The following is a 57,671-nucleotide window of genomic DNA, read 5'->3' as shown; positions in this document are numbered from 1 at the left end:
TGAACACCGCAAAGCCATGCAGGATTTCAGCATGCGCGAGGCGTTCAATGCAGATCCCCAGCGCTTCAGTGAGTTCACCCTGAGCAGTGCTGGCCTGTTCCTTGATTACTCGAAAAACCTGATTACCACCGAAACGCGTGACTTGCTGGTAAGCCTGGCCAATGAAGTGGGCCTGAAAGACGCGATCAAGGCACAGTATGACGGCGAGCTGGTCAATTCCTCCGAAGGCCGCCCTGCCCTGCACACGGCACTGCGTCGTCCTGTCGGCGACAAGCTGAAGGTCAACGGGGTTGATGTCATCCCGGATGTACACCGCGTGCTCAACCAGATGACTGAACTGGTCGGCCGCATCCACGACGGTCTGTGGCGCGGCTACACCGAAAAGCCGATCACTGACGTGGTCAATATCGGCATCGGTGGCTCCTTCCTCGGCCCGGAGCTGGTCTCCGAAGCACTGGTTGCCTACGCCCACAAAGGCGTTCGCTGCCATTACCTGGCGAACATCGACGGCAGTGAGTTCCACGAACTGTCGATGAAGATTCGTGCAGAAACCACGCTGTTCATTGTTTCGTCGAAGTCGTTCAACACCCTCGAAACATTGAAGAACGCTCAGGCTGCACGCGCCTGGTATCTGGCGCAGGGCGGCTCCGAAGCGGAACTGCATCGTCACTTCATCGCGGTCTCCAGCAACAACGCTGCCGCTGTGGCCTTCGGTATTCGTGAAGAAAACATTTTCCCGATGTGGGACTGGGTCGGCGGTCGCTACTCGCTGTGGTCGGCGATCGGTCTGCCGATTGCACTGGCGATCGGCATGTCCAACTTCAAGGAACTGCTGTCCGGTGCCTACACCATGGACCAGCATTTCCAGAGCGCGCCGTTCGAGAAGAACATGCCGGTGCTGTTGGCCTTGCTGGGCGTCTGGTACGGCAATTTCTGGAATGCGCAGAGCCATGCGATCCTGCCGTATGACCACTACCTGCGTAACATCACCAAGCATTTGCAGCAGCTGGACATGGAATCCAACGGCAAGAGCGTGCGCCAGGATGGCACGCCAGTCTCTACCGACACCGGCCCGGTCATCTGGGGCGGCGTGGGCGCCAACGGCCAGCACGCGTATCACCAGTTGCTGCATCAAGGCACCCAGATGATTCCGGCCGACTTCATCGTGCCGATCGTCAGCTTCAACCCGGTTTCCGACCACCATCAATGGCTATACGCCAACTGCCTGTCGCAAAGCCAGGCCCTGATGATGGGCAAGACCAAGGCCGAGGCCGAGGCCGAGCTGCGCGAAAAAGGCATGGCCGAAGACGAAGTGCAGAAGCTGGCACCGCACAAGGTCATCCCTGGCAACCGTCCGAGCAACACGCTGGTCGTCGAACGCATCAGCCCACGCCGTCTCGGCGCGCTGGTCGCAATGTATGAGCACAAGGTGTTCGTGCAAAGCGTGGTCTGGGGCACCAACGCCTTCGACCAGTGGGGCGTCGAGCTGGGCAAGGAAATGGGCAAGGCGGTCTACCATCGCCTGACCGGCGGCACCGAAGAGCCGGCCGACGATGCATCGACCCAGGGCCTGATCAACTACTTCCGTGGTCGTCACCGCGGTTGATTCACCCAGTCTGATCCGATCGTGCTCATGCTCTGCGTGAGCACGATCAGCCTGCCATACCTCTCTACGCATTGAACCCCTCTCCCCACGCATGACTCCCATTTCTGTGGATCACAGAATAAGGAAGCCGTCATGTTCGATATCAGCGCTTTCCCCAGGGCCGACGCGGTGCGCAAAAATGCGCAGCTCAGCGAAGCCGACTATCAACGTCTCTATCGCCAATCGATCGATCATCCCGAAGAGTTCTGGGCCGAACAGGCCAACGCCTTTCTCGACTGGTCAGCCCCCTGGAGCCAGGTGCATCAGGCTGATCTCGCCACGGGGCAAGCCACCTGGTTCAAGGGCGGCAAGCTCAACGTCAGCCACAACTGCATCGACCGTCACTTGCCGGATCGAGCCGATCAGATCGCGATTATCTGGGAAGGCGACAACCCTTCCGAATCAGCCGAAATCACCTACAGCAAACTGCACCACCACGTTGCCCGGCTGGCGAACGTGCTGAAGATGCGCGGCGTGAAAAAAGGCGACCGTGTGTGCATCTACATGCCGATGATCCCCGAAGCCGCCTACGCCATGCTGGCCTGCGCGCGCATCGGCGCGGTGCATTCGGTAGTGTTTGGCGGCTTCTCGCCCGATGCGCTGCGTGACCGGATTCTCGACGCCGACTGCCGAACCGTGATTACCGCCGATGAAGGCATTCGTGGCGGCAAGTACATCCCGCTCAAGGCCAATGTCGATCAAGCGCTGCACAGTTGTCCCGATGTCAGCACGGTGCTGGTTGTCGAGCGCACCCAAGGCGAGATCGACTGGGTAAAAAACCGTGACATTTGGTACCACGAAGCGATTCACGGCGTTGGCCATGACTGCTTGCCGGAACAGATGGACGCTGAAGATCCGCTGTTCATTCTGTATACCTCTGGCAGCACGGGCAAACCCAAGGGCGTGCTGCATACGACTGGCGGCTATCTGTTACAGGCGGCCATGACGCACAAGCACGTCTTCGATTACCGGGACGGCGAGGTGTTCTGGTGCACGGCTGATGTCGGCTGGGTCACCGGACACAGCTACATTGTCTACGGACCGCTGGCCAACGGCGCGACCACATTGATGTTCGAGGGTGTTCCCAACTATCCCGATGCATCGCGTTTCTGGCAGGTCATCGACAAGCATCACGTGAATATCTTCTACACGGCACCCACTGCCCTGCGAGCGCTGATGCGTGAGGGCACGGGACCGCTGCAAGGATCATCCCGCGAGAGCCTGCGATTGCTGGGCAGTGTCGGCGAGCCGATCAACCCGGAAGCCTGGGAATGGTATTTTCATCAGGTTGGCAAACAGCGTTGCCCCATCGTCGATACCTGGTGGCAGACCGAAACCGGCGGCATCATGCTCACGCCTCTCCCCGGCTTCAGCCGGATCAAACCGGGCTGCGCCACCGCACCGCTGTTCGGGGTGCAGCCAGTGTTGCTCGACGAGCAAGGCAAGGAAATAGACGGACCCGGCAGCGGCCTGCTGGCGATCAAAGCAAGCTGGCCGGGACAGATCCGCAGCGTGTACGGCGATCCGCAGCGCATGATCGATACCTATTTCAAACCCTTCCCCGGCTACTACTTCACCGGTGACGGCGCGCGACGTGACGCAGACGGCGATTACTGGATCACGGGCCGCGTGGATGACGTGATCAACGTTTCGGGGCATCGCATCGGCACTGCCGAAGTCGAAAGCGCGCTGGTCCTGCACGACAACATTGCCGAGGCTGCGGTAGTGGGTTATCCCCACGACGTAAAAGGTATGGGCATCTACGCCTTCGTCACACCCATCAACGGGATCGACCCCAGTGATGATCTGAAAAAGGAATTGCTCGGTCATGTGGGCAAGGAGATCGGCAGTTTCGCCAAACCTGATCATGTGCAGTGGGCATCAGCGCTGCCGAAAACCCGCTCGGGCAAGATCATGCGCCGCATTCTGCGCAAGATTGCCTGCAACGAACTCGACAGCCTGGGAGACACATCAACCCTGGCCGATCCAGGCGTCGTGGAGGACTTGATCGACAAACGCTTGAATCGATGAAGCGCACAAGGCATGGTCAGCGCCGCGCATGCAGTATTTATCCTGAGGGAACATGGAATTCATTCGCAGTCGTATCGAAGCTCAGGTAATCAATCTGACCGGCCTGTCACTGGGCCAACTGGACCTGGAAAACCCCAAGGGCGACCCAGGTCTGTTCGGCCCGCAGGCTGTCTGCTGGAAAGTGCACAGCGACTTCACCAGCATGCTGGTCGGCGGCATCAGCGCACTGATGCTGCAGGCGCTGCATCCACTGGCGCTTGCCGGCATCTGGGACCACTCCAACTTTCGCGATGACATGCTCGGTCGTCTGCGACGCACCGGACAGTTTCTGTCGGGCACGACCTTTGGCTCGACCCAGGACGTCAACTGGCTGATCGAAAAAGTGCGCACCATCCATCTGCAAATCACTGGAACCGCTCCGGACGGCCGACCCTACGCAGCCAGCGATCCGGCTCTGCTGACCTGGGTGCACGTGGCCGAAGTCAGCAGTTTCATGGCGGCGCATCTACGCTACCTGGACCCTATGCTTTCAACGGCCGATCAGGACACCTACTACGCCGAGACCGCTGTGGTTGCCGAGCGGCTTGGGGCGCAGGACGTGCCGCGCTCACGCGATGCAATTGCCGACTACCTTGTCAGGGTTCGCAAAGACCTTGTATGCGATGAGCGCAGCCGGGAAGTGCTGCGACTGCTGCTGGACGCCCCAGCGCCGAACTGGCTGGCCAAGCCTTTTGGCGTTCTGATGATGCAGGCTGGTATCGAGCTGTTGCCAATATGGGCCAGCGACATGCTGGATGTTCCTCAGGGACCGGTGAAACGAAAGATGATCCGTTCGGGGGTGAACAGTTGTGCACCCATCCTGCGCTGGGCGGTGCGCGACGGTTCCTCTCATAGAGCCAAGCGACGAATGGGCCTCTGAGCGAGGCGAAAAAGTGACCGACGGGTTCGCAGTTGGAAGGTTGATCTCCATCTGTGACACCATGAGCCACGTGATCACGGCAGCCCCGACCGATCGGCTCGCCATCCAAAACAATGAGGATCCGCACCATGCAAGACGTCGTTATCGTTGCCGCCACCCGCACTGCCGTGGGCAGTTTTCAAGGCTCTCTGGCCACTGTCCCCGCTGTCGATCTGGGCGCTGCGGTCATTCGCCAGCTTCTGGAACAGACCGGTGTGGACGGTGCGCAGGTCGATGAGGTCATCATGGGCCAGGTGCTCACTGCCGGTGCCGGTCAGAACCCGGCGCGTCAGGCGGCTATCAAGGCTGGTCTGCCCTTCGCCGTACCGGCCATGACCCTGAACAAGGTCTGCGGTTCGGGTCTCAAGGCACTGCATCTGGCGACCCAGGCAATCCGCTGTGGCGACGCTGAAATCATCATTGCCGGCGGTCAGGAAAACATGAGCCTGGCCAACTACGTCCTGCCCGGTGCGCGCACCGGTCTGCGCATGGGCCACGCCACAATGATCGATACCATGATCAGCGATGGCCTCTGGGACGCCTTCAATGATTATCACATGGGCATCACTGCCGAGAATCTGGCTGAAAAGTACGAGATCAGCCGTGAGGCGCAGGATGCTTTCGCCGCGTCATCCCAGCAGAAAGCGACGGCTGCCATCGAAGGCGGGCGCTTTGTCGATGAAATCACCCCGATCCTGATTCCGCAGCGCAAGGGCGATCCGCTGTCCTTCGCCACCGATGAACAACCACGCGCTGGCACCACCGCCGAAGCGCTGGCCAAGCTCAAGCCTGCGTTCAAGAAAGACGGGACGGTCACGGCCGGTAATGCATCGTCGCTGAACGATGGCGCGGCGGCGGTCATGCTGATGAGCGCAGCAAAGGCTGAACAACTGGGCCTGCCTGTACTGGCGCGAATTGCAGGTTACGCCAACGCTGGCGTGGACCCGGCCATCATGGGCATCGGCCCGGTCAGCGCCACCCGCCGCTGCCTCGACAAGGCAGGCTGGACGCTGGAGCAACTGGACCTGATCGAAGCCAACGAAGCCTTCGCAGCGCAATCGCTGTCGGTCGGCAAGGAATTGGGCCTGGATCCGGCGAAGCTCAACGTCAACGGCGGCGCCATCGCCATCGGCCATCCCATCGGCGCATCAGGCTGCCGCGTACTGGTCACCCTGTTGCACGAAATGATCAAACAAGACGCCAAAAAAGGCCTTGCGACCCTGTGTATTGGTGGCGGTCAGGGTGTGGCGCTGGCGTTGGCTCGATAAGTGACGCCTACTCCGGGCCGTGGGAGGCGGCTTGCCGGCGATGCAGTCGACGCGGTATATCAGGATAAATCGCGTCATCGTTCATCGTCGGCAAGCCGCCTCCCACAGTCCGGTGTTTACTGCCTGACAGTGCTACCTGGAAGACGTGGTGGCGCCTCCCACAGAAAAGGCGTTTACATCTACGAACAGGTATCTGCTGTCAGACGCGAAGGCGTCGTTTGCAGCGATGCATCTCCAGACTGCCAGTAACTGGTAAACTCCCGCGCCTCATTCCATCCAGCCCGAGGCGCGTCGTATGTCTTCCTTGAATCAGGCGCTCAGCGTCGCCCTCGATAATCGTCAGCGCGTGCTGGGCGAACTTCATGAGCAAGGGACCGATTGTTATCGCCTGTTCCATGGCAGCCAGGAGGGTGCGAGCGGCCTGACTATCGACCGTTATGGCCCGCAGCTGCTGGTGCAGAGCTTTCACACAGGGCTTGATCGCGAAGCGCTGCTTGAGCTGCATGCACAGGTCAACCGTCATCTGGGGCTGGAAACCTTGCTGGTCTACAACGATCGTTCGCAGGGCAATTCGCGTATTGATCGTCAGGACGCCGTCTACAAGGCCGATGATGCCGCGCTTGAAGATCAGGTCGGTCACGAGTGGGGCTTGAATTATCGGGTCCGTGGTCGCCATGCCGGGCAGGATCCGCTGCTGTTTCTCGACCTGCGTAATACGCGCGGCTGGGTCAAAGAGCACAGCGCAGGCAAAAGCGTCCTCAACCTGTTCGCCTATACCTGCGGCGTCGGCCTGAGCGCCGCGGCCGGTGGCGCGAGCGAGGTGTGCAACCTGGATTTTGCCGAGGGCAATCTGGCCGTCGGCCGCGAGAATGGCGCGCTGAATCCGCAACTGCCGACCATGCAGTTCATCCAGTCGGATTACTTTCCGGCAATCCGCCAACTGGCCGGTCTTCCCGTTTCGGCGCGACGCAGCCAGAAACTGCCTGACTACATCAAGCTGCAGCCGCGCCAGTACGATCTGGTGCTTCTGGATCCGCCTGCCTGGGCCAAGAGTGCATTCGGCACCGTCGACCTGCTGCGCGACTATCAGAGCCTGCTCAAGCCTGCGCTGTTGAGCACCGCAGATAACGGCGTGCTGATCTGCTGCAACAATCTGGCGAAGGTCAGCATGGAAGACTGGCGCGAACAGGTGCTGCGCTGCGCCACCAAGGCGGGTCGTCCGGTGCGCGAATGGCAGGTGATGAAGCCTGCCGAGGATTTTCCGTCCATGGACAATCAGCCGCCTCTGAAAACCCTGATCCTGCAACTCTAGGTCGCCGGAATACCAGAAACTTCCTACGAGCAAGGTCGGCAGTGGCTTGGGAACCGAACAGGCATGCCATACTCCAAGCACCTCCGAAACAGCGAGACGCCGTAGCCCATGTCCAGAGGATTGAAAATCACGTTTGGCTCCCTGCTGACTGTGATCGTGCTCTACAGCCTGTTGGGGTTTTTCATCCTTCCGGGGATCGCCTTGCGAATCGCCAATCAGCAACTGGCGAATTATTCGACGGCGCCCGCAAAAATCGAGCGTCTGGAGTTCAACCCTTACACACTCGAGCTGACCCTGTGGGGCCTCAACATCGGCACGCCAGGCCAGGAGCAGATCGCCTTCGAGAAGCTTTACGCCAATCTTCAGCTCGACAGCCTCTGGACCCGTGCCCTGCACCTGCAACGCATTGAACTGCTCCAGCCAAAGACCGAATTGCTGTTCGACAAGCAAGGCAAGCTGAACCTGGCGCAACTGTTTACATTCCCTGCCAGTGAGCCCGTCAAGGACGAACCACCGGGCAAACCGTTTCCGCTGCGTATCGACGAAATAAAACTGGCTGACGGTTACCTGCATTTCCGCGACCTGCGCCCCAGCGAACCCATCGAGTTTCTTTACGACAAGCTGAACTTCGAGCTGAAGAACCTCAGCACCTTGCCCGAAGACAACGCCGACATGACTCTGGTCGCGGCAGGCCCTGATGGCGGGCAGATCGACTGGGTGGGACGCATCAGCATCGTGCCGATCACCTCTGAAGGCACCCTGAAAGTCACTGACGGCAAGATGAAACTCTGGTGGCCTTACGTTCGCGACGCCCTGCCTCTGGCGCTTCAGGACGGCGTGCTGAATTTCAGCACCGCTTACACACTTGATCTATCCAGGGAAACCGAACTCAAGCTGACCAACCTCTCGGCCAGCGTAGCGCCATTCGGGCTCAATGCACCGGACGGCCGCCCACTGGTGCGTCTCAAGCGTCTGGATGTCAGCGAAACCACGGTTGATCTGGCGCGGCAACACGTCAATGTCGGAAAAATCCGCAGCCAGGGCCTTGAAACCTGGGCAGCCCGTGAAGCGGACGGTCAGTTGGACTGGCAGAAGCTGTTTGCCAGCAAGCCCGGCAAACCCGCGGCACCGCAGAAACCACCGGTCGATGAGAAAGCTGCAGAGCCTGCGCCGGTCACCGACGCCTCGGCCAAGGCGACCGCCAGCTCCGGCAAGCCAGCAAAACCGTGGCAGGTAGTGCTGCGCGATGTTCAGCTTCGCAATTATCAGGTCCATCTGGCAGACCGCGTGCCCACAGAGCCTGTACTTCTGGATGTAGGCCCGCAGAATCTGGATGTGCAGAACTTCGACAGCCTCAACACGTCGCCTTTCACCCTCAAGCTCGACACCGGCCTGGGCAAGCAAGGCAATCTGACGGCGGCTGGCGAGGTCAATCTGAACCCGGTCACGGCGCGGTTGAACGTCACTACCCGTGACATCGATCTGCGACTGGCGCAGTCCTACATCAGCCCGTTCATCAAGCTTGAAATGCGCAGCGGCATGCTGGGCAGTGATCTCGCCGTCAACCTGAAAAGCACCGAACCGCTGGCGTTCAGCGTGACTGGCAAGGCACAAGTCAGTCAGCTCCATACGCTTGATACCCTCAAGCAGCGCGATTTCCTCAAATGGGAGAAGCTTGATCTGGAGGGCCTGGACTATCAGCATGGCACCAGCCTGTCGATTGCCAAGGTCAACATGCTGCAGCCTTACGCGCGTTTCATGATCAACGACGACCGCACCACCAACGTTGACGACCTACTGATTCCACAGCCTGAAGATAAAAAACCGGCGACGACGTCGAAAACCACTGCCAAAAACACACCCAAAGCTCCCAAAGAGAATCCTCTGGGGATTTACGTGGGTGAAGTGAACATCAAGGACGGCTCAGCCAATTTTGCCGACCTGACGCTGACGCCGAACTTCTCCACGGCCGTGCAGCAGCTCAACGGACGCATTGGCACCATCGACAATCGCCAGTCAAAACCGGCTCCGGTGAATATCGAAGGCAAGGTCGATCGCTACGCGCCAGTCACGATCAAAGGCAGTCTCAATCCGTTCGACCCAATGGCCAGTCTGGACATCGCGACCAGCTTCAAACGCGTCGAACTGACAACGCTGACGCCCTACTCGGGCAAGTTCGCCGGCTTCAGGATCCGCAAGGGTCGACTCAATCTTGACTTGCACTACCTGATCACCAATGGCCAATTGAAGGCGCAGAACAAGGTGCTGGTGGAGCAACTGCAGTTGGGCGAAAAAGTGGACAGCCCGGATGCGGTCGATCTGCCGATCCGTCTCGCGGTCGCGCTGCTCAAGGACACTCAGGGCCGCATCTCCATTGAACTGCCGATTGAGGGTGATCTGAACAACCCGCAATTCAGCGTGATGCCGATTGTATGGCAGACGTTGCGCAATCTGGTGCTGCGCGCGGCTCAGGCGCCGTTCAAGATGCTGGGCGGTCTGGTATCCGGTGGCAGCTCCGAGGACCTCGGTAACGTGAGTTTTGCGCCCGGCTCAAGCGACCTGAGCGCGAACACGCAAAAGGCGCTGGACAAGCTCTCTGCCGCCCTCAAGGAGCGTCCGACCCTGAAGCTTGAGATCGAAGGTACCAGCGCGGCCAGCAGCGACGGCCCGCTGATCGCTCGGCAGCGGCTGGAGCGTGAGTATCAAGCCACCTACTACAAGATCCTGCAGCGTCGCGGCGACAAAGTGCCTGCCAAGGCAGCGCTGCTACAAGTGCCGGAAGACGAGAAGGCACCCATGCTGGAAGGCATCTACCGGGCGCGCCTGAAACAGCAGTCACCGGCCGAGTGGGCAAACCTGGGCAAGGAAGAACGCACCAACCAGATGCGTGCCGCCATGCTCAAGTTCTGGAGCGGCAATGAAGTCCTGTTACGCGAGCTGGGACAGAACCGCGCCAGCAGCATCAAGGATTATCTGGTCGACAAAGGAAAGCTCGAGGATGAGCGCGTCTACTTCGTCGACGCCCGCCTGGGTCAGGCGCAGGCGGACGGCAGTGTCATCAGCCCGCTGCATCTGGATAGCGAGTAACTACCTTGCACAAGCCACTTCGATTCTCGCTGTACCTAGCCCTTCTCGTGATGACCGGGGCAGCCACGCCCAACGCTCAGGCGGCTTCGACCTTGCGTTGCGGCAGCCAGTTGGTCAGTACAGGAGACAGAACCTTCGAGGTTCAGCAGAAATGCGGCGAGCCTGTCAGTCAGCAGGTGGTGAGCAGCAAAGAGGTCGTGAATTACTACCGTCAAACCGAAGAAGTCATTGTTGAAGAATGGGTCTACGGCCCCAGCCATGGCATGTATCAGTACTTGCGTTTTGTGGGCGGCCGACTGACCGAAATCCAGAGCAAGCGCGGCAACTGATTCTTTTATTACCTTTTCCTTTCCCACAATAGAACAGGCCCCGACTCAAGAGCCGGGGCCTGTAATGGCTACATCCTTGTAGCCTCGCATGAACTTTCCATCGGTCAGATGACTGGGATGCTCATGGGCAGAAGCTGATTACTCAGCTTTCAGGCCAGCGGCGGAAACGTCTTTCACGCCTTTGATTTTCTTGGTGATTTCAACAGCCATTTTCTTCTGGCTATCGGTCACAGCGACTGTCGAGGACAGGGAAACCACGCCTTTGTTGGTCTCAACCTTGATGTCCGAACCTGGGATGCCTTTTTCAGTCAGCAGGTCAGCTTTGACTTTGGTGGTGATCCAGGTGTCAGAGGTATCTTCTTTGACTTCTTGAGTGGTGGTGTTAGCTGCCAGAACCATTGGAGATTGAACAGCGGTCTGTGCGAAAGCGGCGCCAGCCATGGTCAGAGTCAGGGTAGTAGCGGTAGCAGCAGCGATAACGAACTTCTTCATACGATAACTCCTGTTTTTCTCAAAATCTGCGCCAGCGTGTGGCGGCAGGGTTAACAGGTATATCGCAAGGGGTGTGCCAATCTCCGAAAGCTTGATAAAACCAATAAAATCAATGAGTTAAAAATTAAGCCATTTTGCGAAATCGTGCAGATTGCCCGCTTCGTCTCGTTTACGCATGCAAGATGCATGTTTGAATCATGCTGCGTGGAGCATGGTCCTGTAAGCCTTTAATTGCGCTGATAAAAAAAGGACCCCGAAGGGTCCTTTTTCAATGCCGCCTGATCAATCAGACGCCGGATGCTTTCGCAGCGGCTACGTCCTTGATCGACAGTTTGATACGGCCGCGGTTGTCCACGTCCAGTACCAGTACTTCAACTTCCTGACCTTCTTTCAGAATGTCGGTCACTTTCTCGACGCGAGCATCGCTCAGCATGGAGATGTGAACCAGACCGTCCTTGCCAGGCAGGATGTTAACGAATGCGCCGAAATCGACGATGCGCTCAACCTTGCCGACATAGATCTTGCCGATTTCCGCTTCTGCAGTGATACCCAGAACGCGCTGACGAGCTGCCTCGGCCGCTTCCTTGGATTCACCGAAGATCTTGATCGAGCCGTCGTCTTCGATATCGATCGAAGCCTTGGTCTCTTCACAGATTGCACGGATGGTCGCGCCGCCTTTACCGATGACGTCACGGATCTTGTCGGTGTCGATCTTCATCGCGATCATGGTCGGAGCGTTGGCCGATAGTTCGGTACGCGACTGACCGATGATCTGGTTCATCTGACCGAGGATGTTCAGGCGAGCTTCCAGGGCCTGGCCCAGGGCGATCTCCATGATCTCTTCGGTGATGCCCTTGATCTTGATGTCCATCTGCAGCGCGGTGACACCTTTGGCGGTACCGGCTACCTTGAAGTCCATGTCGCCCAGGTGGTCTTCGTCACCCAGGATGTCGGTCAGAACAGCGAACTTCTCGCCTTCCTTGACCAGACCCATGGCGATACCGGCAACCGGCGCCTTCATCGGCACACCGGCGTCCATCAGTGCCAGGGATGCACCGCAGACCGAAGCCATGGAGCTGGAGCCGTTGGACTCGGTGATTTCCGATACAACACGAATGGTGTAAGGGAACACATCGGCGCCCGGCAGCATGGCCTGTACGCTGCGGCGTGCCAGACGGCCGTGACCGATTTCGCGACGGCCTGCGCCACCCATGCGACCACACTCGCCCACCGAGAACGGAGGGAAGTTGTAGTGCAGCATGAAGGGGTCTTTCTTCTCGCCTTCAAGGGTGTCGAGCAGTTGTGCGTCACGCGCGGTACCCAGCGTGGCAACGACCAGTGCCTGGGTTTCGCCACGGGTGAACAGTGCCGAACCGTGAGTCTTCGGCAGAACGCCGACTTCGATGTTCAGAGGACGAACGGTGCGGGTGTCACGGCCATCGATACGCGGCTTGCCGTTGACAATGTTCTCGCGAACGGTGCGGTATTCGATTTCACCGAAAGCGGCTTTGACTTCGCTGGCAGACGGGCTGCCCTCTTCAACAGCCAGCTTGGCAACGATCTGCTCACGCAGCTCGCCCAGACGCGCGTAACGGTCGGCCTTGATGGTGATGGTGTAAGCCTGGGAGATCGCTTCACCGAACTCGGCACGGATCGCGCCCAGCAGTGCAGTCGCTTCAGGCTTTGGCTGCCAGGTCCAGGTAGGCTTGGCGGCTTCGGCAGCCAGCTCCTTGACGGCATTGATCACAACCTGGAACTCGTCGTGTGCGAACAGCACAGCGCCCAGCATCTGGTCTTCGGTCAGTTCCTTGGCTTCCGATTCAACCATCAGAACGGCTTCGGAAGTGCCGGCTACAACCATGTCCAGGCTCGACGCCTGAAGCTGCTCGTAAGTCGGGTTCAGCAGGTAGCCGGTGCTTTCATGGAAAGCAACGCGCGCAGCGCCGACCGGGCCGTCGAACGGAATGCCGGAGATCGCCAGGGCAGCCGAAGTACCGATCATCGCAGCGATGTCCGGATCGGTTTTCTTGCTGGTGGAAACGACGGTGCAGACAACCTGCACTTCGTTCATGAAGCCTTCAGGGAACAGTGGGCGGATCGGGCGATCGATCAGACGCGAGGTGAGGGTTTCTTTCTCGGAAGGACGGCCTTCACGCTTGAAGAAACCGCCAGGAATTTTGCCGGCAGCGTAGGTCTTTTCCTGATAGTGCACAGACAGGGGGAAGAAGCCTTTGCTGGCGTCGGCTTGCTTGGCGCCGACAACAGTCACCAACACGCTGACGTCGTCGTCAACGGTGACCAATACTGCGCCGGAGGCCTGACGGGCGATACGGCCTGTCTCGAGGGTTACGGTCGATTGACCGAACTGAAACTTCTTGATTACCGGGTTCACGGTTTCCTACCTTTCTTTGTGGCTCTTGGGGAACTGGTTTCTTGCGAATTCTTGGGCAGCGTGGGGAATCGGCCCCTTCCACAGTCCAGATAAAACTTGAGGCTGGGAGCCTGCCCGAACCACCGGGTAAACCCGATGATTCGCGACAGACAACCAACCTCTAGCAACGTCGTTATTAGCGACGCAGACCCAGACGACCGATCAGGGCGCTGTAACGGCTAACGTCCTTACCTTTCAAGTAATCCAGCAGCTTGCGGCGCTGGTTTACCATACGGATCAGACCACGACGCGAGTGGTGGTCCTTACCGTTGGCCTTGAAGTGGCCTTGCAGTTTGTTGATGTTGGCGGTCAGCAGTGCAACTTGCACTTCTGGCGAACCAGTGTCACCAACAGCTTGCTGGTAGTCGGTTACGATCTGAGCTTTTTCTTCAACGCTGAGTGCCATGTGGGCAATCCTTTTATTCAAGGAACCGCTTCCGAAGAAACGTTTCCAACAGGCCGAGGACAGATCCTCGTATTAAAAAAAGAGGCTTGACCGTGCCTGTTGACAGCCATCCTCGCTCCCTTCCATCTGCAGGCTAGCCTGACGATGGACGGGTTCCGGTCACTCTGACCGAATCAATCGACGCGGCGCAATACGCCCGTCTTCACTGACCTCACCGATACCGATGAAGCGACCTTCATGATCCTGCACCCGCACCATGCCGAACTTTGGCGCGTCCGGTGCTCTCACTGGCTGACCATGCAACCAGTAGAACGAACTGTGCTCCGAAAACTTCAGCAGCGGCCAGTCCAGCAGGCCACTGTCCGAAGGCATCAGAAAGCGGTCAACCGCTTCATTGCCACCGTCGGCATGCACCTGCTCAAGCTCTTCCAGCGTGACCGTCTGGGCCAGACTGAAGGGTCCGGCCTGGGTACGACGCAGTTCTGCGACGTAGGCACCACAACCGAGCTGCTCACCGATATCCTCGACCAGGGTCCGGATATAGGTGCCTTTGCTGCAATCGACCGACAGACGTGCCGTGTCGCCTTCGCAGGCAAGCAATTCCAAGCGCGCAATAGTAACAGAACGGGGCTCGCGCTCCACTACTTCCCCTGCACGTGCCAGCTTGTAAAGAGGCTGTCCGTCCCGCTTGAGGGCGGAGTACATCGGCGGTATCTGGCTGATTTGCCCACGAAAAGCGGGCAATGCGGCTTCGATATCGTCACGACCAACGGTCACGGGACGCGTCAGCAGAACATCGCCTTCGGAGTCGCCCGTGGTCGTGGTCTTGCCGAGTTGCATCATGGTTTCGTAGGACTTGTCCGAATCGAGCAGGTATTGCGAAAACTTGGTGGCCTCACCGAAGCACAAGGGCAATACACCCGTTGCCAGCGGATCGAGGCTGCCAGTGTGGCCAGCCTTCTCGGCATTGAGCAACCAGCGAACCTTCTGCAGGGCCGCGTTGGAGGTAAAACCCAGCGGCTTGTCGAGCAGGATGATCCCGCTGACGTTGCGGCGTATACGCTTGACCTGAGCCACCCTTTACTCCTCGGTACTTTCAGGCTTGACGCCTTGTGGCGCAGAACCTTCCTGGTGCTGCCCGTCTTCGGCCACGGCCCGCTCGATCAATGCCGAGAGGTGGGCGCCACGCACGACGCTTTCGTCGTAGTGGAAGTGCAACTGCGGCACGCTGCGCAGCTTCATTTCACGCGCCAGCTGCATGCGCAGGAAGCCTGCGGCAGAGTTGAGCACCTTGATGCTCTGCGCGATTTCCTCAGCGCTGTCCTGGCCCATGACGGTCATGAAAATCTTGGCATGACCCACGTCGCGGCTGACATCGACAGCGGTGATGGTGACCAGACCCACACGAGGGTCCTTGATTTCGCGACGGATCAGCTGAGCCAGCTCGCGCTGCATCTGATCGCCAATACGTTGGGTGCGGCTATATTCTTTTGCCATGTTTGTTACCTGTTACTGATCCGGGACCAAACCCTGACAGTCTGAAAGCGGCAAACGCCCGGCCTGACAAATGCCAGACCGGGCGTTGCGTTGAGAGCCCATGATGAAGACAGCGGCATTTGCATGCGATGTTTCACCATGGCTCCTGAAGCTCGCGATTTAGAGGCTGCGAGCCACTTGGACCTTCTCGAAGACTTCGATCTTGTCACCGACCTTGACGTCGTTGTAGCTCTTGACGCCGATACCGCATTCCATGCCGGCACGCACTTCGGCAGCGTCGTCCTTGAAGCGGCGCAGGGATTCCAGCTCGCCTTCAAAGATAACGATGTCTTCACGCAGTACGCGGATTGGACGGTTACGGTGAACAACGCCTTCCAGCACCATACAACCTGCGATCGCGCCGAATTTCGGCGAACGGAACACATCACGGACTTCGGCGATACCCAGGATGTTCTCCCGGACGTCGCTGCCAAGCATGCCGGTGAGGGCCTTCTTGACGTCTTCGATGATGTCGTAGATCACGTTGTAGTAACGCATGTCCAGACCTTCCTGCTCGACGATCTTGCGAGCGCCGGCATCGGCACGCACGTTGAAGCCGAACAGTACAGCGTTGGAGGCCAGTGCCAGATTGGCGTCGCTCTCGGTGATACCACCGACACCGCCACCGACTACGCGCACTTGCACTTCATCGTTACCCAGGCCGCCGAGGGCGCCCTGCAATGCTTCCAGAGAACCGCGGACGTCGGATTTGAGGACGATGTTGAGCGTCTTCTTCTCTTCCTGACCCATGTTCTCGAAGATGTTTTCGAGCTTGCCGGCATGAGCGCGAGCCAGTTTGACCTCGCGGAACTTGCCTTGGCGGAACAGCGCGACTTCACGGGCTTTCTTCTCGTCAGCCAGTACAGACATCTCGTCGCCAGCGTCCGGCGTGCCATCAAGACCCAGGATTTCGACCGGAATCGAAGGACCTGCTTCTTTGACCGGCTTGCCGTTCTCGTCGAGCATGGCGCGGATACGACCGAAGTTCGAACCGACCAGAACCATGTCGCCCTGACGCAGCGTACCGTCCTGAACCAGAACCGTCGCAACAGGGCCACGGCCCTTGTCCAGACGGGACTCGACAACCACACCACGGCCAGGAGCCGACGGCGTTGCCTTGAGTTCCAGAACTTCGGCCTGCAGCAGAACGGCTTCGAGCAGTTCGTCAACGCCGGTACCCATCTTGGCGGAGACCGATACGAATGGCGTATCACCGCCCCACTCTTCGGATGTCACGCCATGAACCGACAATTCGCTACGGATGCGATCGAGATCTGCGCCCGGCTTGTCGATCTTGTTCACGGCAACCACCAGAGGCACGCCAGCAGCCACAGCATGCTGAACCGCTTCGATGGTCTGTGGCATCACGCCGTCGTCCGCCGCAACCACCAGGATCACGATGTCCGTCGCCTTGGCACCACGGGCACGCATTGCGGTAAACGCAGCGTGGCCCGGGGTGTCGAGGAAGGTAACCATGCCGCGTTCGGTTTCAACGTGGTAGGCACCGATGTGCTGGGTGATACCACCGGCTTCGCCAGCAGCGACCTTGGCACGACGAATGTAGTCGAGCAGGGAAGTCTTACCGTGGTCAACGTGGCCCATTACGGTCACGACAGGTGCACGGGAGAACGTCTCGCCTTCGAACTTCAGCGATTCAGCCAGGGAATCTTCCAGGGCATTGTCGCTGACCAGCGTGACCTTGTGGCCCAGCTCTTCGGCGATCAACTGGGCAGTTTCCTGATCCAGTACCTGGTTGATGGTCACCGGAGTGCCCATCTTGAACATGAACTTGATGACTTCGGCAGCCTTGACCGACATCTGCGCGGACAATTCGCCGACAGTGATGGTCTCGCCGATGGCAACGTCACGAACCACAGGGCCGGTAGGGCTCTGGAAACCGTGCGCATTGCGCTTCTTCAGCTTGGACTTGCCACGACCACCACGACGGAAACCATCGCTTTCTTCGTCGGTAGTGCGAGGGGCAACGCGTGGAGCCGGAGCCTTCTCTTTGACCGAAGCGCGATGAGGCGCGTTCTTGCGGTCGCCATCGCCACCACGGGCATTGCGATCATCGGCGCGCGGCTTGTCCGGGCGACGCTGGTCGTCACGCTTGCGGACTTCAACAGTCGGCGTTGCGTTCGGATGTGCCGGAGCAGGAGCAGCCGACGCTTCACGCGCAGGCTCGGCAGCGACAACAGGCTGGGCAGCTGCGGGTGCAGGTTGCTCGGCGGTCTGTGCAGCAGCAGGCTGGCGCGGCGCATCTTCTTCGCGACGCTTGGCTTCTTCTTCAGCCTTTTGACGTGCGGCATTTTCTACCGCACGGCGCTCGTCCATCTCACGCTTGCGCTCGGCTTCGATTTCTTCCGGGCTACGCTGTACGAAGACTTTCTTCTTGCGCACTTCAACGCTGATGCTCTTGCTGCCAGCAACGCGCAGGGTGCTGGTGGTCTTGCGCTGCAAAGTGATCTTGCGCGGCTCTTCCACCTTGGCCTTGTGACCGCTTTTCAAATGCGTCAACAGGGCTTGTTTTTCGTTATCGGTCACAACTTGCTCGGCGGCGGTGTGCGGCAGACCTGCCTCACGCATCTGCTGTAACAGGCGCTCTACCGGTGTGTCGACCACTTTGGCCAGTTCTTTCACCGTGACTTGCGTCATGCACTTCTCTCCTCAGGCCGCGCCTACTTACTCGAACCAATGGGCTCGGGCGGCCATGATCAACTTGCCGGCACGATCATCGTCAATGCCGTCGATGTCGAGCAGGTCATCTATAGACTGCTCGGCCAGGTCTTCGCGGGTAACTACGCCGCGCACCGCCAGTTCCATCGCCAAATCCTTGTCCATACCCTCAAGCGAGAGCAGGTCTTCGGCCGGATGGGCGTCTGCCAGCTTTTCCTCAGTAGCGATGGCTTTAGTCAACAAACGATCCTTGGCACGAGCGCGAAGCTCGTTGACGATGTCTTCGTCAAAGCCGTCGATGTTGAGCATTTCTTCCAACGGTACGTAGGCAATCTCTTCCAGGCTGGTAAAACCTTCATCAACCAGAACCTGTGCCAGTTCTTCATCGACTTCCAGCTCTTCGATGAAATTGCGCAGGATGTCACCGGTTTCAGCTTGCTGCTTGGCCTGGATGTCCGATTCGGTCATTACGTTCAGGGTCCAGCCAGTCAACTGACTTGCCAGACGCACGTTCTGACCGCCACGACCAATCGCCTGGGCCAGGTTGTCCGCGCCAACCGCGATGTCCATTGCATGCGCATCTTCATCTACGATGATTGCCGCTACTTCAGCAGGGGACATTGCATTGATCACGAACTGTGCCGGGTTATCGTCCCAAAGCACGATATCCACACGCTCGCCACCCAGCTCGCCGGAAACGGCCTGAACTCGCGAACCACGCATGCCGATGCAGGCGCCTTGCGGATCGATTCGTTTGTCCTTGGAGCGAACAGCGATTTTTGCACGCGAACCCGGGTCACGGGAGGCAGCCATCACCTCGATCAGACCTTCGGCAATTTCCGGTACTTCGATACGGAAAAGCTCGATCAGCATCTCTGGCGCAGTACGCGACAGGATCAACTGAGGGCCGCGGTTTTCGGTGCGGATTTCCTTGAGCAGCGCTCGAACGCGAACACCCACCCGGAAAGTCTCCCGGGAAATGATGTCTTCACGAGCCAGCAGTGCTTCGGCATTGTTGCCAAGGTCAACGATGACATTGTCACGCGTAACCTTTTTGACAGTACCGGAAATGATTTCGCCCAGACGCTCGCGATAGGCGTCGACAACCTGAGCACGCTCAGCCTCACGAACCTTCTGCACAATGACTTGCTTGGCGGTCTGTGCGGCAATACGGCCGAACTCGATGGAGTCGATTTTCTCTTCGATCAGATCGCCAGCAACGGCGCCCGGCTTTTTGGCCTGGGCCTGATCAACTGCCAACTCGTAAGCCGGATCGTCCAGATCTTCGTCTTCGACCACTGTCCAGCGACGGAAAGTCTCGTAGTTACCCGTGTGACGGTTGATTTCCACACGCAGTTCAACTTCATCTTCAAAACGCTTCTTGGTAGCAGTGGCAAGCGCCAGCTCCAGTGCTTCGAAAATTACACCTGCCGGAACGCCCTTTTCATTGGACACCGACTCAACAACCAGCAGTACTTCTTTGCTCATCGTACGCCTCGCCTTTCGCAAGCCATTGGATCCGCGGGATCCGCAGTATCTGGCACGTCTCAGTCAAACGTGGGAATAATGTTGGCCTTGTCGATCAAGTCGATCGGCAACAGGTATTCGTGGTCTTCTACATGCACCACGACGTCCTGCTCCTCCACCCCGCGGAGAAGGCCTTGAAAGTTGCGTCGGCCATCGAAGGGCGAGCGCAGCTTTATTTTCACTTGTTCCCCAGCGTGCAAAGCAAACTGTTCAAGAGTGAACAGTGGGCGGTCCATGCCGGGAGAAGACACCTCAAGTGTGTATTCGGCAGCGATTGGATCTTCTACGTCCAAAACACCACTGATCTGGCGACTGACGATTTCGCAGTCCTCCACCAGAACACCACCTTCCTTGTCGATATAAATGCGCAGCAGTGAATGTCGGCCCTGGGAAAGAAACTCTATTCCCCAGCATTGATAGCCAAGAGCCTCGACCACCGGGGCCAACAAGGCCTGCAACTGTTCTAGCTTGCTCGACACCTGAACCCCCTCGTGCATGCTTTAAAAATAAAAAAATGGGCAAAAGCCCATCCATGAGAACGCCGCTGAACATCGACGTCATGTACTGTCCAGCTAACAAAAAGCCCCTGAAAAGGGGCTCCGCTAAAACTGGTTGCGGGGGCTGGATTTGAACCAACGACCTTCGGGTTATGAGCCCGACGAGCTACCAAGCTGCTCCACCCCGCGACAAAGCTGGGGCGGAAGTATACGACCGATCCATCTATGGGTCAATCGAACATCCACCTACAAGAAAGCCCGCTAGTGCGGGCTCTCCTGTTCAATTGGTACCGAGAAGGGGACTCGAACCCCTACACCCTATGGGCACAACCACCTCAAGGTTGCGTGTCTACCAATTCCACCACCTCGGCATTACAACTCTTTTTGGCGACCTCGAAAACATCGCCTGAATTCTTTTACTTCTGCTCTGGAGCCTGAGGTACGTCAGCTGGAACAACAGCTGGCTTTTGCCCTTCGAGCACCGGCACATCATCTGCCGCCGGCTTTTGCTTCACTTCCAGTACCGCTGGATCTGGCAACCCTACTTGAGTCAGCTGTTGAGCTTTCTCTTTAGCAAAGTAACCTAACCCCAAGCTGGTTATGAAAAAACATGCCGCAAGTATAGCAGTAAACTTACTCAGAAAGGTAGAGGTTCCTTGCCCTCCGAAGACAGTATTTGATGCACCCGCTCCGAAAGACGCACCTGCGTCCGCACCTTTACCCTGCTGCAGCAATACCAGAGCAACAACGCCCAGAGCGCCCAACAGATGAAAAACGACTACGACTGTTTCCAGCATTTTTTCAGTTTCCCGCGGCGCGACAGATCGCACCGAACTCATCTGCATTCAGGGAGGCACCACCAATGAGCCCCCCATCGATATCCGGCATGCTGAATAACTCGACCGCATTGGTCGACTTAACGCTGCCGCCATAAAGAAGTCGCACGCCTTGTGCGACTTCGGCATTCTTTTCCGCCAGCCTGGCGCGAATGGCTGCGTGAACTTCCTGCGCCTCTTCAGGCGAAGCAGTCAATCCGGTGCCAATGGCCCAGACCGGCTCGTACGCGATAACCGCATTCACGAACGCTTCAACACCAAACTCGGCAATGACGCTGTCCAGCTGGCGACCGACCACTTCAAGTGTCTGGCCCGCCTGACGCTCTTCCAGGGTTTCACCAATGCAAAGCACCGGCGTAAGACCTTCAGCCTGGATGGCTGCAAACTTGCGATTAAGCACATCGTCCTGCTCGCCAATCAACTGACGACGCTCGGAGTGCCCTACCAACACCAGCTTGCAACCCGCATCAGCCAACTGACTCGATGCAACTTCGCCTGTCAGTGCGCCCTGCGCAGCCTGTATCGCTGCATCCTGAGCGCCGACGATGATCGACGTCGCTTCAAGCGCCTGAATCACCTGACCGATGAACAGACTCGAAGGCATCACGGCAACATCAACGTTGCCCGGCATCGATTGCAGAGCAAGACCCTTGATCAGCTCAGCGACGCTGGCGCGGGTACCGTGCATTTTCCAGTTACCAGCTACCATTGGGCGACGCATGCTACACCTCGTGGGTCAAAGTGGGCGCAGATGTTACCCAACACTTAGAGCACTGGCAAGCCGAAATCAGGCGCAAACTTCAGCAACCAGTTTTGCCAGCTCTTCGGCATGGGCCCTGACCTGGGATTCGTCTTCACCTTCGACCATGACGCGGACCAACGGCTCAGTACCGGACTTGCGTAGCAGAACCCTGCCACGCCCCGCCATTTGTTCGGTTACCCGTGCACAGGCCTCCTGAACGGACGGATGCGAAACGGGGTCGACACCGTCTCCACCAAAACGAACGTTGATCAGGATCTGTGGGCACTTGCGCAGCCTCAGACGCGCTTCCGCGAGACTGATGTCACTGCGACGCAATGCCAGAATCACCTGCAGCGCGGCGATAATCGCATCGCCCGTGGTGGCATGCTGGAAGCAGACGATATGCCCGGAATTCTCCCCACCGACCTGCCAGTTACGCTCAAGCAGCTCGGCGATGACATAACGGTCACCGACATTGGCGCGCACGAACGGAATATTCTGCTCGGCCAGGGCCAGCTCAAGACCCAGATTACTCATCAGCGTCCCGACCACTCCGCCCTGCAAGCGACCCCGCTCGTGCAGATCACGCGCGATGATGTACAGCAGTTCGTCACCGTCGACGATGGTGCCCGTGTGATCGACCATCAGGACCCGATCGCCATCACCGTCGAAGCCGATACCCATGTCAGCCTTCTCGGCCAGCACGGCAGCCTGTAGCGCCTCCATATGGGTAGAGCCACAGTCCTTGTTGATGTTGAGGCCATCAGGCTGAGCCGACAGCACGACAACCTGCGCACCCAGCTCACGAAACACATTGGGCGCGACCTTGTAAGTCGCACCGTGCGCGCAATCGATAACGACTTTCAAACCGGCAAAATCGGTACTGGTCGGAACACTGCTCTTGCAGAACTCGATGTAACGGCCAGCGGCGTCGTTGATGCGGGAGACCTTACCCAGGTTCTCGGACTCGGCAACGGTCATTGGCGCGTCGAGCAGTTCCTCGATCATCATTTCGATCTCGTCCGGCAGTTTCGTGCCCTGCCCGGAAAAGAACTTGATACCGTTGTCGTAATGAGGATTGTGCGAGGCGCTGATCACGATGCCAGCCTCGGCGTGGAAGGTGCGCGTCAGGTAGGCAATGGCAGGCGTGGGCATCGGACCCAGCAGCATCACATCGGCGCCGGCAGCGGACAACCCGGCCTCGAGTGCCGACTCGAACATGTAGCCGGAGATGCGCGTGTCCTTACCAACCAGGATCCGGCAGCTACCCAGCTTGCGGAAAGCCATGCCCGCCGCCCAGCCCAGCTTGAGCATGAAATCGGGAGTGATCGGGAACTGGCCAACACGACCGCGAATGCCGTCGGTTCCGAAATATTTTCTGGTAGTCATGGATGCCCCACTGTTGTTATTCAGCTGCTTCGACAGCTGCAATCATGCGCACCACGTCGGCCGTTTCGGCGACATCGTGCACACGCAAGATTCTTGCACCTTTGGTCATGGCCAGTGCGGCCAACGCCAACCCACCTATCAGTCGCTCGCCTACAGGACGCCCCAGAACCGCGCCGATCATGCTTTTGCGTGACACGCCCACAAGCAGCGGGCGACCCAGAGCATGCAGCGCTTCCATGTGCCTGAACAGACTGAGATTGTGCTCCAGCGTTTTCGCAAAGCCGAAACCGGGATCAAGAATGATACGGTCTTTGGGGATGCCTGCCGCCTCGCATCGCTCCATGCGATCAGCCAGGAAGGCACTCACTTCGCCAACGAGGTCCTGATAATGCGGATTATCCTGCATGTCGCCCGGCTCGCCCAGCATATGCATGAGACAGACCGGCAGACCGGTCGCTGCAGCCGCCTCCAGCGCACCTGGGCGCCGCAACGAGCGAACATCGTTGATAAGCCCGGCGCCCAGTCTGGCGGACTCGACGATAACCTCAGGGGTCGAGGTGTCAACGGAGATGATGACGTCCAGCTCTCGAGCAATGAGCTCGACAACCGGCGCGACACGATCGACTTCCTCGGAAGGCGAAACAGGACGAGCGCCTGGACGAGTGGATTCGCCCCCCACATCAATCAGCGTGGCGCCCGCAGCAACCATCTCTTGCGCATGACGCAAGGCCGCATCGAGCTGGCTGTAGCGGCCGCCGTCCGAAAAAGAGTCAGGGGTTGCATTGAGAATGCCCATCACATGCGTATGGGCCAAATCAAGAACCCGGTTGCCGCAAGGCAACCGGGTTGGGTACAGCGCAGAAGTCATGTCAGACCTTAATGTTCGGCAGCCGGGCCACCGATCGGTGTTTCCGGGCGTGGATCAGGGGTGATCGGCGTACCTTTGGTACCCGAACCGCCTTCCCAGTCACGCGGCTCGCGCGGCGGACGACCCGACATGATGTCGTCGATCTGATCGGCATCGATGGTTTCATACTTCATCAGCGCGTCTGCCATGGCATCGAGCTTGTCACGGTTGTCCGTAAGCAGCTGTTTCGCGGTGCCGTAGCAGAGATCGATGATGCTGCGAACCTCGGAGTCGATCAGCTTGGCCGTTTCTCCTGAGAAGTTGGAGTTCTGACTGCCGCCACGACCCAGATAACCGGCGTCTTCGTCCTCGGAATACATCAGAGGACCCAGCTTTTCCGACAGACCCCACTTGGTCACCATGTTCCGTGCAATCTGACTCGCACGCATGATGTCATTGGAAGCGCCAGTCGTGACGCCGTCAAAGCCAAGTGTCATCTCTTCAGCAATACGACCGCCGTACAGCGAGCAGATCTGACTGATCAGCGCACGCTTCGACAGGCTGTAACGATCTTCTTCCGGCAGGAACATGGTCACACCCAGCGCGCGACCGCGCGGGATGATCGACACCTTGTAAACCGGGTCATGCTCAGGCACCAGACGACCAACGATAGCGTGACCCGCTTCGTGGTAGGCCGTGTTCTGCTTTTCCTTCTCGGACATGACCATCGATTTGCGCTCGGCGCCCATCATGATCTTGTCCTTGGCCAGCTCGAACTCTTTCATCTCGACAATACGCTTGCCGGAGCGGGCAGCAAAGAGTGAAGCCTCGTTGACCAGGTTGGCCAGGTCGGCACCCGAGAAACCAGGTGTGCCACGAGCGATGACGCCAGGATTCACATCCTCGCCCATCGGAACCTTGCGCATGTGAACCTTGAGGATCTGTTCGCGACCACGGATGTCCGGCAGACCGACCACGACCTGACGGTCGAAACGGCCCGGACGCAGCAGCGCAGGGTCAAGTACATCAGGGCGGTTGGTCGCAGCGATGACGATGATGCCGTCATTCATTTCGAAACCGTCCATCTCTACCAGCAACTGGTTGAGGGTCTGCTCGCGCTCGTCATGACCACCGCCCATGCCGGCACCACGATGGCGACCGACAGCGTCGATTTCGTCAATGAAGATGATGCATGGCGCGTGCTTCTTGGCCTGTTCGAACATGTCACGGACGCGGCTCGCACCAACACCCACGAACATCTCAACGAAGTCGGAACCGGAAATGGTGAAGAACGGCACTTTCGCTTCGCCAGCGATGGCTTTGGCGATCAGCGTCTTGCCGGTACCCGGAGGACCGACCATCAGCACGCCGCGGGGAATTCGGCCACCCAGACGCTGGAACTTGCCCGGATCGCGAAGGAACTCAACGAGCTCGCCGACTTCTTCCTTGGCTTCGTCACAACCTGCAACGTCAGCCAGGGTGGTCTTGACCTGATCTTCGGACAGCAGACGCGCCTTGCTCTTGCCGAAGCTCATCGGGCCGCCTTTACCACCGGCTCCGCCCTGCATCTGGCGCATGAAGAACATGAAGACCGCGATGATCACCAGGATCGGAAAGCTGGCGACCAGCAACTGTGTCCAGATGCTCTGCTGCTCAGGCTGCTTGCCTTCAACAACCACGTTGTTGTCGACCAGATCGCCGATCAGACCGTTATCCTGAATGGCCGGACGAATGGTCTTGAAGGTATCGCCATCGCTGCGCTTGCCAGTGATGACGTAGCCGTCGACGGAAACCTTCTCAACCTTGCCATCCTTCACTTGCTGGATGAACTCGGAGTAATTGAGGGTCTGCGGCTCGTTCGGGCTGGAGAAGTTGTTCATCACCGTCACAAGGACAGCAGCGATGATCAACCACAGGATCAAATTCTTTGCCATATCGTTCAATTAGCTACCCTCTGAAGCAAGCTCCACGCAGCAAGCGTGCCTCGCATGATATTCACCGGCCTAACTTACTACAGAACCTACAGATGTGGCAGGCGACGTCTGTAACCCTTTGTGAAACTTTGACTACGCGATGTTCGAACATGCTGCATCGACAACGCTATTTAAAAAAAGCTATCGCTCTGTGTCAGAGACGCTCATCGCTTGCAGCGCCTTCGATGCCTTTGAAGCCACGCCCCAGCAGGTACTGCTCGCGGGAACGGTCGCGTGAGGACAAGGGTTTGCGCATCTGTACCTTGTCGAACAGCTTGCGAATGTCCTTGTGGTACACATCGAAACCCTCACCCTGGAAAACCTTGATGAGGAAATCGCCACCCGGACGCAGAACCCGCCCGGCCAGATCAAGCGCCAGTTCGCAAAGAAACATTGCACGCGGCATGTCGACAGCGCTCAATCCACTCATATTGGGGGCCATATCGGAAATCACAAGGTCTACCTGTGTATTACCGACTGCTTCCAGAATTTGCGCGAGCACAGCGTCTTCGGTGAAATCGCCCTGAATGAAGGTCACATCAGGGATGCTGTCCATCTCAAGGATGTCGGAAGCGATCAGGCGGCCTTGACCGCCAATCAGACGACTGGTCACCTGCGACCAGCCTCCAGGCGCGGCGCCGAGGTCGATCACGGTCATGCCGGGACGGATGATCTTGTCCTTTTCCTGGATCTCGAGAAGCTTGTAACTGGCACGCGAACGGTAGCCGTCCTTCTGCGCCATTTTGACGTACTTGTCGTCGAAGTGTTCTTTGAGCCAGTTATGGCTTGTCTTGGAACGGGCCACGGGGCACCTCAAAAATAAACGAGTCGTGATTAACTGGGCGGTCCCGGACTCGCTCGGGTAAACTGGCCGCCGCTTTTTACAAGATCAGACGCAGAGGTCAGATTATGCCGCTCACTCAAGAGCAGAAGAAACAATACAAATCCATTGGCCACCACCTGAAACCGGTATTGATCGTGGCTGACAATGGTTTGACTGAAGGTGTGCTGGCAGAGCTTGAACGCGCACTGAGCGATCACGAGCTGATCAAGATCAAGCTCAACATCCTCGACCGCGAAAGCCGCCTGCAGGCCATTGCAGAAATCTGCAAAGCCGGCTCGGCCGACCTGGTTCAGGTTATCGGCAAAATGGCGTTGATCTATCGCAAGAACCCAAAGGTAAACAAGCTGTTGTCCAACGTCCACCGCGCGCACTAAAAAAACAGAAGCCAGGGCCGCTTTCAGCGCGCCCTGCTCCTGATTCTCTCGCACCAAACTATCGAACAGGCTACCGCCAGATCCTTCAAGGCCAGAACCATGAAGGCTGACAGGTTGCGCCCGCCATAAGCGGGCACCGAGCCTCAGATGTGACGAACCTCGACGATTTCGTACTCGATCACGCCGCTGGGCGTTTTCACGACAACGACGTCGCCTTCTTCCTTGGCGATCAAGGCACGGGCGATGGGCGAACCCACCGAAATCTTGCCCTTCTTGATATCCGCTTCATCCTCACCGACGATCTGATACGTGACGCTTTCGTCCGTTTCAACGTTGGCGATTTCCACGGTCGTGCCGAAAATCACCTTGCCGGTGTGAGGAATGGTGGTGACATCGATCACCACGGCATTCTGCATACGGCCTTCGATGTCACGGATACGCGCTTCGACCATGCCCTGCTGTTCACGGGCAGCATGGTATTCAGCGTTTTCCTTCAGGTCGCCCAGCTCCCGCGCCGTGCCGATGTCCTGGCTCAGCTTGGGACGGACCACCTTGGTCAGATGCGTCAATTCTTCTTCCAGGGCGCGAGCGCCCTGAACAGTCATTGGGTATTTGATCATGCCTTCAATCCTGCATGGAGATCCTGCAAGCGACGCACAGTCTTCTCTGGACCGAACTTGAGCGCTTCGCAGATGGCTTCGCCTGCTGCAATAGTAGTGGTGCAGTAAATCTTGTGCTGCAAGGCGTTGCGACGAATGGAGTAGGAATCCGCGATCGACTGACGGCCTTCGGTGGTGTTGATGATCAGGGTGACTTCGTCATTCTTGATCATGTCGACCACGTGCGGACGACCTTCGGTAACCTTGTTGACGCGGCGAACCTTCAAGCCCGCTGCTTCGATCAGCTTGGCGGTACCCGCCGTCGCAACGATCTGGAAGCCCAGACTGATCAGGTCACGCGCAACACCCGCCACCAAAGGCTTGTCATCGTCACGAACGCTGATGAATGCGGTGCCACCGGTCGGCAGCACTTCGCTGGCGCCCATCTGAGCCTTGGCGAACGCTTCACCGAAGGTGTCGCCCACGCCCATCACTTCGCCGGTCGACTTCATCTCCGGGCCGAGGATCGGGTCAACACCCGGGAACTTGGCGAACGGGAACACCGCTTCTTTCACACTGTAGAAATTCGGAATGATTTCCTTGGTGAAGTTCAGCTCTTTCAGGGTTTTGCCTGCCATCACGCGCGCGGCGATCATGGCCAGGGAAACACCGATGCACTTGGACACGAACGGCACGGTACGCGATGCACGCGGGTTGACCTCGATGACGTAGATGTCTTCGCCCTGCAAGGCCAACTGCACGTTCATCAGGCCGACAACGCCCAGTTCCAGCGCCATCTTCTTGACCTGTTCGCGCATCTCGTCCTGGATGTGAGCCGGCAGCGAGTACGGCGGCAGCGAGCACGCGGAGTCACCGGAATGAACGCCCGCCTGTTCGATGTGCTGCATGATCGCGCCGATGACCACGTCGGTGCCGTCGCAGACAGCATCGACGTCCATTTCGATGGCGCAATTCAGGAAGTGGTCCAGCAGCACCGGGCTGTCGTTGGAGACCTGAACCGCTTCACGCAGGTAACGCTTGAGTTCGTCTTCCTGGTAAACGATTTCCATCGCACGACCACCCAGTACATAGGATGGACGCACGACCAGCGGATAACCAATCTTGGCGGCAGCACGAATTGCTTCGTCTTCGCTGCGCACAGTTGCGTTTGGCGGCTGACGCAGATTCAGACGCTCGACCATCTGCTGGAAGCGCTCACGGTCTTCTGCACGGTCGATGGCGTCAGGGCTGGTGCCGATGATCGGCACGCCTGCGGCTTCCAGCGCACGAGCCAGTTTCAGCGGCGTCTGGCCACCGTACTGGACGATCACACCCTTCGGCTTCTCGACGCGCACGATTTCCAGTACGTCTTCCAGCGTGACCGGCTCGAAGTACAGACGATCGGACGTGTCGTAATCGGTGGAGACCGTTTCCGGGTTGCAGTTGACCATGATGGTCTCGTACCCGTCGTCACGCAGCGCCAGAGCGGCATGCACGCAGCAGTAGTCGAACTCGATGCCCTGGCCGATACGGTTTGGACCGCCGCCCAGAATCATGATCTTGTCGCGCGTCGAAGGGTTGGCTTCGCACTCTTCTTCGTACGTCGAGTACAGGTACGCGGTGTCGGTCGCGAACTCGGCTGCGCAAGTGTCAACGCGCTTGTAGACCGGGAACACTTCCAGCTTGTGGCGATGCGTACGCAGGTTCTTCTCGGTCACGCCCAGCAGCTTGGCCAGACGGGCATCGGAGAAGCCCTTGCGCTTGAGGCGGAACATCAGGTCGCGGTCGATGGCCGACAGACCCAGTGTCTTGACCTTTTCTTCGTCCTTGATCAGATCTTCGATCTGGACCAGGAACCAGGGGTCGATCATGTTCATGGCGAAGATATCTTCGACGCTCATGCCGGCGCGGAAGGCGTCAGCGACGTACCAGATACGCTCGGCACCCGGAACGGTCAGTTCGCGCTTGAGGGTGCTCATGCTTTCCGGATGGCTCAGATCGAGCTTCGGATCAAGGCCGCAGACGCCCACTTCCAGACCACGCAGAGCTTTCTGCAGGGATTCCTGGAAGGTGCGACCGATGGCCATGACTTCACCCACCGATTTCATCTGGGTGGTCAGGCGAGCATCGGCCTTGGCGAACTTCTCGAACGCAAAGCGCGGCAGCTTGGTGACGACGTAGTCGATGGATGGCTCGAACGACGCCGGGGTCTTGCCGCCAGTGATGTCGTTGGACAGCTCGTCCAGCGTGTAGCCAACAGCCAGCTTTGCCGCGATCCTGGCAATCGGGAAACCGGTCGCCTTGGAAGCCAGTGCCGAGGAACGCGAAACACGCGGGTTCATCTCGATCACGACCATGCGGCCAGTATCCGGGCAGATACCGAACTGGACGTTGGAGCCACCGGTTTCAACGCCGATCTCGCGCAGTACCGCCAGGGAGGCGTTACGCAGGATCTGGTATTCCTTGTCGGTCAGGGTCTGTGCTGGCGCCACAGTGATCGAGTCACCGGTGTGCACGCCCATCGGGTCGAAGTTTTCGATGGAACAGACGATGATGCAGTTGTCCTTTTTGTCGCGGACAACTTCCATTTCGTACTCTTTCCAGCCGATCAGCGATTCGTCGATCAGCAGTTCCTTGGTTGGCGACAGGTCCAGACCACGTGCACAGATTTCTTCGAACTCTTCACGGTTGTAAGCGATACCGCCACCGGTGCCGCCCATGGTGAAGGACGGACGGATGATGCAAGGGAAGCCGAGGCGCTCAAGAACAGCATTGGCTTCTTCCATCGAGTGGGCGATGCCGGAGCGCGGGCAGTCAAGACCGATGGATTTCATCGCCTTGTCGAAACGCGAACGGTCTTCAGCCTTGTCGATGGTGTCAGCGTTGGCACCGATCATTTCGACGCCAAATTTCTCCAGAACGCCTTCGCGCTCCAGGTCCAGCGCACAGTTCAGCGCAGTCTGGCCACCCATGGTTGGCAGCAGTGCGTCCGGACGCTCTTTCTCGATGATCTTGGCAACGGTCTGCCACTTGATCGGCTCGATGTAGGTAGCGTCGGCCATGGCCGGGTCGGTCATGATGGTGGCCGGGTTGGAGTTCACCAGGATGACGCGGTAACCCTCTTCGCGCAGAGCCTTGCAGGCCTGGGCGCCGGAGTAGTCGAATTCACAGGCCTGGCCGATCACGATGGGGCCGGCGCCGAGAATCAGGATGCTTTTAATATCTGTACGTTTTGGCATGGGTTGTCACTCAAATCCGCAGGTCAGTCGGCAAGCCGTCTTGAACATTTCATGGAGGTGGCCTGGGTGGCAGCGACCGGATGTGTTGTCCGGGTCCAGCCAGGTCACCTGCTTACTACAGTCTCAAGGCAACCGGTCAGCGTCGCTTGGCCATGGCTTCGATAAAGCGGTCAAACAGCGGTGCGACGTCGCTCGGGCCAGGGCTGGCTTCAGGGTGACCCTGGAAGCTGAAGGCGCTCTTGTCGGTACGCTCGATACCCTGAAGGGTGCCGTCGAACAGCGACTTGTGGATGGCGCGCACGTTGGCTGGCAGCGTGGCTTCGTCTACCGCGAAACCGTGGTTCTGGCTGGTGATCATGACGACACCAGTGTCCAGATCCTGAACCGGGTGGTTGGCACCGTGGTGGCCGTGACCCATTTTTACGGTCTTGGCGCCGGAGGCCAGCGCGAGCAGCTGGTGACCCAGGCAGATGCCGAAAACCGGGGTTTCGGTTTCCAGCACTTCCTTGATCGCAGTGATCGCGTAATCGCAAGGCTCTGGATCGCCAGGACCGTTGGACAGGAACACGCCGTCCGGGTTGTAGGCCAGAACGTCCTTGGCAGGCGTCTGCGCCGGAACCACGGTCACGCGGCAGCCGCGCTCGACCAGCATGCGCAGGATGTTCAGCTTCACACCGTAATCGTAGGCAACCACGTGGTAAGGCAGCTCGGACGCAGCGATTTCAGCATGGCTGTCGGTCTTCAGGTCCCAGACGCTGGAGCGCCATTCGTAGGTGTCCTTGGTGCTGACTTCCTTGGCCAGATCCATGCCCTTGAGGCCTGGGAAGCCGCGCGCGGCTGCAATAGCGGCTTCTTCAGAGATGTTGTCACCGGCCATGATGCAGCCGTTCTGTGCGCCTTTCTCACGCAGGATGCGGGTCAGGCGACGGGTGTCGATACCGGCGATGGCGACAACGTTGTTGGCTTTCAGGTAGTCGTCCAGCGACATCTTGTTACGCCAGTTGCTGGCGACCAGAGGCAGGTCACGGATGACCAGGCCTGCGGACCAGACGCGATCAGACTCGGCGTCCTCAGGCGTGGTGCCGGTGTTGCCGATATGGGGGTAAGTCAGGGTAACGATCTGCTGGGCATAGGAAGGATCGGTAAGGATTTCCTGATAGCCTGTCATTGCGGTGTTGAACACCACCTCACCAACGGTCTGACCGTCGGCTCCAATGGCTTCGCCGCGAAAAATGCTGCCATCAGCAAGGGCGAGTATGGCTGGCTTAGTCAAGAAGACCTCCCGTAAATAAAGCCTGAAAGGGCGTTCGCAGGTTGCAAAAAAGCGGAATGACGTAGATACGTCACCCCGCTTTCTTATAGAATCATCTGCGCGCTTTTAGTGGACACACTAAAGCTGTAGCTTACAGAAAAGGCCCATTTTGGTCTACCACCAATGTGCCTGAAATGCGGGGAAATGCGACAGCGGGTTGAAGCGAATCAGTCAGTAAAAGGCCGAATCCCGCAGCGTGTACGAAATCCGGCCTGTTAACTGCAGATGCAAGGATCAATGCAGATCCAGCACATCCTGCATGTCATACAGCCCCGGCGCCTTGCCATCGAGCCACATCGCGGCCCTCACGGCACCCTTGGCAAACGTCATGCGACTGGACGCCTTGTGGGTGATCTCGACACGCTCACCATCGGCAGCAAACAGCACCGTGTGATCACCGACCACATCACCGGCGCGAATTGTCGCAAAGCCGATGCTCTGACGATCACGCGCGCCGGTCTGGCCTTCACGACCATAGACCGCAACCTTCTGCAGGTCACGCCCCAACGCACTGGCAACCACCTCACCCATGCGCAACGCAGTGCCTGACGGCGCGTCGACCTTGTGACGGTGATGCGCTTCGGTGATTTCGATATCGACGTCATCACCCAGAACCCGGGCCGCCGTATCGAGCAACTTCAGACACAGGTTGACGCCGATACTGAAATTGGCGGCGAACACGATCGGGATTTCCTTGCCCGCCTCAACCAGACGCTGCTTTTCCTCAACGCTGAACCCGGTCGTGCCAATGATCATGGCCTTGCCCGCCTTGCGGCAGAACGCCAGATTCTTGAGCGTTACCGACGGATGCGTGAAATCGATCAACACATCGAACTCGTCTGCGACCTTGGCCAGATCACCTGACAAAGGAACACCGATACGACCCAGCGCAGCCAGTTCGCCAGCGTCCGCGCCAACCAGCGTGCTGTCAGGACGATCGATCGCAGCGGTCAACCCGGCGCCGGGCGCCTGCTGAATCGCTTCGATCAAGGTTTTACCCATGCGCCCGGCGGCGCCCACTACAGCAATACGTCGCATGCCGATTTCCTTAGATAACCTTACAAATCACCGAAGAAGCGCTTCACACCCTCAAACCAGCCACTGGCCTTGGGAGAGTGGGACTCATCATTCTCAAGCGACGTGCGGAACTCTTCCAGCAGCTCGCGCTGACGCTTGCTGAGGTTGACCGGGGTTTCGACCGCCACGCGACACATCAGGTCGCCCGCACCGCCACCGCGTACCGGAGCAACACCCTTGCCGCGCAGACGGAACTGCTTGCCGGTCTGGGTACCCTCGGGGATCTTCAGCTTGACGCGACCGTCGAGGGTCGGCACTTCAAGCTCGCCACCCAGCGCTGCATCGGTAAAGCTGATGGGTACTTCGCAGAAAAGGTGCTTGCCGTCACGCTGGAAGATGTCGTGTTCACGCACGTTGATCACAACATACAGATCGCCGGTCGGACCACCCTGAACGCCCGCCTCGCCTTCGCCGGACAGACGAATGCGGTCGCCGGTATCGACACCTGGCGGCACTTTGACGGAGAGCGTCTTGTACTCTTCGACACGGCCTTCGCCATGGCACGAATCGCACGGATCGGAAATGATCTTGCCGTGACCATGGCAACGCGGGCAGGTCTGCTGCACAGAGAAGAACCCCTGCTGCATACGCACCTGACCGATACCGCCACAGGTCGGACACGTGACCGGCGAAGAGCCCTTCTTCGCGCCACTACCATCACACGGCTTGCAGTTGACCAGCGTCGGGACGCGGATACTGACCGTTGTGCCGCGAACTGCCTCTTCGAGATTCAGTTCGAGCGTGTAGCGCAGGTCGCTGCCACGCTGGGCACCACCGCGTCCACCGCCGCCAGCTCTGCCACCACCGAAGAAGTCACTGAATACATCACCGAAGATATCGGAGAAGTTCGCACCGCCAGCGCCACCACCAAAGCCTCCGCCGCCGCCCATGCTCGGGTCGACACCGGCATGACCGTACTGATCGTAGGCTGCACGCTTACTGGCATCGGACAGGACTTCGTAGGCCTCGTTGGCCTCCTTGAACATCTCTTCCGACGCTTTGTCATCAGGGTTGCGGTCAGGGTGATGCTTCATCGCCAGACGACGGTAAGCCTTTTTCAGCTCCGCCTCGCTGGAGCCTCGCTCCACTCCCAACACTTCGTAATAATCACGCTTTGCCATAATTCTTCCGCACTCTTGAGGACGTTCGGCAAGACCCTCCTGAGCCTCGCCAAACTCGTTGAGCCCCATACAGGCCCGGACCCAACTCACGTCAATTCAACGATCCTGGTCTTCGTTCAACGGCCAGAAACATCCGACCGAGAAAGCGGCAGAATGAGTCGCCACGCAGGAGCATCGCGATCTTGCCACATGGCATTCGGACCGAAATCCGCCTGCCGAAATTTTGCCTGTTCCAGACACGCCAACGCGGGAGCAAGCTCCCGCGCGGCGACATCCTACCAGCCACCACTCGAAAGAGGTCAACCGGCTTGCAAGTGAGCCTGCGCTTACTTGTGGTCTTTCACTTCTTCGAACTCGGCGTCGACAGCGTCGTCAGCCTTGGACGGTTCGTCAGCAGGCTTGGCCGCTGCTTCCGGGTTCTCGGCCTGCTCGGCGTACATCTTCTGAGCGATTGGCGCGGAAACCTTGGACAGCTCCTCAACCTTGGCTTCGATGGCAGCCTTGTCGTCGCCTTTGACAGCGGCTTCCAGAGCGACCACTGCAGCTTCGACTGCGGTCTTCTCTTCGGCAGTCACTTTGTCGCCTGCATCGGAGATCATCTTGCGAGTCGAGTGGACCAGCGCATCACCCTGGTTACGGGCAGAGGCCAGCTCTTCGAACTTGCGATCTTCTTCAGCGTTGACTTCAGCGTCACGAACCATCTGCTGAATTTCTTCCTCGGACAGACCGGAGTTGGCCTTGATCACGATGGACTGCTGCTTGCCGGTGGCCTTGTCTTTCGCGCCTACGTGCAGAATGCCGTTGGCGTCGATGTCGAAGGTCACTTCGATCTGTGGCACGCCACGTGGAGCCGGTGGAATCTCGGCCAGGTCGAACTTGCCCAGGGACTTGTTCTGACCGGCTTGTTTACGCTCACCCTGCAGCACGTGAATGGTCACAGCGCTCTGATTGTCATCGGCAGTCGAGAACACCTGGGATTTCTTGGTAGGAATCGTGGTGTTTTTCTCGATCAGCGCAGTCATCACGCCGCCCATGGTTTCGATACCCAGGGTCAGCGGGCTGACGTCGAGCAGCAGAACGTCTTTGACATCACCGGCCAATACCGCGCCCTGGATGGCAGCACCCATGGCAACCGCTTCGTCCGGGTTGACGTCTTTACGCGCTTCTTTGCCGAAGAACTCGGTCACCAGCTTCTGCACCAGCGGCATACGGGTCTGACCACCGACCAGAATCACGTCGTTGATGCTGCCGATGTCGATGCCAGCATCCTTCAATGCAATGCGGCAAGGTTCGATGGTGCGCTGAACCAGGTCTTCAACCAGCGATTCCAGCTTCGAACGAGAGATTTTCACGTTCAAGTGCTTTGGACCGGTCGCATCGGCAGTGATGTACGGCAGGTTGACGTCGGTCTGCATGCTGGAGGACAGCTCGATCTTGGCCTTTTCAGCAGCTTCTTTCAGACGCTGCATCGCCAGAGGGTCGCCCTTCAGGTTCATGCCGCTTTCTTTCTTGAATTCGTCGACGAGGTAGTCGATCAGACGAATGTCGAAGTCCTCACCACCCAGGAAGGTGTCGCCGTTGGTGGCCAACACTTCGAACTGGTGCTCACCGTCGACTTCAGCGATTTCGATAACCGATACGTCGAAAGTACCGCCACCCAGGTCATAAACGATGACAGTGTGGTCGCCCTTCGCCTTGTCCATACCGTAGGCCAGAGCGGCAGCGGTAGGCTCGTTGATGATGCGCTTGACGTCCAGACCCGCGATGCGGCCGGCGTCCTTGGTCGCCTGACGCTGGCTGTCGTTGAAGTAGGCAGGAACAGTGATGACCGCTTCGGTAACAGCTTCACCGAGGTAGTCTTCAGCGGTCTTCTTCATCTTCTTCAGGATTTCAGCGGAAATCTGAGGAGGCGCCATTTTCTGGCCATTCACTTCAACCCAGGCGTCGCTGTTGTCAGCCTTGACGATCTTGTAAGGGACCATCTGGATGTCTTTCTGAACGACTTCTTCGTCAAAACGACGGCCGATCAGACGCTTTACTGCGTACAGCGTGTTGTGCGGATTGGTTACAGCCTGACGCTTTGCGGACTGACCGACCAGGATTTCACCATCGTTGGCGTAGGCAATGATCGACGGCGTGGTGCGAGCGCCTTCAGCGTTCTCGATAACCTTGGCCTTGCCGTTTTCCAGAATGGAGACACAGGAGTTTGTAGTCCCCAGGTCGATACCGATAATTCTGCCCATCTTGACTCTCCCGAAACTTTGATTTGGTTGCCGCAACTGCGTTTACAAATTGCGGTAGCTCTTAAACGCTTGACCTGTAAATGGGGGCCTTGCAGCTGATTTCAAGCCTGCTCGTCAATTGACGGCGTAACAGGCGACGGTGCCTTGCTGACCACGACCATGGCCGGGCGCAGCAGACGACCATTGAGCTGGTAACCCTTCTGAAACACTTTGAGCACCGTGTTGGGCTCTACATCTGCACTTTCCTGCATGGCCATTGCCTGGTGCTGTTCGGCACTGAATGGCTGACCATGCGGGTCGACGGCTTCCAACTGATAACGCTTGAGGGTGTCCTGAAACATCTTCAAGGTCAGCTCGATACCTTCACGCATCGGGCGAATGCTCTCGTCGTCCGGACTGGACAGCTCGATACCTCGCTCCAGACTGTCGATGATCGGCAGCAGATCACCGGCAAATTTTTCCAACGCAAACTTGTGAGCCTTTTCAACATCCTGTTCAGCGCGGCGGCGGACATTCTGCAGATCCGCAGCCACTCGCAGGGATTGGTCCTGCGCGGCAGCCAGTTGCTCTTCGAGCACTTGCACACGGGTCGTCAGTTCGTCGCCCGCGCCTGCTTCGGCAGCCTGGTCCTGGCTCTGCGCATCCAGATTCTGTTCGTCAGCCATAAGTGTTCTCCTTTAAAAACGTCCGCGAACCCAACTCGCGCTTCTGCCCCCTATATGGGATCGGAATTTTCGGCTTCAAGGGCAGACAGCACTGGATATGTGCATTTCCTCACAAAAAAATGGGGAATAAACAGGCACAGAAAATGGACGCCCATCGCTGTGCGGACTAAAAAACAAGAAAGACCAATCAAATCGAGCTAAGCCAAGGCATTGTCAGCGGCAAATAAAACACTGTATAAATAACCAGACAAATAGCTCGGGAGCCGCTCATGCTGGTGCACCTTTCCGTACATAACTACGCCATCGTCGAACACCTCGATCTCGAGCTTGATCGAGGCATGAGCGTAATCACTGGCGAAACCGGCGCTGGCAAATCCATCATGCTCGACGCGCTGGGCCTGACGCTGGGCGACCGGGCCGACAGCGGCGTGGTTCGTCCGGGTGCCGACAAGGCCGACATCCTCGCCACGTTCGATCTGGAAGACATTCCCGAAGCACAGGTCTGGCTCAAGGAGCGCGACCTGGACAATGACGGTCCCTGCATCCTGCGCCGGGTCATCACGGCAGAAGGCCGCTCGCGCTCGTACATAAACGGCTCGCCCTGCCCTCAAGGCGACCTGAAAGCGCTTGGCGAACTGCTGATCGACATTCACAGCCAGCATGAGCACCAATCTCTGCTCAAGACCGATACCCATCGCCGCCTGCTCGACGAATACGCAGGCGCGACCGATCTGGCGCGGCAGGTTCAACTGGCGGCACAGCGCTGGCGTCAGACCCGGCAAGAGCTGGAACGTCTTTCCAATTCGGGTGACGAGCAACGGGCACGTCACCAGTTGCTCAGCTATCAGCTGGAAGAGCTGGAGAGCCTCAGCCTGGGCGAGAACGAGCTGGAGCAACTGGAGCAGGAACACAAGAACCTGACCAATGCCGAAAGCCTGCTGAGCATTTGCCGACAAGTCGTGGAGCAATGCAGCGAGAGCGATTCCGGCAACGTGCTCAATGCCCTGACGGCCAGCCTGCATCGCCTGGGCAGTGTGAACAACTCACCTACTGCGCTCAGCGAAGCCACTGATCTGCTGTCCAGCGCCCAGATCCAGGTAGAAGAAGCCGTCGGAGAGCTCAATCGCTTTCTCGACCATTTCGACGCTGACCCAGCCAGACTTCAGCAGCTTGAAGAACGGCTCGATGCTATTTATACACTCGCACGCAAACACCGCATCCAGCCCAACGAAGTGGCGACCCTGCAGCAGAAGTTGCTGGATGAAATCGAAACGCTGAATGCCAACGATGAATCCATCGAGCGCCTGGAGCATGAGGTGCAGGCGTTTGCCCGCCACTATCAGGAAAAGGCTCGCGAACTGAGCGACCTGCGTCACACCTCGTCGACCCGACTGGCCAGTGCCGTCGAGCAGGAGATTCATCGACTGGGCATGCCCGGCGGTCGCTTCCAGATCGAATTGAAGGCCATTCCCGGCAGCGAGCCTCATCCTCATGGCCTGGAACACGTCGAACTGCTGGTCAGCGCCAACCCCGGTCAGCCGCTCAAGGCGCTGGCGAAGGTGGCGTCGGGTGGCGAGCTGTCACGAATCAGTCTGGCGATCCAGGTCATCACCGCCCAGACTTCTCGTATACCGACGTTGGTATTCGATGAAGTCGATGTGGGGATCGGTGGCCCGACGGCCGAGATTGTTGGTCAACTGTTGAGACGCCTGGGCGAGCGTGGACAGGTCATGACCGTGACTCACCTGCCGCAGGTCGCGGCACAGGGTCACCAGCACCTGTTCGTGCACAAGGTCAGAGATAACGATGCGACACGCACTGCCGTGTCGAAACTGACCAAGGCCGAGCGCATAGAGGAAGTGGCGCGCATGCTGGGCGGCATCGACCTGACCAAGGAATCATTGGCACACGCCAAAAAGATGGTCATTACCGCTAAAAACTGATCGACAGAGCGCCGATCCGGATTCATGGACCATAGAAAGCACAAAGGCGACACTGAGGTCGCCTTTGCAGGTGTGCTTACGCCTTTTTGTTGCGCACGTAGAGCACCAGATTGTGGTCCACCAGATCAAAGCCGTGTCGTTCGACGATGGCTTTCTGAAGCTTCTCGATCTCTTCGTCGAAGAATTCGATCACCTCGCCTGACTCCACGTTGACCATATGGTCGTGGTGGCCGCCATCAGCCAGTTCGAACACAGCATGACCACCATCGAAATTGTGGCGAACCACCAGTCCAGCGGCTTCAAACTGAGTCAGAACACGGTAGACCGTGGCCAGACCGACATCCTCGCTCGCCTCCATCAATGCCTTGTAAACATCCTCGGCACTCATGTGGCGCTGCTCGGCAGAATCGAGCATTTGGAGTATTTTGACCCGCGGTAGGGTCACCTTGAGTCCTGCTTTACGTAGTTCGCTATTTTCAACCATGGTCAGCTTTCTCGCAGACGCTGCTTCGCAGCTTCTCTTAATGCAGGTATGATCGGGGTTTACGTTGTCCCAGCCAAGATAGTGGAAGTCGCCCACCGATGCAAAACACCAAGCTCTTGCTAACCAGTTTCACCTTCGTGGGACTGCTCGCACTCGCCGGTTGTTCATTCCCCGGGGTTTACAAAATCGACATCCAGCAGGGTAATGTCGTCACGCAGGACATGATAAACCAGTTGCGCCCCGGAATGACCCGGCGGCAAGTACGGTTTATCATGGGCAACCCGTTGCTGACCGACACCTTCCACGCCGATCGGTGGGATTACCTGTACAGCCTTCAGCCAGGTGGCGGTGAGCGCCAGCAGGAGCGCGTCAGTCTGATTTTCAATGAAAGCGATCAGTTGGTCAGCCTCTCAGGGGACTTCATGCCAGGCGTGAGCCGCGATGAAGCGATCCTCGGCAAGGACGGCGATACCACCACCGTGCCGGTCGAGAATCAGCCTCAGCAGCCGCCTGAAGAGCCGGCCAAACCGGGCTCGTTGCTGGACAAGATCCAGAAAGACGTCGACAGCGTCGAGACTGTACCTGTTCCGACCCAGGAGCCACTGGACGTCAACCCTCGCTGAAGCCAGACGCTCGAAGAAAAGCCCGGCATGCCGGGCTTTTTTGTGCGTTACGTTCAGTAAACATTCAGCTGGCAGTGGGCGGCACCCTGTTCTGACGGGCCTTGGCCGCACGCCGACGGCGCGCTTCCATGGGATCGGCCAGCAACGGGCGATATATCTCGATTCGCTCCCCCGCCTCGACACAACGCACGGAAGGGTCGCTGACCACCTTGCCGAAAATGCCGACTGGACAGCCCGCCAGGTCCAGTTCTGGAAACTGCCGATCAATACCGGAAGCAGCCAGCGCCTGTCGCACAGATGAGCCAGCAGGCACTTCCACACTCAGCAATGCCTGACGATCGACGGCGGCATAGACCACCTCGACCGTTATCAGCGTGTCAGACATGCAACTGCTTGGCGCGCTGGCAGAATGCGTCCACCAGGGTATTGGCAGCCTGATTGAACAGCGGCCCCAGGGTTGCACGCACGATCGGACCTGCGTAGTCGAAGGAAAGATCCAGGCTGATCTTGCAGGCCTTTTCACCCAACTGCTTGAACGTCCAGACGCCGTGCAATTGCTCGAAAGGGCCTTCGACCAGATCCATCACAATCGACTCGCCTGGTATCAGCGTGTTTCGCGTCACGAATTGCTGGCTTAACCCGCCTTTTGCGATTTCCAGACTGGCGCGCATCTGCTCGTCACTGGATTCAAGAACGGTTGCCGACGAGCACCACGGCAGAAACTCCGGGTAACGCGCGACATCATTGACCAGGTCGTACAGGAAACGAGCCGGATACGGCAAAAGGGCAGAACGTTGAATATGCGTAGTCATGTGAGCGTCATTTCCAGAGCTGAGCGGCAAACACCACAAGAATGCCGAGCGGCGCCACGTAGCGCATCAAAAAGAACGTCAGGCTGAACAGCAGCGGGCTGCGAATCGACAACTCATCGCGCACCGCTTCACGGCCCATCACCCAACCGGCGAATACTACAAAACACAATCCACCCAGCGGCAACATGATCCGCGAGGTGAGGAAATCGATGACTCCGAAGAAGTCCAGGCCATTGGATGCGCCCCACTGGTAGAGATGAAAAGCGCCCCCATCGTTCACGAAAAACTTGGCCTTTTGCCAGATATTGAACGAGAACACGGTACCAAGGCCAACAAACCAGCAGCTGAAGGCCAGCCAGAACGTGACCCAGGCACGACGAACACCGGTGCGTTCCACCAGATACGCAACCATCGGCTCAAGCAGGGAAATCGCCGAACTCCAGGCGGCCACTGCCACCAATACAAAGAACACTACGCCCATCAACTGACCGAACGCTACGTTACCGAACGCGAATGGCAATGTTACGAACATCAGGCCAGGCCCCTCACTCGGGTTCAGACCTGCGGCAAAAACAATCGGGAATAGCGCAAGGCCCGCCAGCAACGAAACGAAGGTATCGAGCAGCGCAATGCCAACCACCGTGGTGCTGATCGACGCGCCCTTGGTCATGTACGCACCGTAGACCATGATCGAACCGACACCCACGCTCAGCGAGAAGAACGCATGCCCCATCGCGGGCAACAGGCCGTCGAGGACCTTGTCCGGGTTGAAGTCGAACATGAAATGCACGCCTTCCATGAAGTGCCCGGTAGTCAGGCTGTAGCCCAACAGAATCAGCATCAGCAGGAACAGCATCGGCATCATGATGCGCAGACTGCGCTCAAGACCGGCCTCGACGCCCTTACCGATCACGACCGCCGACAGCAGCATGAAAACCGTATGCCAGAGAATCAGGCGCCAGGGATCGGCAATCACGCCACCGAAGTAAGCGCCGACCTGATCAGCCGTTACGCCCTGAAAGTCACCGCGCCCCATGTCGATGATGTAGTCCAGCGACCAGCCGCCGACCACACTATAGAAGGAGAGGATAAGCAGCGCCGTGATCATTCCGGCGAACGCGCCCCAGGACCAGCGCGCCGAATGACCGGCCTCGACAGCCAGCGTCTTCAGGGCATTGGCCGGGCTCAATCGTGCGCGACGACCGATCAGCGTCTCCGCCATCATGACGGGGACGCCGATCAGCGCGATGCATGCCAGAAACACCAGCACGAATGCGCCGCCGCCGTAGGCACCGACCATGTAGGGGAATTTCCAGATACTGCCCAACCCGACGGCAGAGCCGGTAGCAGCCAGAATGAATACCCAGCGGCTTGCCCAGCTACCGTGGACCGAGACTTTGTCTGTCGACATGACTGAAACGCCCAACCAAAAAAGAGCGCGCATTGTCCGGGATTCAACCATTGTGCTCAAGCACACGCTTTCCCGTAGCCGACATTGAAGCAACTCCCTATAATGCGCCCCCTATGGCTAAGCTCAAGAAACACCCTACAGGGACCATCGCGCAGAACAAGAAGGCGCGACACGATTACTTCATCGAACACAAGTTCGAGGCCGGTCTGGTCCTGGCTGGCTGGGAAGTAAAAAGCCTGCGTGCCAACAAGGTACAGCTGGTCGACAGTTACGTGCTGCTCAAGGATGGCGAGGCATGGCTGATGGGCTGCCATATCACGCCGCTCAAGACAGCCAGCACGCACGTCATCGCTGACCCGACACGCACCCGCAAACTGCTGCTGAACCAGCGCGAGCTCGAAAAGCTCATCACGTCTGTTCAGCAGAAAGGCTATGCCTGCGTGGCCCTCTCCCTTTACTGGAAGCAGCACTTGATCAAGTGCGAAATCGCTCTGGGCAAAGGCAAGAAGGAATACGACAAGCGCCACACCGAACGCGAACGCGACTCGGACCGTGAGCTGCAGCGCGCCGTGCGCAGCAAGGGCAAGGACGACTGAGCCCCGGAACTGATCGTTCCCATGCTCCGCGCTCATCGTTATACACAAGTCCGTCTCGACACTGATCGTGCCCATCGCTCCGCGTGGGCATGCCTCCCGTGACGCTCCGCGTCACAAATGGCACAGACTGAGGATTCAGTTAGCCGAGCGCATGACGTGGATAACGCTGGAGCTTGGCCACGCATCTGCGCCACATTCAAGTGCGGACGCGGAGCGTCCTGAGCGGCATTCCCACGCGGAGCGTAGGAACGATCAGCGTGATCTCAAGCACGCCGATCATGCCCAGCTTGTGCTCCGGGTTATACCCGAGTCTTGCTGCGACCACGGGGGTATGCATTCAGTCAGTCACTTTCGTTTAGGCCCCCGTTTTGCGCGTCTTGCGGACTTGTGTATAACGATGAGTGCTCCGCGTGGGAATGCCTCTCAGGACGCTCCGCGTCCGGGCTGCATGCCAACACCGATATCACATCGTATTACGCCGCTCCGCCCGGGCCGTGCGCTGAACCTGCTGCCTGACTTCTTCCAGCACTTCCTGCACATACGTCAGGTGCCTGCTCGACACCTCGCGCGCGTCCTCCGCACGACCTTCAATGATCGCCATGTACAGCTCCCGATGCTGCTTGATCAGCATGTCGCGGGTTTCCGTGCGCTGTTTGTACATGCCGCCAATGTTGATCACCACATTGCGCTTGAGCAGGTCGAACAGGCCACGGATGGTGTGCAACAGGACGGCGTTGTGGCTGGCCTCGGCAATCGCCAGGTGGAAGCTCGCATCGGCTGCGCCCTCCTCGGCCCGGCTGACCTCGTCGGCCCGCGAATAACAATCCAGCAGTGACTCGAACGCCACGCGCAGACGCTCGCGGTCCATCTCGGTGGCGCGCATCGCTGCGTAATACGCGCAGGACGCCTCCAGCGTGTGACGAAACTCCAGCAGATCGCGCTGCGCATCGGGGCTGCTTTCCAGCAAGTGCAACAAGGGGTCGCTGAACGTCGAGCCGATATTCTCGACCACATAATTGCCGCCGCCCTGCCGACTGACCAACAGGCCCTTGGCCGTCAGTTTTTGAATCGCCTCGCGCAACGACGGGCGCGATACACCGAACTGCTCGGCCAACGCTCTTTCCGCCGGTAAACGCCCACCCGATTTGAGGGTGCCTTCCAGAATCATCTTTTCCAGCTGCTCGACGATATCGTCGGACAAACGGCGCTGACGCACCTGATCAAAGCCCATAGCACTTACTCCAACGTCCCGGCTCACTGCCGGGCCCGCGTATTCTGGCTGATTGCCGCCACCAAGGCACCTGTCCAATTCAGCCGAAAACCCTGTCTGGCACTGCCCTTCCAGAGCCCATGCGACAAAAGTCATGGCCCCGCAAATTGACACACCAATCACAAGGCCTCTAATCTAGCCAGCAGACATTGTAAATTGGTATTACCAATTATCCAATGCCAGCGTTCGGCGGTTGATCTCCGTGGCGCTGCAAGGCCTTTCGAACAGAAAGCCTTGAGCTGGTGAGCTGTGCGATTCAATCGTCAGCATCGACCAGACGCTCGCCAACCCGACGTCGAATCGAAGCCGCGCACACAGAACACCGGGCCTTACCAACAATAATTAAGGGGCCTCCCGACATGCAGACATGGCAACAGCTCTACACACCGCTTGGCAGCCTCGGCCTTTCCGCCGCAGCCGCACTGATCCCGATCGTATTCTTCTTCCTGGCACTGGCCGTATTCCGGCTCAAAGGCCATATCGCAGGCAGCATTACCCTGGCGCTGTCGATGCTGGTGGCGATCTTCGCCTTCCAGATGCCGACCGACATGGCGCTGGCAGCAGCAGGCTATGGATTCGCCTACGGACTGTGGCCCATCGCGTGGATCATCGTGGCGGCCGTGTTTCTCTACAAACTGACGGTCAAGAGTGGTCAGTTCGAGATCATTCGCAGCTCGGTCATGGCCATCACCGATGACCAGCGTTTACAGGTATTGCTGATCGCCTTCTGCTTCGGTGCCTTTCTGGAAGGTGCGGCGGGTTTCGGGGCACCGGTCGCCATCACCGCCGCCTTGCTGGTGGGCCTCGGCTTGAACCCGCTCTACGCCGCCGGCCTGTGCCTGATCGCCAACACTGCGCCGGTTGCGTTCGGCGCGCTGGGCATTCCGATCATCGTGGCAGGACAGGTCTCTGGACTGGATGCATTCAAGATCGGTGCGATGGCAGGTCGTCAATTGCCCTTCCTGTCGATCTTCGTACCGTTCTGGCTGATGTTCATGATGGACGGTGTGCGTGGCGTAAAGGAGACCTGGCCCGCCGCGCTGATCGCAGGCACCACCTTTGCGATCACCCAATTCCTGACCTCCAACTTCGTCGGACCGGAACTGCCGGACATCACGTCGGCACTGGTCAGCATCGTCTCGCTGACACTGTTCCTGAAAGTCTGGCAGCCGCAGCGCGCATCCGACACAGTCGTGGTCAGCGGCGGCTCGGCAGTGATCATGGGCGGCCCGGGCGGACTCAACAAACCCCGCGCTTCGGTGGCGTCGCCCTACAGCCTCGGCCAGATTATCAAGGCCTGGTCGCCGTTCCTGATCCTGACCGGCATGGTCACGATCTGGACACTGAAACCGTTCAAGGCGCTGTTTGCCGCCGGTGGCGCCCTACAGGCCTTCACCTTCAACATCCCGGTGCCGCACCTGGATCAGTTGGTGATAAAAACCGCCCCGATTGTCGCGAACGTGACTGCGATGCCTGCGGTGTACAAGTTCGACCTGATCGCCGCTTCGGGCACCGCGATTCTGTTCTCGGCCATCATCGCGATGCTGGTCCTGCGCATTACTCCGAAGATTGGTCTGACCACTTTCAAGGAAACCCTGATCGAGCTGCGCTGGGCAATCGTGTCCATCGGCATGGTGCTTGCTTTTGCCTTTGTCATGAACTACTCAGGCATGTCCTCGACCCTGGCGTTGGTTCTGGCCGGAACAGGCGCGGCCTTCCCGTTCTTCTCGCCGTTCCTCGGCTGGCTGGGCGTGTTCCTGACCGGTTCCGATACCTCAGCCAACGCGCTGTTCGGCTCGCTGCAGGCCACCACCGCTCACCAAATCGGCGTCAGCGACGTGTTGATGGTCGCTGCAAACTCCAGCGGCGGCGTGACCGGCAAGATGATCTCGCCACAATCCATCGCCGTGGCCTGCGCTGCGACCGGGCTGGTCGGCAGGGAATCGGACCTGTTCCGCTTCACGCTCAAGCACAGCCTGTTTTTCGCCACCATCGTCGGCTGTATCACCTACGCCCAGGCGTACTGGTTCACCGGCATGCTGGTTCATTGATACCTGAATGAAGCACCACTGGCGCCGAAATGACCCGTCGGCGCCAGCCATTCATAACCGGGCCCACCCGGAGACTCAAACTGATGAGTACGCTTTTTCACAACGCCGCACCCAACCCAACAGCCAACGCCACCCGCGTCGCGCCTGCTCGTCATGCGCCGCGTGAATACCCGACCGACAAACCGAAACGCGTTTATCTGTTCGGCACCTGCGTCGTGGACCTGTTTTTTCCGGACGCCGGAATGGACGCCATCCACCTGCTCGAACGCGAAGGCATCGAAGTGGATTATCCACAGGCGCAAAGCTGTTGCGGGCAACCGGCCTACACCTCGGGCTACACCGATCAGGCCCGCGAAGTCGCCCGCGCTCAGCTCGCACTGTTCAAAGGCGACGATCCGGTTGTCGTACCGTCCGGTTCTTGCGCCGGCATGTTTCGCGAACATTACCCCGACCTGTTCAAGGACGAGCCCGAGATGCTCAAGCACGTCCAGCACCTCGCCGCCCGCACCTATGAACTGACCGAATTCCTGCTGCACGTCTGCAAGACGCGCCTGAACGACCACGGCCAGCCCACCCGCATCGCCCTGCACACCTCATGCTCGGCACGCCGCGAAATGAACACCCACCTGCACGCCCGTGAACTGCTGGCGCAACTGGGCAACGTCGAGCGCGTCGATCACGACCATGAAAGCGAATGCTGCGGTTTCGGTGGGACCTTCAGCGTGCGCATGCCGGACATTTCCGGCGCGATGGTCGCCGACAAGACCCGCGCATTGAAGGAATCAGGCGCCGACCAGATCCTCACCGCCGACTGCGGCTGCCTGATGAACATCAACGGCTCGCTGGAAAAACAGCGCGAATCCATCCGCGGCCAGCATCTGGCGAGCTTTCTCTGGCAACGCACCGGAGGTCAGCGATGAACATGCAGACCCGCATTCCCGCCGTCGAAATCCATCAGCCGGACTTTCGCGAGCGCGCCCATGAAGCGCTGGGCGATCCACAACTGCGCGGCAATTTCCGCCGCGCCATGGATTCGCTGATGACCAAACGCGCAGCGGCATTCAGCAACCCGGACGAGCGCGAAGACCTGCGCTCGCTGGGCAACGCCATACGCGCCCGCGCCCTCTCCAAACTGCCCGACCTGCTGGAGCAACTGGAACGCAACCTGATCCGCAACGGCGTGCAGGTGCACTGGGCGGAAACGGTCGAGGAAGCCAACGCCATCGTGCTGTCCATCGTCGAAGCCCATGAAGCGAAACAGGTGATCAAGGGCAAGTCGATGGTCAGCGAAGAAATGGAGATAAACGACTTCCTCGGCGAGCGCGGTATCGAGTGCCTGGAAGCGGACATGGGCGAATACATCGTGCAGATGGACCACGAAAAGCCCTCGCACATCATTATGCCCGCCATCCACAAGAATGCCGGCCAGGTCGGCAAGCTGTTCCACGACAAGCTCGGCGTGGAATACACCACCGATGTCGATCAGTTGATCCAGATCGGCCGTCGCGTGCTGCGCCAGAAATTCTTCGAAGCCGACATCGGCGTCTCGGGCGTCAACTTCGCAGTCGCGGAAACCGGGACGCTGCTGCTGGTGGAAAACGAAGGCAACGGCCGGATGGTTACCAGTGTGCCGCCCGTGCACATCGCCGTGACCGGGATCGAAAAGGTCGTCGAAAACCTGCGCGATACCGTGCCGCTGCTGTCCTTGCTGACCCGTTCCGCGCTGGGCATTCCGATCACCACCTACGTCAACATGATCTCCGGCCCGCGCAAGGCCCATGAACTGGACGGCCCGCAGGAAGTGCATCTGGTGCTGCTGGACAACGGCCGCAGCCAGGCATTTGCCGACAGCGAACTGCGCCAGACACTGAACTGCATTCGCTGCGGCGCGTGCATGAACCACTGCCCGGTCTATACCCGCGTCGGCGGTCATACCTATGGTGAGGTCTATCCCGGCCCCATCGGCAAGATCATCACGCCGCACATGGCAGGCCTGGCGAAAGTCCCGGATCACCCCAGCGCGTCGTCCCTGTGCGGCGCGTGCGGCGAAGTCTGTCCAGTGAAGATTCCGATCCCGGCGCTGTTACGGCGTCTGCGCGAAGAAAACGTCAAAGCACCCGATGCGCCAAACCGGGTCATGCGCGATCAAGGCGGCAAGTTTTCGCGCAAAGAGCGCTTCATCTGGAACGCTTGGTCGAAGCTCAACACATCACCCTCGCTGTATCGCCTGTTCGGCTTTTTCGCCACTCGGCTGCGCAGCCTGACGCCCGGCAACGTCGGCCCTTGGACGCAAAACCACAGCGCACCGAAACCCGCCGCCCGCTCACTGCACGAGCTGGCACGCGAGCATCTGACACGGAAGTCTGGAGACCAGCCATGAATGCCAAGCACAACATCCTCGCCAAACTGCGCAACAGTCTCAGCGGCACCACACCGGTGGCCGACAATTTCGACGAGGCACTGGTGACCGAGCCGTGGCGCTACGCTCCGGAAAGTCGGGTCGCCCAACTGCGCAAACTGATGGAAGCCGTACACACCGAGATTCACCTGTGCAGCGATCAGGACTGGCCGCGTCGGCTGGGCGAACTGGTCAGGGACCGCCAGCTACCCAGCCTGCTGATTGCGCCGGGCACGCCACACGGTCGCCGGGTCAGCGAGTACTGGGCCGTGCAACCCGACCTGCCCGCGCTCAAGGCCTATGACCGGCCCATCGAAGAATGGAAAAAAGACCTGTTCGACGACACGCCCGCCAGCTTCACCACCACCCTGGGCGCAATCGCCGCCACCGGCAGCCTGATCATCTGGCCCACCCGCGAAGAGCCACGCCTGATGAGCCTCGTGCCACCGGTGCATTTCGCCCTGCTCAAGGCCAGCGAGATCTACGACAACCTCTACGAAGCACAGCTCAAGCAGAACTGGGCGGGCGGCATGCCGACCAACGCGCTGCTGGTGTCCGGCCCGTCGAAGACCGCCGACATCGAACAGGTCCTGGCATATGGCGCTCATGGTCCCAAAGACCTGATTGTCTTGATCGTGGAGGACGCATGAGTCTGCCCGCTGCATTTCTGGACAGCGTCCGCCGTCTGATCCCGCAGAAGCGTCGCTTCGATGACCCGCTCTCGACCCTGGCATTCGGCACTGACGCCAGCTTCTACCGCCTGATTCCGAAACTGGTGATCCGCGTCGAGTCCGACGACGAAGTCATCGCGCTGCTCAAGCTGGCCCAAGCCGAAAAGGTCGCGATCACCTTTCGCGCCGCAGGCACCAGCCTGTCCGGCCAGGCAATCAGCGACTCGGTGCTGTTGGTGTTGGGCGACAACTGGAACGGCCGCGAACTGCGCGATCAGGGCGCACAAATCCGCCTGCAACCGGGCGTCATCGGCGCGCAGGCTAATGCCTGGCTGGCACCGTTCGGACGCAAGATCGGCCCGGACCCGGCCTCGATCAACGCCTGCAAAATCGGCGGCATCGTCGCCAACAACGCCAGCGGCATGTGCTGCGGCACAGCGCAAAACACCTATCACACGCTCGCAGGCATTCGTCTGATTCTGGCCGACGGCACCCTGCTCGACACCGAAGACGCCACCAGCGTCGCCGCATTTCGCACCAGCCACGCAGATCTGCTCAACAACCTGGAGCGCCTGGCACGAGAAACCCGCGCCAATTCCGAACTGGCCGCCAGAATTCGCCACAAATACCGTCTGAAAAACACCACCGGCCTGTCACTCAATGCGCTGGTGGACTTCGACGAACCGCTGGATATCCTCAGCCATTTGCTGGTCGGCTCCGAAGGCACGCTGGGGTTCATCAGCGCCGTGACTTACAACACCGTGGTCGATCACCCACACAAGGCGTCGGCGCTGATCGTGTTTCCGGATGTGGAGACCTGCTGCAACGCTGTCACCGTCCTCAAAACCCAGCCGGTGGCAGCCGTCGAACTGCTCGACCGACGCAGCCTGCGCTCGGTGCAGGACAAACCGGGCATGCCGGGCTTCGTGCGAGAGCTGTCTGCAAATGCCTGTGCCCTGCTGATCGAAGCCCGCGCTGCCTCACGCGTGCTGCTCGATGAACAATTGCTGCAGATCATGGCGTCGCTGGCTGCCTTCCCGGTCGAAAAGCAGGTGGACTTCACCCACGACCCGCAGGAAAACGCCCGCCTCTGGGCCATCCGCAAAGATACCTTCCCTGCCGTCGGTGCCGTGCGCCAGACCGGCACCACGGTCATCATCGAAGACGTGACCTTCCCCGTCGAACAACTGGCCATGGGCGTGCGCCGCCTGATCGAGCTGTTCGACAAACACCACTACGACGAAGCCATCCTGTTCGGCCATGCGCTGGAGGGCAACCTGCACTTCGTCTTCACGCAGGGCTTCAACAACCCCGATGAAATTGCCCGTTACCAGGCGTTCATGGACGACGTGGCGCAACTGGTCGCGGTTGAATTCGGCGGCTCGCTCAAGGCCGAGCACGGCACCGGTCGCAACATGGCGCCCTTCGTCGAGAAGGAATGGGGCAGCGACGCCTATCAACTGATGTGGCAACTCAAACGCCTGCTCGACCCCAGCGGCATTCTCAACCCTGACGTGGTGCTCAGCACCGATCCGCACATTCATCTGAAACACCTGAAACCGATGCCCGCCGCCGACGAGATCGTCGATAAATGCATCGAGTGCGGCTTCTGCGAACCGGTCTGCCCGTCCAACGGACTGACCCTCAGCCCGCGACAGCGCATCGTCATCTGGCGCGACATCCAGGCGAAGAAACGCGCCGGAACCGACACCCGACAACTGGAGCGCGACTATCACTACCAAGGCATCGACACCTGCGCCGCGACCGGCCTGTGCGCCCAGCGCTGCCCCGTCGGCATCAACACCGGCGAGCTGGTGAAAAAGCTGCGCAGCCAGGAAGCCAACCACAGCAAAACCGCAACCTGGCTGGCGCACAACTTCAAGACCGCCCTGCAAGGCGCACGCTTCACCCTGCACGCCGCCAATGGCGCACGCATGCTGCTGGGCGCGCCACGACTCGCAAAACTGTCGGCGTCGTTAAGCAAACGGTCGGCCGGACGCGTCCCGCAATGGACACCCGCCATGCCCCAGGCTGAACACTCGATCCACTTCACAGCGCCGGTTGACGACCAGCGTCCACGCGTGGTCTATCTCGCCGCCTGCGTCTCCCGCGTCATGGGGCCTTCCGCAGGCGACAGAGAACAGTCATCACTGCTCGACAAAACCCGCAGCCTGCTGGAAAAAGCCGGTTATCAGGTGGTATTCCCCGACGATCAGGACAACCTGTGCTGCGGTCAGCCGTTCGCCTCGAAAGGCTACAACGAACAGGCCGAAGACAAACGCCAACAGTTGCTCGCCGCCCTGACCAAAGCCAGCCGCGGCGGCCTCGACCCCATCTATTGCGACACAAGCCCCTGCACCCTGCGCCTGATGCAAGACCTCAAGAACACGCGCCTCGACCTATACGACCCGGTGCGCTTCATCCGCACCCACCTGCTGGACAAACTCACCTTCATCCCCCAGCAGGAACCCATCGCCGTCCACGTCACCTGCAGCACCCAACACCTGGGCGAAAGCCAGGCATTGATCGACGTGGCCAGGTTATGCAGCGTGAACGTCGTCATCCCGGAAGGCATTCATTGCTGCGGCTTCGCGGGCGACAAAGGCTTCACGACACCGGAACTGAACGCCCATTCGCTGCGCACGCTCAAGGATGCCGTGCAGTTCTGCCACGAGGGCATTTCCACCAGCCGCACCTGTGAAATCGGCCTGTCGCAACACGGCGGAATCGACTACCACGGGCTGGTGTACTTGGTGGATCGCGTGACCACGGCAAAATCGCATGATCAAGGCATAAAGCCGTAGATCGCCCCATTTTGGTGCCTTATGTGCACCAGATGGCTTTTTCGAATGAGCCTGAAAATAAATAGAACCCCTGCGTTTCACCACAGTCCATCTTCTAGGCCCGGCGACTGAACGGGCCCACAGAAACCTCGGGCGACGGCACCATTGACCGGCCACACCGAGTCCACAGGCTATAAGGAGAGACACATGAAGCGTACCGCCCTCACTGGATTGTTCCTCAGCGCTGCACTGTTGGCTTCGCCGGTTTTTGCTGCAGATGATTTGTGCGGCGCCAATCTGCAAGCCCTCAAGGATGCGCAGACTTCGTCCGGCACCAACCTGAGCCCCGACGTGAAAGAAATGCTCGAAAAAACCGAGAAAGATGCCATGGCTGCGAAGGCAAAAGGCGATGAGAAGAAGTGTGTCGAACTGACCACCCAGACGCTCACCCGCTTGAAAGGCATCGGTTCGGGCAGCGAAGGCGCCAGCAAGTAATCATCCCCACAAGGCCAGCCGTCGCGGCTGGCCTTGACGGACGCAACACATGGGTCGACGTGCCTCGCCGATTGGCGTACACTCCGCCCAGCGACTGCGAAAGCAGTCTCGGGGCCGATTAGGATTCGACGCCGGTGATGAAACTTTAGGTGCATGCCGAGTTGGTAACAGAACTCGTAAATCCACTGTTGCAACTTTCTATAGTTGCCAATGACGAAACCTACGGGGAATACGCTCTCGCCGCGTAAGCGGTGCTAGCCTTCCTTCTGGTAGCTTCGGCTCCAGCAATCATCAGGGGATGCCTGTAAACCCGAAATGATTGTCATATAGAACAGGATCGTCGCCTAGTACGTTGTGGACGAAGCGACTAAAACTTACACAACTCGCCCAAAGCACCCTGCCCGTCGGGTCGCTGAGGGTTAACTTAATAGACACGGCTAAGCATGTAGTACCGACAGCGGAGTACTGGCGGACGGGGGTTCAAATCCCCCCGGCTCCACCAAATTGAAAAAGACGTCCTTGGACGTCTTTTTTTGTGTCTGAAATTCAGTGAATACGGGGCTTCAGGGCTATTGATGGCTTTCTCAGTTTTTTGAGTTCTGTCGTTTTGTGTGTACCAAAGGATTCCAAGGAATCCGGTTCTAGTTCTTGAATACCAAAACTGTGCCAAAGAGCGATTGGGTACGCCAATGACCTCCGCCATGCGCTCAACCGCAGGCCCGAGAAACCAACCCAGTGCCAGCACCGGATAAGGCTGGGCCACGGGATTCGACTCAATCAGCGGTCGAGGTGGTTGTGGTAGTTCATGCTTCGGATCTAACTGCTGCATGGGTCCTCTCCTCGTTCATTGCTGGTTGTCCTCACGTAGTCCCGCCACGGTTGTTGAGTGTTATCAGGGATCAAGGCCCCTGCTGTCTGTGAGGTGCTCACTGACGCGGAACGAACGGCTCCTTACAACCGGGAGCGAGGGCATAACCCATGAATCTGGCCTCCTTAGTCGCATCCGAAGATGCGGGCGGGTAGAGGCTGTGCCGACTGACGAGTTCGGCACCTGGAGATCCTGAGTGAGAGAAGGCAACAACATTGACACCTGGGGCATGCCTGACTGTCAGTCAGGTGCAGCCTTTCCATGGGCTGCGGCACCGGTGCCTGTGTCGTTGCGGATGGCGACGAATCGGAGTTGTCAGGCCGATTGTCACGAGGAGAGATGCGGCAATGTCTTTTGCGACGTGGCTTGCAGCAGTGGTACGAGCGCCCGTCTCTTTCCTGGAGAAAGAGACGGGCGAGGTCTGGCGCAGCGAAGTGTGCCAATAGGTGAGGTTGCTGCAATGCAGCGAGGTAGGTCCATCGCCTGCCGCAATGGGCAGATTTGTCGAGTAGGCATCCATCACTCTTGGGGAGTGACCGTGCGAGCCGCCGGACGCTAATCGCACTTGGGGAAGAACCACCACGCAAGTGGCGTAGCCTTCAAGGTTCTGACTACCTGGGCTGGTGCTGTCAACGACAGCGATCCGTGCGCCAATTGTTATACCCCCTCGAATAGGTGGTCAAGTATCACGACCAAAGCGCGCAAAAAGTGGCGACAGTCGCCACTTTTGTCGCCACGCTCCCGGCCCTGTTCTGCATGGGTTGTCGCCACTGTCGCCTGTGTCGCCATATCTCAAGTCATGACCCCACGACAAGATTCGCTCTCACACTGGAGCTGTACTCGATAACGATCGTGACTCATTTCTGACGGGTAAAAGATGGCGTGACGCTAATCAAATTTGAAATAGGAGGGCGAACGAGGTGACTTCGAGAAAAAAGCGAGTGAACCCTCCGATCGGCGCGATCAAAGATCGCTGGATCAGAGGGTTTGGCCGGAAAAGCAAATCTCAAACGTCAAATAAAGCTCCAAGAGCTAAAGTTCATATTTTTTTATACGCTTCCACCCACACCTTTGAACTTCTCGACAAACGCGGCGATCTTTTGGAAGACGCTCTGTTTCTTGGTCAGATATTGCGGGTTCAGCGGGCTCATCTTGGGCAGCACAGCGTTCAGTTCCGTGCCGCTGTCGCTGGCGAACTCCCTCCTGAGTGAAGTAGCGATATAGCGCCGTGCCGCTTCGGCATTTAGGTTCTCGGCACTGACCAACTCCTGCGCCTCACGCAGCTGCTCCGCTTGAGCAAAGATGAAGAAGGCGTCGATAACACTAGCCTTGTCGCCAATCTGGTCCAGATCAGTCTGATTGATGAAGTCCACCAGCAAGCTCTCTTTGGCGCGGTTGTCTAAGCTCGCGCGAATCACGCGGCGCACTTCATCCACTAGATCTGACTTGCTCTTGATCCTTTTGTTGTGATCGAAGATCAGCTCCAGAATGTAATCTAGGTTGATTTCTTGCGATTTGAGCAGGTCCACCTCAAACACGACGTCATCCCAGTCGATGGTGGATTTTTCCATCTCAGCCCCCGCCTTTTCACGACGCAACCAGTCGCGCACGTCGTTGTAGGTGGAGCGGTAATCCTGAGCTTTCCGCTCAGCCGGGAGTGTGATGGCTGCCAGTGTGGTCAAATCGTCATCAGTCAGATAGTGCTTGGCCTTGAACGTCTCAACCGCTGCCGGGTCGGTCATATCGACGTTTTGCAATTCCTTCAGGCTGGCGAACTCGTCATAGTTCTGCAGTACGTTCTCTACGCGCAAATACTCGCCAAATAGCTTGGCGAAGGCCTTTTTGTCAGCTTCCTTTTCAATGGCTGCCGGGTCGGGGAAGCGTGTTTCAAGGTCCTTCACCACGTCTACAAAGCCGCGCCGCACCTCACCGGTGGCCACATCGGTGAAGCCCTCCATATATTCCTTGTAGCTTTTCTCCAGCACCACATTCTTGGTGTTCTTGTCGCCAAACAAGGTGATGGCGTCGATCGTCGCCTGTTCCAGATCGCGGAAGGTGACGATGTTGCCGAAGGTTTTCGTGGCGTCAAAAATACGGTTGGTGCGGGAATAGGCCTGCATCAGCCCGTGGTAGCGCAGATTCTTGTCCACAAACAAGGTGTTCAGAGTAGGCGCATCAAAGCCCGTCAGGAACATACCCACCACGATCAGCAAGTCGATCTGCTTGGCTTTGACTTGCTTGGCTAGGTCGCGATAATAGTTCTGGAAACCATCGCTATCGACGCTGAAGTTAGTTTTGAACAGCGCGTTGTAGTCCGAGATGGCTGCACTCAAAAACTCTTTGGCGCTGCTGTTCATGGCCGACACATCAAAACTTTCGTCCTGAATTTCGCCCGCTGAATCCTGCTCTTCGTTGGCGGCAAACGAGAAGATAGTGGCCACTCTCAGCGGCTTGTCGCTGTTCTTTTGCAGCGCCCTGAAGCTCTCGTAGTACAGCTTGGCAGCATCCACGCTGCTGACAGCGAACATGGCGTTGAACCCCTTATTGCCGGCTTGCAGGCGATGGGTCTTCTGCCGGTAGTTGTTCATGATGTACTGGGTGATCTCACGGATGCGGTCGGGGTGCAGCAAGGCCTGTTTGTTTTCAGCTGCGCTGAGCTTTTTCTCGTCCTGCTCGGTTTCGATGGCCTTGAACTGTGGGCGGACATCGTTGTAGTCCACCTTGAACTTCAGCACCTTTTCATCGCGAATCGCATCGGTGATCACATACGAATGCAATTCGCGGCCAAACACGCTGGCGGTGGTGTCAGCACCAAGTGCATTTCCTTTACGGATTAATTTGCCATCAACAATGTCATCGCCGAAAATCGGCGTGCCGGTGAAGCCGAATTGATAGAACCGCTTGAACTTCTTCTTCAGGTTCTTCTGTGCTTCACCAAACTGGCTGCGGTGGCACTCGTCAAAAATGAATACCACTTGCTTGCCGTAGATGGATAAGTCGCCTTCGCTTTTCATCAGGTTGTTGAGTTTCTGGATGGTAGTGACGACAATCTTGTTGTCATCCTTCTCTAGGTTGCGCTTCAAACCAGCGGTGCTATCTGAGCCATTTACGCTGTCCGGTGAAAAGCGCTGGTACTCCTTCATGGTCTGGTAGTCCAGATCCTTGCGGTCCACCACGAAGAACACCTTGTCAATGAACTCCAGCTCAGTGGCAAGACGCGCCGCCTTGAAACTGGTCAAGGTCTTGCCGGAGCCGGTGGTGTGCCAGATGAAGCCACCGCTTTCCGTATTGCTCCAGTTCTTAGCCTGGTACGAGCAGTTGATCTTCCACAGAATGCGTTCCGCGGCAGCAATCTGGTAAGGGCGCATCACCAGCAGCGTGTTGCTGACATCAAACACCGAGTAGTGGAGCAGCACATTGAGTAGCGTGTGCTTCTGGAGGAAGGTGGCCGTGAGGTCTTTTAGGTCTTTGATCAGACCGTTGTCCGCCTTCGCCCAGTTCATGGTGAAGTCGAAGCTGTTCTTGTTGCGCTGCGTGGTGTTGGCGAAGTAACGGCTGTCGGTGCCGTTGGAGATCACGAACAGCTGCAGATATTTGAATAAGGAATGCTCGCTGTTGAAGCTTTCCTTGCTGTAGCGATGCACCTGATTAAAGGCTTCACGAATCGCTACGCCACGCTTCTTCAACTCTACCTGTACCAGCGGCAAACCATTGACCAGAATCGTCACGTCATAACGGTTGGCGTGACTGCCAGCCTGCTCAAACTGCTTGATCACCTGTACTTTGTTGCGGGCGATGCTCTTTTTGTCC

44 protein-coding genes, 2 tRNA genes and 1 other RNA gene (2 of these 47 cut by a window edge) are annotated in these 57,671 nt (G+C 58.5%); 18 read left to right on the top strand and 29 right to left on the bottom strand.

Features of this window, described 5'->3' with window-relative positions; all coding sequences use genetic code 11:
* The 7 genes from pgi to AC0IXS_RS18990 form a co-directional block, all read left to right on the top strand.
* On the top strand, positions 1-1,606 hold the 3' portion of the coding sequence (pgi, locus tag AC0IXS_RS19020; RefSeq protein WP_057408758.1) for a glucose-6-phosphate isomerase. The gene continues 59 nt to the left of window position 1, outside the view; 1,606 of the gene's 1,665 nt are visible here — the last part of the coding sequence; its start codon lies off the left edge, out of view; it ends in the stop codon at positions 1,604-1,606.
* Between the two features lie 132 nt (positions 1,607-1,738).
* Positions 1,739-3,676, top strand: a complete 1,938-nt coding sequence (gene acs, locus AC0IXS_RS19015; protein WP_137202788.1) for an acetate--CoA ligase — start codon at positions 1,739-1,741, stop codon at positions 3,674-3,676.
* A 52-nt stretch (positions 3,677-3,728) separates the two neighbouring features.
* Positions 3,729-4,595 carry an oxygenase MpaB family protein gene (locus tag AC0IXS_RS19010; RefSeq protein WP_057408760.1) on the top strand — a complete coding sequence of 289 codons (867 nt, stop codon included), beginning with the start codon at positions 3,729-3,731 and terminating at the stop codon, positions 4,593-4,595.
* Between the two features lie 128 nt (positions 4,596-4,723).
* Positions 4,724-5,902: an acetyl-CoA C-acetyltransferase gene (locus AC0IXS_RS19005; protein ID WP_191957536.1), complete on the top strand. Its 1,179-nt coding sequence runs from the start codon at positions 4,724-4,726 to the stop codon at positions 5,900-5,902.
* 295 nt (positions 5,903-6,197) lie between these two features.
* On the top strand, positions 6,198-7,214 hold the full coding sequence (locus AC0IXS_RS19000) for a class I SAM-dependent rRNA methyltransferase (RefSeq protein ID WP_471825441.1): 1,017 nt from the start codon (positions 6,198-6,200) through the stop codon (positions 7,212-7,214).
* A gap of 108 nt (positions 7,215-7,322) precedes the next feature.
* Positions 7,323-10,301: a DUF748 domain-containing protein gene (locus AC0IXS_RS18995; protein WP_471825440.1), complete on the top strand. Its 2,979-nt coding sequence runs from the start codon at positions 7,323-7,325 to the stop codon at positions 10,299-10,301.
* A 50-nt stretch (positions 10,302-10,351) separates the two neighbouring features.
* Complete coding sequence (locus tag AC0IXS_RS18990) at positions 10,352-10,630, top strand: DUF2845 domain-containing protein (RefSeq protein WP_050575688.1); 279 nt, start codon at positions 10,352-10,354, stop codon at positions 10,628-10,630.
* A gap of 138 nt (positions 10,631-10,768) precedes the next feature.
* On the opposite strand, the gene AC0IXS_RS18985 is transcribed toward AC0IXS_RS18990, so the two are convergent.
* The 16 genes from AC0IXS_RS18985 to rlmE all read right to left on the bottom strand — a co-directional run bounded on the left by AC0IXS_RS18985 (position 10,769) and on the right by rlmE (position 26,787).
* Positions 10,769-11,122, bottom strand: coding sequence for a BON domain-containing protein (locus AC0IXS_RS18985; RefSeq protein ID WP_004879967.1), 354 nt, complete (start codon positions 11,120-11,122; stop codon positions 10,769-10,771).
* A 286-nt stretch (positions 11,123-11,408) separates the two neighbouring features.
* The gene (gene pnp, locus AC0IXS_RS18980) at positions 11,409-13,514 is read right to left on the bottom strand and encodes a polyribonucleotide nucleotidyltransferase (protein ID WP_004879969.1); all 2,106 of its coding nucleotides are present in this window, start codon (positions 13,512-13,514) and stop codon (positions 11,409-11,411) included.
* A 175-nt stretch (positions 13,515-13,689) separates the two neighbouring features.
* A complete protein-coding gene (gene rpsO / locus AC0IXS_RS18975) occupies positions 13,690-13,959 on the bottom strand; it encodes a 30S ribosomal protein S15 (RefSeq protein ID WP_002555121.1) in 270 nt (89 codons plus the stop codon).
* Between the two features lie 159 nt (positions 13,960-14,118).
* On the bottom strand, positions 14,119-15,036 hold the full coding sequence (gene truB / locus AC0IXS_RS18970; RefSeq protein ID WP_004879971.1) for a tRNA pseudouridine(55) synthase TruB: 918 nt from the start codon (positions 15,034-15,036) through the stop codon (positions 14,119-14,121).
* 3 nt (positions 15,037-15,039) lie between these two features.
* Complete coding sequence (gene rbfA, locus AC0IXS_RS18965) at positions 15,040-15,456, bottom strand: 30S ribosome-binding factor RbfA (RefSeq protein ID WP_004879974.1); 417 nt, start codon at positions 15,454-15,456, stop codon at positions 15,040-15,042.
* 159 nt (positions 15,457-15,615) lie between these two features.
* The gene (gene infB / locus AC0IXS_RS18960) at positions 15,616-18,150 is read right to left on the bottom strand and encodes a translation initiation factor IF-2 (protein WP_057408767.1); all 2,535 of its coding nucleotides are present in this window, start codon (positions 18,148-18,150) and stop codon (positions 15,616-15,618) included.
* 27 nt (positions 18,151-18,177) lie between these two features.
* Positions 18,178-19,659, bottom strand: a complete 1,482-nt coding sequence (gene nusA, locus AC0IXS_RS18955) for a transcription termination factor NusA (RefSeq protein ID WP_004879977.1) — start codon at positions 19,657-19,659, stop codon at positions 18,178-18,180.
* Between the two features lie 59 nt (positions 19,660-19,718).
* Positions 19,719-20,177, bottom strand: a complete 459-nt coding sequence (gene rimP / locus AC0IXS_RS18950) for a ribosome maturation factor RimP (RefSeq protein WP_004879978.1) — start codon at positions 20,175-20,177, stop codon at positions 19,719-19,721.
* Positions 20,178-20,307: 130 nt separating this feature from the next.
* Positions 20,308-20,384: transfer RNA gene (locus tag AC0IXS_RS18945), tRNA-Met, on the bottom strand.
* 96 nt (positions 20,385-20,480) lie between these two features.
* Positions 20,481-20,566, bottom strand: a tRNA-Leu gene (locus AC0IXS_RS18940).
* A gap of 45 nt (positions 20,567-20,611) precedes the next feature.
* Positions 20,612-20,992, bottom strand: coding sequence for a preprotein translocase subunit SecG (secG, locus tag AC0IXS_RS18935; RefSeq protein ID WP_004879981.1), 381 nt, complete (start codon positions 20,990-20,992; stop codon positions 20,612-20,614).
* Between the two features lie 4 nt (positions 20,993-20,996).
* Positions 20,997-21,752, bottom strand: coding sequence for a triose-phosphate isomerase (gene tpiA / locus AC0IXS_RS18930; RefSeq protein ID WP_069143061.1), 756 nt, complete (start codon positions 21,750-21,752; stop codon positions 20,997-20,999).
* A gap of 66 nt (positions 21,753-21,818) precedes the next feature.
* Positions 21,819-23,162, bottom strand: a complete 1,344-nt coding sequence (gene glmM, locus AC0IXS_RS18925; RefSeq protein ID WP_191957539.1) for a phosphoglucosamine mutase — start codon at positions 23,160-23,162, stop codon at positions 21,819-21,821.
* Positions 23,163-23,178: 16 nt separating this feature from the next.
* Positions 23,179-24,030 carry a dihydropteroate synthase gene (folP, locus tag AC0IXS_RS18920; RefSeq protein WP_057408770.1) on the bottom strand — a complete coding sequence of 284 codons (852 nt, stop codon included), beginning with the start codon at positions 24,028-24,030 and terminating at the stop codon, positions 23,179-23,181.
* Positions 24,031-24,038: 8 nt separating this feature from the next.
* Positions 24,039-25,943, bottom strand: a complete 1,905-nt coding sequence (gene ftsH, locus AC0IXS_RS18915; RefSeq protein ID WP_004879987.1) for an ATP-dependent zinc metalloprotease FtsH — start codon at positions 25,941-25,943, stop codon at positions 24,039-24,041.
* Between the two features lie 193 nt (positions 25,944-26,136).
* Positions 26,137-26,787 (bottom strand): 23S rRNA (uridine(2552)-2'-O)-methyltransferase RlmE, encoded by a 651-nt coding sequence (gene rlmE, locus AC0IXS_RS18910; RefSeq protein WP_004879989.1) that lies wholly within the window; start codon positions 26,785-26,787, stop codon positions 26,137-26,139.
* A 104-nt stretch (positions 26,788-26,891) separates the two neighbouring features.
* On the opposite strand from rlmE, the gene AC0IXS_RS18905 reads away from it, so the two are divergent.
* Complete coding sequence (locus AC0IXS_RS18905; RefSeq protein ID WP_004879990.1) at positions 26,892-27,200, top strand: YhbY family RNA-binding protein; 309 nt, start codon at positions 26,892-26,894, stop codon at positions 27,198-27,200.
* 143 nt (positions 27,201-27,343) lie between these two features.
* Here AC0IXS_RS18905 and greA read toward each other — a convergent pair whose 3' ends face one another.
* The 7 genes from greA to grpE form a co-directional block, all read right to left on the bottom strand.
* Complete coding sequence (gene greA / locus AC0IXS_RS18900; protein WP_004879992.1) at positions 27,344-27,820, bottom strand: transcription elongation factor GreA; 477 nt, start codon at positions 27,818-27,820, stop codon at positions 27,344-27,346.
* Positions 27,817-31,038 (bottom strand): carbamoyl-phosphate synthase large subunit, encoded by a 3,222-nt coding sequence (carB, locus tag AC0IXS_RS18895; protein WP_025996621.1) that lies wholly within the window; start codon positions 31,036-31,038, stop codon positions 27,817-27,819. The genes greA and carB overlap by 4 nt, the downstream gene beginning before the upstream one ends.
* Before the next feature lie 136 nt (positions 31,039-31,174).
* A complete protein-coding gene (carA, locus tag AC0IXS_RS18890; RefSeq protein WP_004879995.1) occupies positions 31,175-32,311 on the bottom strand; it encodes a glutamine-hydrolyzing carbamoyl-phosphate synthase small subunit in 1,137 nt (378 codons plus the stop codon).
* Between the two features lie 273 nt (positions 32,312-32,584).
* On the bottom strand, positions 32,585-33,388 hold the full coding sequence (gene dapB / locus AC0IXS_RS18885) for a 4-hydroxy-tetrahydrodipicolinate reductase (RefSeq protein ID WP_122425049.1): 804 nt from the start codon (positions 33,386-33,388) through the stop codon (positions 32,585-32,587).
* 20 nt (positions 33,389-33,408) lie between these two features.
* Positions 33,409-34,548 carry a molecular chaperone DnaJ gene (gene dnaJ / locus AC0IXS_RS18880; protein ID WP_004880000.1) on the bottom strand — a complete coding sequence of 380 codons (1,140 nt, stop codon included), beginning with the start codon at positions 34,546-34,548 and terminating at the stop codon, positions 33,409-33,411.
* 326 nt (positions 34,549-34,874) lie between these two features.
* Positions 34,875-36,827, bottom strand: a complete 1,953-nt coding sequence (dnaK, locus tag AC0IXS_RS18875) for a molecular chaperone DnaK (protein WP_257118501.1) — start codon at positions 36,825-36,827, stop codon at positions 34,875-34,877.
* A gap of 65 nt (positions 36,828-36,892) precedes the next feature.
* A complete protein-coding gene (gene grpE, locus AC0IXS_RS18870; protein WP_004880006.1) occupies positions 36,893-37,456 on the bottom strand; it encodes a nucleotide exchange factor GrpE in 564 nt (187 codons plus the stop codon).
* Positions 37,457-37,725: 269 nt separating this feature from the next.
* Here grpE and recN point away from each other — a divergent pair, with 269 nt between their 5' ends.
* The gene (recN, locus tag AC0IXS_RS18865) at positions 37,726-39,399 is read left to right on the top strand and encodes a DNA repair protein RecN (RefSeq protein ID WP_320471023.1); all 1,674 of its coding nucleotides are present in this window, start codon (positions 37,726-37,728) and stop codon (positions 39,397-39,399) included.
* Between the two features lie 76 nt (positions 39,400-39,475).
* Here the strand turns inward: recN and fur are convergent, their stop codons facing one another.
* Positions 39,476-39,883 carry a ferric iron uptake transcriptional regulator gene (gene fur, locus AC0IXS_RS18860; RefSeq protein WP_002555142.1) on the bottom strand — a complete coding sequence of 136 codons (408 nt, stop codon included), beginning with the start codon at positions 39,881-39,883 and terminating at the stop codon, positions 39,476-39,478.
* A gap of 98 nt (positions 39,884-39,981) precedes the next feature.
* Between fur and AC0IXS_RS18855 the strand changes: the two genes are divergently transcribed.
* The gene (locus AC0IXS_RS18855) at positions 39,982-40,506 is read left to right on the top strand and encodes an outer membrane protein assembly factor BamE (RefSeq protein ID WP_004880010.1); all 525 of its coding nucleotides are present in this window, start codon (positions 39,982-39,984) and stop codon (positions 40,504-40,506) included.
* A gap of 64 nt (positions 40,507-40,570) precedes the next feature.
* Here the strand turns inward: AC0IXS_RS18855 and AC0IXS_RS18850 are convergent, their stop codons facing one another.
* From AC0IXS_RS18850 to AC0IXS_RS18840, 3 genes are read right to left on the bottom strand one after another with little or no spacing between them, the layout of a single operon-like run.
* Positions 40,571-40,891: an RnfH family protein gene (locus AC0IXS_RS18850; RefSeq protein WP_191957541.1), complete on the bottom strand. Its 321-nt coding sequence runs from the start codon at positions 40,889-40,891 to the stop codon at positions 40,571-40,573.
* Positions 40,884-41,318: a type II toxin-antitoxin system RatA family toxin gene (locus AC0IXS_RS18845; protein WP_004880014.1), complete on the bottom strand. Its 435-nt coding sequence runs from the start codon at positions 41,316-41,318 to the stop codon at positions 40,884-40,886. Before AC0IXS_RS18845 ends, AC0IXS_RS18850 begins: the two co-directional genes overlap by 8 nt.
* A 7-nt stretch (positions 41,319-41,325) precedes the next feature.
* Positions 41,326-42,729 (bottom strand): sodium-dependent transporter, encoded by a 1,404-nt coding sequence (locus tag AC0IXS_RS18840; protein WP_057408774.1) that lies wholly within the window; start codon positions 42,727-42,729, stop codon positions 41,326-41,328.
* Positions 42,730-42,842: 113 nt separating this feature from the next.
* Here AC0IXS_RS18840 and smpB point away from each other — a divergent pair, with 113 nt between their 5' ends.
* Entirely contained in the window at positions 42,843-43,325 is a 483-nt protein-coding gene (gene smpB, locus AC0IXS_RS18835) for an SsrA-binding protein SmpB (protein ID WP_025996617.1), read from the top strand.
* 463 nt (positions 43,326-43,788) lie between these two features.
* Here the strand turns inward: smpB and AC0IXS_RS18830 are convergent, their stop codons facing one another.
* The gene (locus AC0IXS_RS18830) at positions 43,789-44,556 is read right to left on the bottom strand and encodes a GntR family transcriptional regulator (RefSeq protein ID WP_004883375.1); all 768 of its coding nucleotides are present in this window, start codon (positions 44,554-44,556) and stop codon (positions 43,789-43,791) included.
* 398 nt (positions 44,557-44,954) lie between these two features.
* Between AC0IXS_RS18830 and AC0IXS_RS18825 the strand changes: the two genes are divergently transcribed.
* From AC0IXS_RS18825 to ssrA, 7 genes are all read left to right on the top strand, one after another.
* The gene (locus AC0IXS_RS18825) at positions 44,955-46,646 is read left to right on the top strand and encodes a lactate permease LctP family transporter (RefSeq protein WP_471825432.1); all 1,692 of its coding nucleotides are present in this window, start codon (positions 44,955-44,957) and stop codon (positions 46,644-46,646) included.
* 83 nt (positions 46,647-46,729) lie between these two features.
* On the top strand, positions 46,730-47,566 hold the full coding sequence (locus tag AC0IXS_RS18820) for a (Fe-S)-binding protein (protein ID WP_088235955.1): 837 nt from the start codon (positions 46,730-46,732) through the stop codon (positions 47,564-47,566).
* A complete protein-coding gene (locus AC0IXS_RS18815; RefSeq protein ID WP_471825430.1) occupies positions 47,563-49,026 on the top strand; it encodes a LutB/LldF family L-lactate oxidation iron-sulfur protein in 1,464 nt (487 codons plus the stop codon). The genes AC0IXS_RS18820 and AC0IXS_RS18815 overlap by 4 nt, the downstream gene beginning before the upstream one ends.
* Entirely contained in the window at positions 49,023-49,694 is a 672-nt protein-coding gene (locus AC0IXS_RS18810; protein WP_471825428.1) for a LutC/YkgG family protein, read from the top strand. Before AC0IXS_RS18815 ends, AC0IXS_RS18810 begins: the two co-directional genes overlap by 4 nt.
* Complete coding sequence (locus AC0IXS_RS18805) at positions 49,691-52,519, top strand: FAD-binding and (Fe-S)-binding domain-containing protein (RefSeq protein ID WP_471825426.1); 2,829 nt, start codon at positions 49,691-49,693, stop codon at positions 52,517-52,519. The genes AC0IXS_RS18810 and AC0IXS_RS18805 overlap by 4 nt, the downstream gene beginning before the upstream one ends.
* Positions 52,520-52,705: 186 nt before the next feature.
* Positions 52,706-52,993 carry a hypothetical protein gene (locus AC0IXS_RS18800; RefSeq protein ID WP_057410716.1) on the top strand — a complete coding sequence of 96 codons (288 nt, stop codon included), beginning with the start codon at positions 52,706-52,708 and terminating at the stop codon, positions 52,991-52,993.
* A gap of 110 nt (positions 52,994-53,103) precedes the next feature.
* Positions 53,104-53,495, top strand: a transfer-messenger RNA (tmRNA) gene (gene ssrA, locus AC0IXS_RS18795).
* A gap of 1,415 nt (positions 53,496-54,910) precedes the next feature.
* Here ssrA and AC0IXS_RS18790 read toward each other — a convergent pair.
* Positions 54,911-57,671 carry the 3' portion of an HsdR family type I site-specific deoxyribonuclease gene (locus tag AC0IXS_RS18790; RefSeq protein ID WP_471825424.1) on the bottom strand. Its footprint extends 371 nt past the window's final position, so only the last 2,761 of its 3,132 coding nucleotides appear in the window; the start codon falls outside the window, past its right edge; its stop codon occupies positions 54,911-54,913.

This window comes from Pseudomonas sp. AC016 (assembly GCF_979253365.1).
Note: the sequence above shows the minus strand (reverse complement) of the source record. Positions and strands in the feature narration are given on the sequence as shown.

Bases quoted from the DNA above. Each gene is read 5' to 3' on its own strand.
- acs (WP_137202788.1), top strand. From the start codon at position 1,739: ATGTTCGATATCAGCGCTTTCCCCAGGGCCGACGCGGTGCGCAAAAAT.
- AC0IXS_RS19010 (WP_057408760.1), top strand. From the start codon at position 3,729: ATGGAATTCATTCGCAGTCGTATCGAAGCTCAGGTAATCAATCTGACC.
- AC0IXS_RS19005 (WP_191957536.1), top strand. From the start codon at position 4,724: ATGCAAGACGTCGTTATCGTTGCCGCCACCCGCACTGCCGTGGGCAGT.
- AC0IXS_RS19000 (WP_471825441.1), top strand. From the start codon at position 6,198: ATGTCTTCCTTGAATCAGGCGCTCAGCGTCGCCCTCGATAATCGTCAG.
- AC0IXS_RS18995 (WP_471825440.1), top strand. From the start codon at position 7,323: ATGTCCAGAGGATTGAAAATCACGTTTGGCTCCCTGCTGACTGTGATC.
- AC0IXS_RS18990 (WP_050575688.1), top strand. From the start codon at position 10,352: ATGACCGGGGCAGCCACGCCCAACGCTCAGGCGGCTTCGACCTTGCGT.
- AC0IXS_RS18985 (WP_004879967.1), bottom strand. From the start codon at position 11,122: ATGAAGAAGTTCGTTATCGCTGCTGCTACCGCTACTACCCTGACTCTG.
- rpsO (WP_002555121.1), bottom strand. From the start codon at position 13,959: ATGGCACTCAGCGTTGAAGAAAAAGCTCAGATCGTAACCGACTACCAG.
- rbfA (WP_004879974.1), bottom strand. From the start codon at position 15,456: ATGGCAAAAGAATATAGCCGCACCCAACGTATTGGCGATCAGATGCAG.
- infB (WP_057408767.1), bottom strand. From the start codon at position 18,150: ATGACGCAAGTCACGGTGAAAGAACTGGCCAAAGTGGTCGACACACCG.
- nusA (WP_004879977.1), bottom strand. From the start codon at position 19,659: ATGAGCAAAGAAGTACTGCTGGTTGTTGAGTCGGTGTCCAATGAAAAG.
- secG (WP_004879981.1), bottom strand. From the start codon at position 20,992: ATGCTGGAAACAGTCGTAGTCGTTTTTCATCTGTTGGGCGCTCTGGGC.
- tpiA (WP_069143061.1), bottom strand. From the start codon at position 21,752: ATGCGTCGCCCAATGGTAGCTGGTAACTGGAAAATGCACGGTACCCGC.
- glmM (WP_191957539.1), bottom strand. From the start codon at position 23,162: ATGACTACCAGAAAATATTTCGGAACCGACGGCATTCGCGGTCGTGTT.
- folP (WP_057408770.1), bottom strand. From the start codon at position 24,030: ATGACTTCTGCGCTGTACCCAACCCGGTTGCCTTGCGGCAACCGGGTT.
- ftsH (WP_004879987.1), bottom strand. From the start codon at position 25,943: ATGGCAAAGAATTTGATCCTGTGGTTGATCATCGCTGCTGTCCTTGTG.
- AC0IXS_RS18905 (WP_004879990.1), top strand. From the start codon at position 26,892: ATGCCGCTCACTCAAGAGCAGAAGAAACAATACAAATCCATTGGCCAC.
- greA (WP_004879992.1), bottom strand. From the start codon at position 27,820: ATGATCAAATACCCAATGACTGTTCAGGGCGCTCGCGCCCTGGAAGAA.
- carB (WP_025996621.1), bottom strand. From the start codon at position 31,038: ATGCCAAAACGTACAGATATTAAAAGCATCCTGATTCTCGGCGCCGGC.
- dapB (WP_122425049.1), bottom strand. From the start codon at position 33,388: ATGCGACGTATTGCTGTAGTGGGCGCCGCCGGGCGCATGGGTAAAACC.
- dnaJ (WP_004880000.1), bottom strand. From the start codon at position 34,548: ATGGCAAAGCGTGATTATTACGAAGTGTTGGGAGTGGAGCGAGGCTCC.
- grpE (WP_004880006.1), bottom strand. From the start codon at position 37,456: ATGGCTGACGAACAGAATCTGGATGCGCAGAGCCAGGACCAGGCTGCC.
- recN (WP_320471023.1), top strand. From the start codon at position 37,726: ATGCTGGTGCACCTTTCCGTACATAACTACGCCATCGTCGAACACCTC.
- fur (WP_002555142.1), bottom strand. From the start codon at position 39,883: ATGGTTGAAAATAGCGAACTACGTAAAGCAGGACTCAAGGTGACCCTA.
- AC0IXS_RS18855 (WP_004880010.1), top strand. From the start codon at position 39,982: ATGCAAAACACCAAGCTCTTGCTAACCAGTTTCACCTTCGTGGGACTG.
- AC0IXS_RS18850 (WP_191957541.1), bottom strand. From the start codon at position 40,891: ATGTCTGACACGCTGATAACGGTCGAGGTGGTCTATGCCGCCGTCGAT.
- AC0IXS_RS18845 (WP_004880014.1), bottom strand. From the start codon at position 41,318: ATGACTACGCATATTCAACGTTCTGCCCTTTTGCCGTATCCGGCTCGT.
- AC0IXS_RS18840 (WP_057408774.1), bottom strand. From the start codon at position 42,729: ATGTCGACAGACAAAGTCTCGGTCCACGGTAGCTGGGCAAGCCGCTGG.
- smpB (WP_025996617.1), top strand. From the start codon at position 42,843: ATGGCTAAGCTCAAGAAACACCCTACAGGGACCATCGCGCAGAACAAG.
- AC0IXS_RS18830 (WP_004883375.1), bottom strand. From the start codon at position 44,556: ATGGGCTTTGATCAGGTGCGTCAGCGCCGTTTGTCCGACGATATCGTC.
- AC0IXS_RS18825 (WP_471825432.1), top strand. From the start codon at position 44,955: ATGCAGACATGGCAACAGCTCTACACACCGCTTGGCAGCCTCGGCCTT.
- AC0IXS_RS18820 (WP_088235955.1), top strand. From the start codon at position 46,730: ATGAGTACGCTTTTTCACAACGCCGCACCCAACCCAACAGCCAACGCC.
- AC0IXS_RS18815 (WP_471825430.1), top strand. From the start codon at position 47,563: ATGAACATGCAGACCCGCATTCCCGCCGTCGAAATCCATCAGCCGGAC.
- AC0IXS_RS18810 (WP_471825428.1), top strand. From the start codon at position 49,023: ATGAATGCCAAGCACAACATCCTCGCCAAACTGCGCAACAGTCTCAGC.
- AC0IXS_RS18805 (WP_471825426.1), top strand. From the start codon at position 49,691: ATGAGTCTGCCCGCTGCATTTCTGGACAGCGTCCGCCGTCTGATCCCG.
- AC0IXS_RS18800 (WP_057410716.1), top strand. From the start codon at position 52,706: ATGAAGCGTACCGCCCTCACTGGATTGTTCCTCAGCGCTGCACTGTTG.